The sequence below is a fragment of the Pseudomonas brenneri genome (assembly GCF_007858285.1).
GTDB classification, from domain to species: Bacteria; Pseudomonadota; Gammaproteobacteria; order Pseudomonadales; family Pseudomonadaceae; genus Aquipseudomonas; species Aquipseudomonas brenneri.
Window position 1 is genome coordinate 113,341 of record NZ_VFIL01000003.1, and the last position, 56,346, is coordinate 169,686.

General features: G+C 60.4%; 53 protein-coding genes and 1 tRNA gene (2 of these 54 cut by a window edge). 36 read left to right on the top strand and 18 right to left on the bottom strand.

The features are described 5' to 3' along the window. From FJD34_RS07190 to FJD34_RS07220, 7 genes are all read left to right on the top strand, one after another. A protein-coding gene (locus tag FJD34_RS07190; RefSeq protein ID WP_032863601.1) for a YkgJ family cysteine cluster protein crosses the window boundary here: on the top strand, positions 1-17 show its 3' portion. Its footprint begins 238 nt before the window's first position; the window shows 17 of its 255 coding nt (coding positions 239-255); the start codon falls outside the window, past its left edge; it ends in the stop codon at positions 15-17. Between the two features lie 41 nt (positions 18-58). After that, positions 59-667, top strand: a complete 609-nt coding sequence (locus FJD34_RS07195; protein WP_032863603.1) for an START domain-containing protein — start codon at positions 59-61, stop codon at positions 665-667. 102 nt (positions 668-769) lie between these two features. Further along, the gene (locus FJD34_RS07200) at positions 770-1,006 is read left to right on the top strand and encodes a hypothetical protein (RefSeq protein ID WP_082445681.1); all 237 of its coding nucleotides are present in this window, start codon (positions 770-772) and stop codon (positions 1,004-1,006) included. Positions 1,007-1,218: 212 nt separating this feature from the next. Further along, positions 1,219-1,560 carry a ribonuclease E inhibitor RraB gene (locus tag FJD34_RS07205; protein WP_032863607.1) on the top strand — a complete coding sequence of 114 codons (342 nt, stop codon included), beginning with the start codon at positions 1,219-1,221 and terminating at the stop codon, positions 1,558-1,560. Positions 1,561-2,022: 462 nt separating this feature from the next. Further along, positions 2,023-3,432, top strand: a complete 1,410-nt coding sequence (locus FJD34_RS07210; protein WP_032863609.1) for a circularly permuted type 2 ATP-grasp protein — start codon at positions 2,023-2,025, stop codon at positions 3,430-3,432. A gap of 4 nt (positions 3,433-3,436) precedes the next feature. Next, a complete protein-coding gene (locus tag FJD34_RS07215) occupies positions 3,437-4,387 on the top strand; it encodes an alpha-E domain-containing protein (RefSeq protein WP_032863611.1) in 951 nt (316 codons plus the stop codon). Beyond that, positions 4,384-5,187: a transglutaminase family protein gene (locus FJD34_RS07220; protein WP_032863613.1), complete on the top strand. Its 804-nt coding sequence runs from the start codon at positions 4,384-4,386 to the stop codon at positions 5,185-5,187. The genes FJD34_RS07215 and FJD34_RS07220 overlap by 4 nt, the downstream gene beginning before the upstream one ends. A 58-nt stretch (positions 5,188-5,245) precedes the next feature. Here FJD34_RS07220 and FJD34_RS07225 read toward each other — a convergent pair whose 3' ends face one another. After that, the gene (locus tag FJD34_RS07225) at positions 5,246-6,058 is read right to left on the bottom strand and encodes a cytochrome c (protein ID WP_174553289.1); all 813 of its coding nucleotides are present in this window, start codon (positions 6,056-6,058) and stop codon (positions 5,246-5,248) included. A 685-nt stretch (positions 6,059-6,743) separates the two neighbouring features. Here FJD34_RS07225 and FJD34_RS07230 point away from each other — a divergent pair. The 3 genes from FJD34_RS07230 (at position 6,744) to FJD34_RS07240 (ending at position 10,930) form a co-directional block, all read left to right on the top strand. After that, entirely contained in the window at positions 6,744-7,949 is a 1,206-nt protein-coding gene (locus FJD34_RS07230) for an acetyl-CoA C-acetyltransferase (RefSeq protein WP_090291733.1), read from the top strand. A gap of 16 nt (positions 7,950-7,965) precedes the next feature. Beyond that, positions 7,966-10,110, top strand: a complete 2,145-nt coding sequence (locus FJD34_RS07235) for a 3-hydroxyacyl-CoA dehydrogenase NAD-binding domain-containing protein (protein ID WP_090291731.1) — start codon at positions 7,966-7,968, stop codon at positions 10,108-10,110. 97 nt (positions 10,111-10,207) lie between these two features. After that, the gene (locus tag FJD34_RS07240) at positions 10,208-10,930 is read left to right on the top strand and encodes an amidotransferase (protein WP_032863618.1); all 723 of its coding nucleotides are present in this window, start codon (positions 10,208-10,210) and stop codon (positions 10,928-10,930) included. A 13-nt stretch (positions 10,931-10,943) separates the two neighbouring features. On the opposite strand, the gene FJD34_RS07245 is transcribed toward FJD34_RS07240, so the two are convergent. From FJD34_RS07245 to FJD34_RS07255, 3 genes are all read right to left on the bottom strand, one after another. Then, on the bottom strand, positions 10,944-11,915 hold the full coding sequence (locus FJD34_RS07245; protein WP_032863620.1) for a magnesium and cobalt transport protein CorA: 972 nt from the start codon (positions 11,913-11,915) through the stop codon (positions 10,944-10,946). A gap of 114 nt (positions 11,916-12,029) precedes the next feature. Then, positions 12,030-12,752 (bottom strand): lysophospholipid acyltransferase family protein, encoded by a 723-nt coding sequence (locus FJD34_RS07250; protein ID WP_032863622.1) that lies wholly within the window; start codon positions 12,750-12,752, stop codon positions 12,030-12,032. Between the two features lie 217 nt (positions 12,753-12,969). Continuing rightward, positions 12,970-13,659 (bottom strand): crotonase/enoyl-CoA hydratase family protein, encoded by a 690-nt coding sequence (locus FJD34_RS07255; RefSeq protein ID WP_032863624.1) that lies wholly within the window; start codon positions 13,657-13,659, stop codon positions 12,970-12,972. 333 nt (positions 13,660-13,992) lie between these two features. On the opposite strand from FJD34_RS07255, the gene FJD34_RS07260 reads away from it, so the two are divergent. Beyond that, a tRNA-Ser gene (locus FJD34_RS07260) sits at positions 13,993-14,082 on the top strand. A 235-nt stretch (positions 14,083-14,317) separates the two neighbouring features. Here the strand turns inward: FJD34_RS07260 and FJD34_RS07265 are convergent. Next, on the bottom strand, positions 14,318-14,692 hold the full coding sequence (locus tag FJD34_RS07265; RefSeq protein ID WP_090291729.1) for a c-type cytochrome: 375 nt from the start codon (positions 14,690-14,692) through the stop codon (positions 14,318-14,320). Positions 14,693-14,884: 192 nt separating this feature from the next. Here FJD34_RS07265 and FJD34_RS07270 point away from each other — a divergent pair, with 192 nt between their 5' ends. Then, positions 14,885-15,964, top strand: coding sequence for an alpha/beta hydrolase family protein (locus FJD34_RS07270; protein WP_090291727.1), 1,080 nt, complete (start codon positions 14,885-14,887; stop codon positions 15,962-15,964). Here the strand turns inward: FJD34_RS07270 and FJD34_RS07275 are convergent. Next, the gene (locus tag FJD34_RS07275) at positions 15,912-16,871 is read right to left on the bottom strand and encodes a LysR family transcriptional regulator (RefSeq protein WP_032863425.1); all 960 of its coding nucleotides are present in this window, start codon (positions 16,869-16,871) and stop codon (positions 15,912-15,914) included. The two genes, FJD34_RS07270 and FJD34_RS07275, sit on opposite strands and share 53 nt — an antisense overlap. 234 nt (positions 16,872-17,105) lie before the next feature. On the opposite strand from FJD34_RS07275, the gene FJD34_RS07280 reads away from it, so the two are divergent. The 13 genes from FJD34_RS07280 (at position 17,106) to FJD34_RS07340 (ending at position 32,436) form a co-directional block, all read left to right on the top strand. Continuing rightward, positions 17,106-18,110: a 4-hydroxythreonine-4-phosphate dehydrogenase PdxA gene (locus FJD34_RS07280; RefSeq protein WP_065943590.1), complete on the top strand. Its 1,005-nt coding sequence runs from the start codon at positions 17,106-17,108 to the stop codon at positions 18,108-18,110. A gap of 54 nt (positions 18,111-18,164) precedes the next feature. Next, a complete protein-coding gene (locus FJD34_RS07285; protein WP_090291725.1) occupies positions 18,165-19,448 on the top strand; it encodes an MFS transporter in 1,284 nt (427 codons plus the stop codon). A 26-nt stretch (positions 19,449-19,474) separates the two neighbouring features. Further along, positions 19,475-20,401 (top strand): YncE family protein, encoded by a 927-nt coding sequence (locus FJD34_RS07290; RefSeq protein ID WP_032863422.1) that lies wholly within the window; start codon positions 19,475-19,477, stop codon positions 20,399-20,401. Further along, positions 20,398-21,357, top strand: coding sequence for an amidohydrolase family protein (locus FJD34_RS07295; RefSeq protein WP_223232743.1), 960 nt, complete (start codon positions 20,398-20,400; stop codon positions 21,355-21,357). Before FJD34_RS07290 ends, FJD34_RS07295 begins: the two co-directional genes overlap by 4 nt. A 30-nt stretch (positions 21,358-21,387) precedes the next feature. Next, positions 21,388-22,899 (top strand): sugar ABC transporter ATP-binding protein, encoded by a 1,512-nt coding sequence (locus FJD34_RS07300; RefSeq protein ID WP_050593450.1) that lies wholly within the window; start codon positions 21,388-21,390, stop codon positions 22,897-22,899. A gap of 45 nt (positions 22,900-22,944) precedes the next feature. Beyond that, a complete protein-coding gene (locus FJD34_RS07305; protein WP_032863421.1) occupies positions 22,945-23,964 on the top strand; it encodes an ABC transporter permease in 1,020 nt (339 codons plus the stop codon). A 25-nt stretch (positions 23,965-23,989) separates the two neighbouring features. Beyond that, entirely contained in the window at positions 23,990-25,105 is a 1,116-nt protein-coding gene (locus FJD34_RS07310) for an ABC transporter substrate-binding protein (protein WP_032863420.1), read from the top strand. A gap of 11 nt (positions 25,106-25,116) precedes the next feature. After that, on the top strand, positions 25,117-26,028 hold the full coding sequence (locus FJD34_RS07315; RefSeq protein ID WP_065943592.1) for an SMP-30/gluconolactonase/LRE family protein: 912 nt from the start codon (positions 25,117-25,119) through the stop codon (positions 26,026-26,028). Between the two features lie 40 nt (positions 26,029-26,068). Further along, on the top strand, positions 26,069-27,085 hold the full coding sequence (locus FJD34_RS07320) for a c-type cytochrome (RefSeq protein WP_090291723.1): 1,017 nt from the start codon (positions 26,069-26,071) through the stop codon (positions 27,083-27,085). A gap of 89 nt (positions 27,086-27,174) precedes the next feature. Further along, positions 27,175-28,422 (top strand): OprD family porin, encoded by a 1,248-nt coding sequence (locus FJD34_RS07325; protein ID WP_032863417.1) that lies wholly within the window; start codon positions 27,175-27,177, stop codon positions 28,420-28,422. A 210-nt stretch (positions 28,423-28,632) separates the two neighbouring features. Further along, the gene (locus tag FJD34_RS07330) at positions 28,633-29,808 is read left to right on the top strand and encodes an L-rhamnonate dehydratase (RefSeq protein ID WP_032863416.1); all 1,176 of its coding nucleotides are present in this window, start codon (positions 28,633-28,635) and stop codon (positions 29,806-29,808) included. 13 nt (positions 29,809-29,821) lie between these two features. Further along, entirely contained in the window at positions 29,822-30,817 is a 996-nt protein-coding gene (araD1, locus tag FJD34_RS07335; RefSeq protein ID WP_032863415.1) for an AraD1 family protein, read from the top strand. Positions 30,818-30,846: 29 nt separating this feature from the next. Beyond that, positions 30,847-32,436: an aldehyde dehydrogenase (NADP(+)) gene (locus FJD34_RS07340; protein ID WP_032863414.1), complete on the top strand. Its 1,590-nt coding sequence runs from the start codon at positions 30,847-30,849 to the stop codon at positions 32,434-32,436. Here the strand turns inward: FJD34_RS07340 and FJD34_RS07345 are convergent. Next, positions 32,433-32,798: a DUF2784 domain-containing protein gene (locus FJD34_RS07345; protein WP_032863413.1), complete on the bottom strand. Its 366-nt coding sequence runs from the start codon at positions 32,796-32,798 to the stop codon at positions 32,433-32,435. The two genes, FJD34_RS07340 and FJD34_RS07345, sit on opposite strands and share 4 nt — an antisense overlap. A gap of 115 nt (positions 32,799-32,913) precedes the next feature. On the opposite strand from FJD34_RS07345, the gene FJD34_RS07350 reads away from it, so the two are divergent. Beyond that, complete coding sequence (locus FJD34_RS07350) at positions 32,914-33,603, top strand: HAD-IA family hydrolase (protein WP_032863412.1); 690 nt, start codon at positions 32,914-32,916, stop codon at positions 33,601-33,603. A 24-nt stretch (positions 33,604-33,627) separates the two neighbouring features. Here the strand turns inward: FJD34_RS07350 and FJD34_RS07355 are convergent, their stop codons facing one another. Then, positions 33,628-34,374, bottom strand: a complete 747-nt coding sequence (locus tag FJD34_RS07355) for a 3-oxoacyl-ACP reductase family protein (protein ID WP_065943594.1) — start codon at positions 34,372-34,374, stop codon at positions 33,628-33,630. A 127-nt stretch (positions 34,375-34,501) separates the two neighbouring features. On the opposite strand from FJD34_RS07355, the gene FJD34_RS07360 reads away from it, so the two are divergent. Both FJD34_RS07360 and FJD34_RS07365 read left to right on the top strand, forming a co-directional pair. Then, on the top strand, positions 34,502-35,425 hold the full coding sequence (locus FJD34_RS07360) for a LysR family transcriptional regulator (RefSeq protein WP_032863410.1): 924 nt from the start codon (positions 34,502-34,504) through the stop codon (positions 35,423-35,425). Positions 35,426-35,498: 73 nt separating this feature from the next. After that, positions 35,499-35,984, top strand: coding sequence for an anti-virulence regulator CigR family protein (locus FJD34_RS07365; protein WP_090291721.1), 486 nt, complete (start codon positions 35,499-35,501; stop codon positions 35,982-35,984). A gap of 14 nt (positions 35,985-35,998) precedes the next feature. Here FJD34_RS07365 and FJD34_RS07370 read toward each other — a convergent pair whose 3' ends face one another. The 3 genes from FJD34_RS07370 to FJD34_RS07380 form a co-directional block, all read right to left on the bottom strand. After that, positions 35,999-36,727 carry an aspartate/glutamate racemase family protein gene (locus FJD34_RS07370; protein ID WP_032863408.1) on the bottom strand — a complete coding sequence of 243 codons (729 nt, stop codon included), beginning with the start codon at positions 36,725-36,727 and terminating at the stop codon, positions 35,999-36,001. A 13-nt stretch (positions 36,728-36,740) separates the two neighbouring features. Beyond that, entirely contained in the window at positions 36,741-38,270 is a 1,530-nt protein-coding gene (locus tag FJD34_RS07375; protein WP_032863407.1) for an NCS1 family nucleobase:cation symporter-1, read from the bottom strand. A gap of 507 nt (positions 38,271-38,777) precedes the next feature. Next, complete coding sequence (locus FJD34_RS07380; protein ID WP_016973617.1) at positions 38,778-39,512, bottom strand: phosphoadenylyl-sulfate reductase; 735 nt, start codon at positions 39,510-39,512, stop codon at positions 38,778-38,780. A 154-nt stretch (positions 39,513-39,666) separates the two neighbouring features. Between FJD34_RS07380 and thrH the strand changes: the two genes are divergently transcribed. After that, complete coding sequence (gene thrH, locus FJD34_RS07385; protein WP_029298307.1) at positions 39,667-40,284, top strand: bifunctional phosphoserine phosphatase/homoserine phosphotransferase ThrH; 618 nt, start codon at positions 39,667-39,669, stop codon at positions 40,282-40,284. Between the two features lie 97 nt (positions 40,285-40,381). On the opposite strand, the gene FJD34_RS07390 is transcribed toward thrH, so the two are convergent. The 6 genes from FJD34_RS07390 to rloA all read right to left on the bottom strand — a co-directional run bounded on the left by FJD34_RS07390 (position 40,382) and on the right by rloA (position 45,840). After that, positions 40,382-40,738 carry a helix-turn-helix domain-containing protein gene (locus FJD34_RS07390; RefSeq protein WP_032863406.1) on the bottom strand — a complete coding sequence of 119 codons (357 nt, stop codon included), beginning with the start codon at positions 40,736-40,738 and terminating at the stop codon, positions 40,382-40,384. Beyond that, complete coding sequence (locus tag FJD34_RS07395; protein ID WP_032863405.1) at positions 40,738-41,040, bottom strand: type II toxin-antitoxin system HigB family toxin; 303 nt, start codon at positions 41,038-41,040, stop codon at positions 40,738-40,740. The genes FJD34_RS07390 and FJD34_RS07395 overlap by 1 nt, the downstream gene beginning before the upstream one ends. A 248-nt stretch (positions 41,041-41,288) precedes the next feature. After that, the gene (pabB, locus tag FJD34_RS07400) at positions 41,289-42,632 is read right to left on the bottom strand and encodes an aminodeoxychorismate synthase component I (RefSeq protein WP_032863404.1); all 1,344 of its coding nucleotides are present in this window, start codon (positions 42,630-42,632) and stop codon (positions 41,289-41,291) included. Between the two features lie 147 nt (positions 42,633-42,779). Next, positions 42,780-43,766: an alpha-L-glutamate ligase-like protein gene (locus FJD34_RS07405; protein WP_090291718.1), complete on the bottom strand. Its 987-nt coding sequence runs from the start codon at positions 43,764-43,766 to the stop codon at positions 42,780-42,782. Then, on the bottom strand, positions 43,766-45,298 hold the full coding sequence (gene rloB, locus FJD34_RS07410; RefSeq protein ID WP_032863402.1) for an osmotic stress tolerance membrane protein RloB: 1,533 nt from the start codon (positions 45,296-45,298) through the stop codon (positions 43,766-43,768). The genes FJD34_RS07405 and rloB overlap by 1 nt, the downstream gene beginning before the upstream one ends. A 5-nt stretch (positions 45,299-45,303) precedes the next feature. After that, positions 45,304-45,840, bottom strand: a complete 537-nt coding sequence (gene rloA / locus FJD34_RS07415; RefSeq protein ID WP_032863401.1) for a retropepsin-like aspartic peptidase RloA — start codon at positions 45,838-45,840, stop codon at positions 45,304-45,306. Positions 45,841-46,113: 273 nt separating this feature from the next. Between rloA and FJD34_RS07420 the strand changes: the two genes are divergently transcribed. The 7 genes from FJD34_RS07420 (at position 46,114) to FJD34_RS07455 (ending at position 55,823) form a co-directional block, all read left to right on the top strand. Then, positions 46,114-46,836 (top strand): GntR family transcriptional regulator, encoded by a 723-nt coding sequence (locus tag FJD34_RS07420; protein ID WP_065943460.1) that lies wholly within the window; start codon positions 46,114-46,116, stop codon positions 46,834-46,836. After that, positions 46,833-47,726 carry a methylisocitrate lyase gene (gene prpB / locus FJD34_RS07425; protein WP_029298299.1) on the top strand — a complete coding sequence of 298 codons (894 nt, stop codon included), beginning with the start codon at positions 46,833-46,835 and terminating at the stop codon, positions 47,724-47,726. The genes FJD34_RS07420 and prpB overlap by 4 nt, the downstream gene beginning before the upstream one ends. Positions 47,727-47,885: 159 nt before the next feature. Further along, positions 47,886-49,013 carry a bifunctional 2-methylcitrate synthase/citrate synthase gene (gene prpC / locus FJD34_RS07430; RefSeq protein WP_032863399.1) on the top strand — a complete coding sequence of 376 codons (1,128 nt, stop codon included), beginning with the start codon at positions 47,886-47,888 and terminating at the stop codon, positions 49,011-49,013. A 188-nt stretch (positions 49,014-49,201) separates the two neighbouring features. Further along, positions 49,202-51,796 carry a Fe/S-dependent 2-methylisocitrate dehydratase AcnD gene (gene acnD, locus FJD34_RS07435; RefSeq protein WP_090291716.1) on the top strand — a complete coding sequence of 865 codons (2,595 nt, stop codon included), beginning with the start codon at positions 49,202-49,204 and terminating at the stop codon, positions 51,794-51,796. A 51-nt stretch (positions 51,797-51,847) separates the two neighbouring features. Then, positions 51,848-53,038 carry a 2-methylaconitate cis-trans isomerase PrpF gene (prpF, locus tag FJD34_RS07440; RefSeq protein WP_065943404.1) on the top strand — a complete coding sequence of 397 codons (1,191 nt, stop codon included), beginning with the start codon at positions 51,848-51,850 and terminating at the stop codon, positions 53,036-53,038. 204 nt (positions 53,039-53,242) lie between these two features. After that, positions 53,243-54,727, top strand: a complete 1,485-nt coding sequence (prpD, locus tag FJD34_RS07450; RefSeq protein WP_032863396.1) for a 2-methylcitrate dehydratase — start codon at positions 53,243-53,245, stop codon at positions 54,725-54,727. A 169-nt stretch (positions 54,728-54,896) separates the two neighbouring features. Continuing rightward, positions 54,897-55,823: a hypothetical protein gene (locus FJD34_RS07455; RefSeq protein ID WP_090291712.1), complete on the top strand. Its 927-nt coding sequence runs from the start codon at positions 54,897-54,899 to the stop codon at positions 55,821-55,823. 109 nt (positions 55,824-55,932) lie between these two features. Here FJD34_RS07455 and FJD34_RS07460 read toward each other — a convergent pair whose 3' ends face one another. Then, on the bottom strand, positions 55,933-56,346 hold the 3' portion of the coding sequence (locus tag FJD34_RS07460; RefSeq protein ID WP_065943402.1) for an alanyl-tRNA editing protein. 315 nt of this gene lie beyond the right edge of the window; 414 of the gene's 729 nt are visible here — the last part of the coding sequence; its start codon lies off the right edge, out of view; its stop codon occupies positions 55,933-55,935.

Below are 56,346 nucleotides of genomic sequence, written 5' to 3' on the forward strand. Positions count from 1 at the left end.
AGATGACGGCGGCTTAGTGGGCTTTAATGTCTGAACTTCAACAATAAGGAATACAACAATGGGTTCGCTGAAACGAATGGCTGTGTTGTGCGGTTTTACGGTGTTGTTTGCAGCTGCTGCACAGGCAGAAGAATGGCAGGTCGCCAAGGACGAGGAAGGTATCAAGGTCGCCTTGAGTGAAGTGGCAGGCTCCAAATACAAGGCTTATCGCGGCGTTACCGTGATCAAGGCGCCATTGGCCAAGGTCCAGGCATTGCAGGACGATGTCGTCGGTGCTTGCAAGTGGATTCACGAATGCAAGTCGCAGAAACTGCTGAAGAAGGAAGGTGACAAGAGCTGGACCTACACCCAGTTCAAGGCCCCGTTCCCAGTGACCGATCGGGACTCGATCCTGGAAATCACCACCACCCAGGCCGCCGACGGTAGCGTGACCCGCAAGCTGCTGGAAGTGCCGACCTATCTGCCGGAAGAGAAAGGCTATGTGCGTGTGGCCCAGGTCGAAGGCTTCTGGAAACTGGTGCCCAAAGGCGCCGACCAGACCGAAGTGACTTACCAGGTCCACACCGAGCCAGGTGGCAGCGTGCCGTCCTGGTTGGCCAACAAGTTTGTGGTTGAAGCGCCCTTCAACACCTTGAAAGCCTTGAAAGATCTCGCCGAGAAGCCTTAAGCGCAGCCGAGCAGTGCCTCCAGTCTTGAGTGGAACGATCACCGATCCTTCAAGGTCCAGATAGAGGTAAGCCCATCCATGGGCTTTATCGAGGAGGCACTGATGCAAAAGTGGCAAGTTACCTTCGTTGATGATCACGGCGAGCAGTCCGTAGAGCTGTTCACTTGCGCGCAAAAGCCTAGCCTTGAAGACGCTGCGCAAATGATTCGCGCCAAATTGCTGCCCATCCCCGCCGAACTGGACCTCAATGACCTGGACGGGCGCATCGCCGAACCCACGGTCAAAAGCCTGAAGGATCAGAACAGCATTCAAATTCTCGATATTTCTCCCGCTGCCTGAATATTCCCTGTCTGCCTTTAAAGCGCCGCTGGTGGAGGTGATAGCTTCGCGCTACTCTGCAAGGGAGATCAGCGAATGAATCGCTAAGGTCTGGTCTTGTCAGCTACATGCTTGTTTTCCTGCGGCGATGTCATTGCCGTATAGCTGCGCCTTTCAGGCGTGGGCCTTGGGAAGCACGGAAAGTCTATCCATCGGTTTGAGGAGGACGTTTCATGAGCACAGCCTATCAAGAAGACATCAGCACCCACGTGTTACGCCGCATGAAAGAGGGCGGCTTCGACTTCTCACGTTTTCACCCCATCGAGTTCTACGCCATTTTCCCGGATGAGGAACGTGCGCGTCGGGCTGCGGGTCGGTTTCGTGGGGAATCCATCAATGCCCAGATCAGCGCAAGGGATGACGGCGCCTGGTTTCTGGAACTGAGCAAGGTGATGTTCGCCACCTATGATGGCATCGGTGATTTTGAGCAGGACTTTGAGGCGGTAGTCGAGCCCTTGGGCGGGATTATCGAGGGATGGGGCGTCAAGCACGAGGTTCGTGGGTTACCCATGTAGACACATGATCAATAAAGCAGCGTATCGGCTGACCCTTGGGTCGGCCGATTTTGTTTGTGGCGCGGCAAAGTACTTGGAACTTATTGCGAAAAATCCTCCACAAAAAAAAGGCCACCCGAGCAGGGTGGCCAAAAGGGAAGACCGGAAAGAAGGGGAACCGGTCGGTACTTGCACCAACAAGTTACCGGCGGTGATGGGGCGATGCTGTAGGACGAATCCTGTTCAGCGGATGAGTGCGATTATCCGCAGGCTTTGCCAGGCAGTGAAATCAACTCTGACTATGCTGGTGATAGGCAATGCCTGCGTCTCTTTGAGGCTTGTGTGCCGAGGCAGGGGCGTTTGCTGCACCAGGACGGTGCGATTCGGCCTTTTACTATATCTAACTGGTTGATACTTAAGTGTTTATGCCGCTGGCACGGGCCTTGCGACTGTCCGTTGCGTCCGGGTGACAAGGAGTTCGGCATGATCCGCACTTATTACGATGAAATGTACGATGAGGCCGGCCAGGTCCGGCCTCACTATCGCGAGTTTGCCCGCTGGCTGGATCAAACCCCTGCCGAGCTGCTGGCTCAGCGTCGGCGTGAAGCCGATTTGCTGTTTCACCGCGCCGGTATCACCTTCACCCTGTACGGCGACGAGCAGGGCACCGAGCGCCTGATTCCCTTCGACACCATTCCGCGCAGCATTCCCGCCAGTGAATGGCGCGTTGTGGAGCGTGGCTGTATTCAGCGGGTCAAGGCGTTGAACCTGTTCCTTGCCGACCTGTATCACGACCAGCGCATTATCAAGGCCGGGATTATTCCAGCCGAGCAAGTGCTGGCCAACGAGCAATACCAGCTTGCGATGCAGGGCCTGGACCTGCACCGGGATATCTATTCCCACGTCTCGGGTGTGGACCTCGTACGCGATGGCGACGGCACGTACTACGTGCTGGAAGACAACCTGCGCACTCCCAGCGGTGTGAGCTACATGCTCGAAGACCGCAAGATGATGATGCGCCTGTTCCCCGAACTGTTCGCCGCCCAGCGCATCGCACCGATCGATCATTACCCCAACCTGTTGCTCGACACCCTGAAAAGCTCCAGCCCGCTGGACAACCCCAGCGTGGTGGTGCTGACGCCCGGGCGCTTCAACAGCGCGTTTTTCGAGCATGCGTTCCTCGCCCGGGAAATGGGCGTGGAGCTGGTGGAGGGTGCCGATCTGTTCGTGCGTGACGACCGCGTATTCATGCGCACCACCGATGGGCCGAAGGCGGTGGACGTTATCTACCGTCGCCTCGACGATGCCTACCTCGACCCGTTGGCCTTCAACCCGGAGTCGATGCTCGGCGTGCCGGGCCTGTTGGCCGCCTATCGGTCGGGCAACGTGGTGCTGGCCAATGCCATCGGCACCGGGGTGGCGGATGATAAGTCGGTGTATCCCTTCGTCACTGACATGATCCGTTTTTACCTGGATGAAGAGCCAATCCTGAAGAACGTTCCGACGTTCCAGTGCCGCAAGCCTGACGAGCTGTCCCATGTGCTGGCGAATCTGCCGGAGCTGGTGGTCAAGGAGACCCAGGGTTCCGGTGGCTACGGCATGCTGGTCGGTCCGGCAGCCACGGCCGCCGAGATCGAAGCCTTTCGTGCGCGGATCAAGGCCAAGCCCCATGCCTACATTGCCCAACCGACCTTGTGTCTGTCGACGTGCCCGACCTTTGTCGAAAACGGCATTGCGCCCCGGCATATCGACCTACGGCCGTTTGTCCTGTCCGGCAAGGAAACCCGTGTAGTGCCGGGCGGGTTGACCCGTGTGGCGTTGCGCGAAGGCTCGTTGGTGGTCAACTCATCACAGGGCGGCGGCACTAAAGACACCTGGGTGGTCGAGGAGTGAAACCATGTTGAGTAGAACTGCCTCGGATTTGTATTGGATGTCGCGCTACCTGGAGCGCGCGGAAAACCTCGCGCGCATGCTCGATGTCAGCTATTCACTGTCGCTGATGCCCCAGGATGGGCGCGGCGATGGCCTGCACGAACTGGCCATGCCGCTGCTGATCACCGGCACCCTGGATGACTACCATGAGCGCCATGGCGAGCTGCATGCCGAGCGCCTGTTGCACTTCTTCGCCCTGGACGCGGCCAACCCGGCAAGCATCTACAGCTGCCTGGGCGCCGCCCGCGCCAGTGCCCATGCCGTGCGTGGGCGAATTACTGCAGACATGTGGGAAAACATCAACGCCACTTGGCTGGATATTCGTGTCATCGCCCAGGAAGGCTTGAGCCGTTATGGCATGAGCCGCTTCTGCGAGTGGGTCAAGGAACGCTCCCACCTGTTTCGCGGTGCCACTTACGGCACCATCATGCGCAATGACGCCTTTCGTTTTATTCGCCTGGGCACCTTCATCGAAAGGGCCGACAACACCCTGCGCCTGTTGGATGCCCGCTACGAGATGGCCGGTGACCAGGCCGAAGTCGTGATTGATGGCACCGCCCACGCCTATTACCAGTGGAGTGCGCTGCTGCGGGCGCTGTCGTCTTTCGAGGCCTATACCGAGATCTATCGTGATGCGCCCGGCGCGCGCCAGGTGGCCGAACTGTTGCTGCTGCGCGCCGATGTGCCGCGCTCCTTACGGGCATGCAGCGAAGAAATCGACCAGATCCTCGCCAGCCTGCCCGGCATCAACGGCCGCCCGGCGCAGCGCCTGGCCGCCGAGATGGATGCGCGCCTGCGCTTTACCGCCATTGACGAAATCCTTGAAGAAGGCCTGCACGCCTGGCTGACCGACTTCATCCCGCTGGTCCGCCAGTTGGGTAACGCTATTCACCATTCCTACCTGGAGGCGGCATGAGACTTTCCATCAGCCACGAAACCACCTACCGCTATGAAGACCAGGTGCGCGCCAGCATCCAGTACCTGCGCCTGACTCCCCACGACAGCGAACGCCAGCATGTGCTCAGTTGGCAGCTGGATTTACCGCGTCCGGTACGGGCCCAGTTGGACCCGTTCGGCAATATCCTGCATGTGCTGACCATGGATGAACCCCATGAATCGATCATCATCGGTGCCCGTGGCCAGGTGGACATTGACGAGTGGCGGGAGGCTGAACATGACAGCCAGTCACCATTTCCCTTCCAGCGTTGCACGCGCCTGACCGAACCGGACGAGGCCCTGCGCGCCTTTGCACAGCAGCACTGCGGCAAGCGTCGGGATCGCAATGCCCTGATCGACCTGATGCACGCGCTCAACCAGCATATCGAGTACGTGCCGGGTGCCACGCAGGTGGAGACCTGTGCGGCCGAGGCGTTCGCCGGGCGTGCCGGCGTTTGCCAGGATCACGCCCACGCCTTCCTGGCCTGCGCGCGCAGCCTGGGGATCGCGACGCGGTATGTGTCGGGGTATTTGTACAGCGAGGACAGCGAACACCTGGCCAGTCACGCCTGGGCCGAAGCCTGGCTGGATGACGCCTGGTACAGCTTCGATGTGACTAACCAACTGGCCCGCCCGGAGCGGCATTTGAAACTGGCGGTGGGCCTGGATTACCTGGACGCGTGCCCGGTGCGCGGCATGCGCCGTGGCGGTGGGCATGAGCAGATGCATGCCCGGGTGTTCGTGGCGCCGACCCCGGTGATTCTGGTGCAGCAGCAATAACCCATCACACCTGCCGGCGATAAGGCCCGAAAGATCGCCATCGCCGCCAAGCTGGTTCCTACAAGGCCGCGTCGGTTTTGCGAGCGGCCATATGCTTCAAATACCCCACCAGCAGGTCCAGGTCGGCATCAGGCAGCACGCTGGTGGCAAACGCCGGCATCTTCGCCTGTGGCCAGTGCCTCAGGCTTTGGGGATCACGGATATAACGCTTGAGGAAGTCGCCGCCAAAATACTCGGTCGGGCTGTAGGGCACATTCAGGTCCGGCCCTACCTGTGCGTCACCCGCGCCGTTGAGGCGATGGCAGGCCAGGCAGTTCTTCTGGAACAGGGCGAACCCCAGGTTGACCGGATCATCCACCGCCAGCGCAGGGTCCGGCAGCAGCACCGGGAAGCGTTCGGCGACGGTTTTCAGCTGTCTGATCTTAGAGACCTGGAATGGCCACTGTTCCGGGCTGATCCCGCTTGCCTGGGGCTGGGTCCACACCAGATAGAACGGGCCGGCACTGGGTTTGCCAGCGGCCAGCGGGGGCCACGGATGAGCCGGATCCTCCACCGCCAGCCACGCCTGTGCGCCGCTTTGCGCAAGCAGCGGCGCGACGGCCAGTTCGGCGGCGAAACCATCGAGTGCCACCGCCTGCACATGGTTCTGCGCTACCAGGCCCGGTAGGAGTGCGGCCATTGGGACTGCGCGATACGTCATATTGCGCTTGTAGGAAACATCATCGACGATCTGTACTACCTGCGCCGCCGGATGCTGGAGCAGGTCGGCGGTTTGCCAGGTCGTGCGGTTGTGATCCAGCTCGATGGTCAACTGGGCCGCGCTGACGGGGTAGGCCAGGATCAGCATCAGCAGGACGATAATCTGTTTCAAGGAGAAGCCCATTTCGCAGTGACGATGCGGGCCCACGATACCGGAAAACGGCCACTAGACTGTAGGCAAAAAGACAGCCCCGGCCACGGGGACGCGGTACGCGGTTTCCCGGGCGGAGCTGTCAAAGACTGCAATGTTTCGCTGTGATCGGCCCGTTCAACCAATGATCTTGGTCAGGTTGGGCAGAATCAGAATCAGTGTGGTGGCGAAGAGAATAAGCCCCGCCTGGCGAACTTTCGATTGTTTGAACATGGCTGACTGCCTTTTGTTGTTATTCCTGAGCGTCAAATGCGCCGATACCAGCACCATCATTTCCTACGTTAAGCCGGCTAGATGGCATTTTTCTTACAGCTGCTCCAGCAAGACCCGGCAGCAGCTTCATACACTTCTTACTGATTCAACCTTAGAGCCCCTGTCGGGCGTGGCTTAGATCGCTTTCATATCAAGTTAGATTGAAATCTGTTTAAAAAGGTATGAGGCATGTGGCCATCTCCGCGCCAGCCCCTTGGCTAGACAGCTAAAACGATTAATCAGGGGTTTCCGGTAGCCTCTTACCGTTCGTCTGAGCGTGGTCGTCAAGGCCAATGAGCGTATCGGTCATTGAATCTGCCCTCGTGGCGCTTAAGGTAAGGGCACGGTCGGCTCTCCCCTTGAGAGCTCCATTGCACAGTGGTTCGAGGACGTCATGACCCAAGCTTTGATCTTTGATGCGATACGTACGCCCCGGGGCAAAGGCAAGGCTGATGGCGCGTTGCACAGCGTCAAGCCGGTGGACCTGTTGGCCGGCTTGCTCACCGCCCTGCAGCAGCGCAGCGACCTGGATACGCGCCTGGTCGATGACATCGTGCTCGGCTGCGTCACCCCGGTCGGGGACCAGGGCGCGGATATCGCCAAGACCGCCGCGCTGGTGGCCGACTGGGACGTCAGCGTCGCCGGCGTGCAGGTCAATCGCTTCTGTGCGTCGGGCCTGGAAGCGGTCAATCTCGGTGCGATGAAAGTGCGCTCCGGCTTCGAGGATCTGGTGGTGGTCGGCGGTGTCGAGTCCATGTCCCGCGTGCCCATGGGCAGCGACGGCGGGGCCTGGGTGCTGGACCCGCAAACCAATATGCATAGCCACTTCACGCCCCAGGGGATTGGCGCCGACCTGATCGCCACCCTGGAAGGTTTCAGTCGCGACGATGTCGATGCTTTTGCCTTGCACTCCCAGCAGAAAGCGGCACGGGCCAGATCAGATGGTTCCTTCAAGAAATCGCTGATCCCGGTGCAGGACCAGAACGGTATCGTGCTGCTCGATCACGACGAATTCATCCGTGGCGACTCGACGCTTGAAGGCCTGGGCAAACTCAAACCCAGCTTCGAAATGATGGGCCAGATGGGCTTCGATGCCACGGCCTTGCGGGTCTATAGCCATGTCGAGCGCATTCACCATGTCCATACACCGGGTAACAGCTCCGGGATCGTCGATGGCGCGGCCTTGATGTTGATCGGCTCCGAAGCTCGGGGTCGTGAACTGGGCCTGCAACCGCGCGCGCGCATTGTCGCCACGGCTGTGACCAGCACCGACCCGACGATCATGCTCACCGGCCCCGCGCCTGCTACCCGCAAGGCCCTGGCCAAGGCCGGCCTGCGGGTCGAGGACATCGACCTGTTCGAGGTCAACGAAGCCTTTGCCTCGGTGGTACTCAAGTTCATCAAGGACATGGGCATCGATGCCGACCGGGTCAACGTCAATGGTGGTTCGATTGCCATGGGCCACCCGCTGGGGGCCACGGGGTGCGCGATCCTCGGCACCTTGCTCGACGAACTGGAAGTGCGCCAGCAGCGCTACGGCCTGGCCACGCTCTGTGTGGGCGGCGGCATGGGTATCGCCACCATTATCGAACGCCTCTGAGCCTAAGGAATTTGTCATGACCGACGCCATTCGTTACGAAAAAGGCCAGGACCAGATCGTGGTGCTGACCCTCGACATGCCCGGCCAGAGTGCCAACACCATGAACGCGGCCTACCGCGAGGCCATGGCCACCACTGTCGCGCGCCTGGACGCGGAAAAGGATGAGATTGCCGGGGTCATTATCACTTCGGCGAAAAAAACTTTCTTTGCCGGCGGCGACCTCAATGAACTGATCAAAGTCGACAAGCCCCACGCCAAGGCGTTCTACGACATGGTCCTGGGCCTGAAGGCGCAACTGCGCAGCCTGGAAACCCTCGGCAAGCCGGTGGTGGCGGCGATCAACGGCGCGGCGCTCGGCGGTGGCTGGGAGCTGTGCCTGGCGTGCCAGCATCGTGTGGCGCTGGATCATCCCTCGGTGCAGATCGGCTTGCCGGAAGTCACCCTCGGCCTCTTGCCGGGCGGCGGCGGGGTGGTGCGGATGGTGCGCATGCTGGGCCTGGAGAAGGCCTTGCCGTACCTGCTGGAAGGCAAGAAGGTCAGCGCGCAAAAGGCCCTACAGGCCGGTCTGATCGACGAGTTGGCGGCGGATCGCGATGAGTTGCTGGCCAAGTCCCGGGCCTGGATCCTGGCCAATCCTGCGGCTAAACAGCCTTGGGATATCAAGGGCCACCAGATCCCGGGTGGCACACCGTCCAACCCGAAAGTCGCGCAAATGCTCGCCATTGCGCCATCGATCCTGCGCAGCAAAACCAATGGTTGCTTCCCCGCGCCGGAGAAAATCCTCTGTGCTGCCGTGGAAGGCGCCCAGGTGGACTTCGACACCGCACACCTGATCGAGACTCGCTACTTCACCGAGCTCACCACCGGCCAGGTGGCGAAGAACATGATCGGCACCTTCTGGTTCCAGCTCAACGAAATCAACGCCGGTGGCTCACGCCCTACAGGGTTTGCGCCGTATGTCACGCGCAAGGTCGGCATCCTTGGGGCTGGCATGATGGGGGCGGGGATTGCCTACGCCAGCGCATCGGCGGGAGTGGACGTAGTGCTCAAGGACGTCACGCTGGCGGCGGCAGAGAAGGGCAAGGCCCACTCGGCAGCGCTGCTGGACAAGAAGGTCAGCCGTGGGCAGCTGACGGTCGAGCAGCGCGACAGTACCCTGGCGCGGATCCGTCCTACAGACAGCGACGCCGACCTGGCCGGTTGCGACCTGATCATCGAAGCCGTCTTCGAAGACCGCGACCTCAAGGCCAAGGTCTCGGCTGCGGCCCAGCGTGTAGTAGGGGCTGACGCGGTGATTGCTTCCAATACGTCCACCTTGCCTATCAGCGGCCTGGCGAGCGCGGTGCCCGATCAAGGTAAATTCATCGGCTTGCACTTCTTTAGCCCGGTGGAAAAAATGCCCCTGGTGGAAATCATCAAGGGCGCCAACACCAGCGACGAAACCCTGGCTCGCGGTTTTGATTTCGTACTGCAAATCAAGAAAACCCCGATTGTGGTGAATGACAGTCGCGGCTTCTTCACCTCACGGGTGTTCGGCACCTTCACCAACGAAGGCATTACCCTGCTCGGCGAAGGTGTGGCCGCGCCGATGATCGAAACCGAGGCGCGCAAGGCCGGGATGCCGATTGGCCCGCTGGCGATCTCGGACGAAGTTTCCCTCAGCCTGATGAGCCATATCCGTCAGCAGACCGCCAAGGACCTACAAGCCGAAGGTAAAACACTGCCGGAACACCCGGCGTTTGCGGTGATCGACCTGCTGCTCAATGAATACAAGCGTCCCGGCAAGGCGGCGGGCGGTGGTTTCTACGAGTACCCCAGCGGTGGGCAGAAGCATTTGTGGCCTGAGCTCAAGGCGCGCTTTGAAAGGCCCGGGCAGCGGATCTCGGCGCAGGATGTGCGCGACCGCCTGCTGTTTATCCAGGCCATCGAGACTGTGCGCTGTGTGGAGGAGGGCGTATTGATGTCCACCGCCGATGCCAACGTGGGTTCGATCTTCGGTATCGGTTTTGCGGCCTGGACCGGCGGGGCGCTGCAATTTATCAACCAGTACGGGCTCAACGACTTCGTGGCGCGGGCGCGTTACCTGGCCGAGCAGTACGGCGAGCGGTTCAACCCGCCAGCCTTGCTGCTGGAAAAGGCCGCCCAGGGCGCTACGTTCTAGCCACCCGACCGGACACGGCTGGGGCTTGCCTTGAAAGGGTATTTCAGGGCAGGCTGGTGGGTGTGCGTTATTCCCATCACCGTGTCAGGTATTTTTTATGTCGCTACGCGTCTGCATTCTGGAAACCGATATCCTGCGTCCGGAACTGGTCGATCAATATCAAGGTTACGGGCAGATGTTCCAGCGCCTGTTTTCACAGCAGCCGATTGCCGCCGAGTTCATCGTCTACAACGTGATGCAAGGTGACTACCCGGCTGACAGCGAAGTCTTCGATGCCTACCTGGTAACGGGCAGCAAAGCGGACTCCTTTGCCACCGACCCGTGGATCGAAACCCTCAGGGCCTATCTGCTGAACCGCTACGAGCGGGGCGACAAGTTGCTCGGTATCTGTTTCGGCCATCAACTGCTGGCGCTGCTGCTGGGCGGCAAGAGCGAGCGGGCGAGCCAGGGCTGGGGCGTGGGCATCCACAACTACCAACTGGCCGCCAAAGCGCCGTGGATGAGCCCGGTGGTGGAAGAACTGACCCTGTTGATCAGCCATCAGGATCAGGTCACGGCCTTGCCGCAAAACGCCACGGTGATTGCCTCCAGCGACTTCTGCCCGTTTGCCGCTTATCACATCAATGACCAGGTGCTGTGCTTCCAGGGGCATCCCGAGTTTATCCACGATTACTCGCGGGCACTGTTGGACATTCGCCAGCAGAACCTGGGCGAGCAGATCTACCAAAGTGGCGTCGCCAGCCTGGCGCACGACCACCACGGCGTGACTGTGGCGGAATGGATGATGCGGTTCGTGGCGCACAAGCCGCAGGTGGCCTGATCAGTTGGGCCGGCTATAGCCACCCCGAGCGCTTGAAGCTGGCCCACAACCCCGTGCACCCCACCGCGATAAACCCCAACACCGCAAAATAGCCGTAGTGCCACTGCAGCTCCGGCATGTTCTGGAAGTTCATCCCGTAGATCCCGGCCACCGCCGTGGGGAACGCGAGGATCGCCGCCCAGGCGGCAAACTTGCGTTGCACCACGCTCTGGCGCGAGGCCTCCAGCAGCACACCGATCTCGATGGTCTGGCTGGCGATGTCGCGCAGGGTGGAAAGGTCTTCCATCTGCCGCGTGACATGGATCTGCACATCGCGAAAATACGGGCGCATGTTCTTGTCGATGAACGGGAAGCTCAGCTTCTGCAATTCCTCGCTGATCTCCACCATCGGCGCCACATGCCGGCGCAGCCTCAGCACATCGCGGCGCAGGCCATGCAGGTTCTGGATATCCCGCTCATTGAGGGCGTCGCACAGCACGCTGCGCTCCAGCGCATCGATCTCGGCATGAATCGCCTCGCTCACCGGCTGGTAGTTTTCGGTGACAAAATCCAGCAGCGCATAGAGTACGAAATCTTCCCCGTGTTCCAGCAGCAGTGGCCGCGCCTCACAACGTTGGCGCACATACCCGTAGGACGCCGAGTGGCCATTGCGGGCGGTGATGATATAGCCGTTACCGGCGAAGATATGGGTCTCGATAAACTCCAGCTTGCCCTCATGGCGCACCGGCGAATAGGTCACGATAAACAGCGCGTCGCCAAAGGTTTCCAGCTTGGGCCGGCTGTGTTTTTCCAGGGCGTCTTCGATGGCCAGTTCATGCAGGTTGAACTGGCGTTGCAGGTTGGCCAACTCCTGGGCGTCGGGCTCTTCCAGGCCGATCCACACAAAGTGACCGGGCTTGGCCGCCCAGGCGGCGCCTTCATCGAGGGTGATATCCCTGACTTTTTTCCCGGCGCTGTAGACGGCTGCTGCAACAACTCTACCCATAATGCTGATCGCTTCTTCACAAGTGGCAGTAACCGGCCAGCTTAGCCTGAAACGCTACATTGTAGGAGCTGGCTTGCCGGCGATGGCGTCCTCAAGATCGCCATCGCCTGTCATTCAGGTTTTTTGCAGTTCTTGATCCATCGCTTCAATACATTCGATCATCTGCCCGCGGCATTTCTCGATCAGCCCGGGCATGTCATCCATCGTCAAACCAGCCGTCGGAATCGGCGCCAAGGATCGGATCAAAATATCACCACTGTCCCAGCGATTGAGCTTCATCTGCTTCACATAAGTACTGACGCACACCGGCACAATCGGCACCCCGGCGGCAATCGCCATCTGGAACGCGCCCTTCTTGAACGGCAGCAAGGCTTCACCCAGGTTGCGGGTGCCTTCCACAAACACCCAGATCGAGGTGTCTTCGTGTTGCAGGGTATGGGTGGTGGTCAGCATCGACCGCCGTGCCTTCTGTGCATTGCCCCGATCAATCAGCACATTGCCCGCCAGCCAGAACAGTTGCCCGAACAGCGGCACCCACTTCAGGCTCTTCTTGCCGATACATACGGTGCGATAGGGCACCACGTTGCCGAACACGAACAAATCATAGTTGGACTGGTGGTTGGCAATGATCACGCAACTGCTCGACTTGTTGCGCAGCGAGTCCACTTGCGCCTTGACCCGCAGCCGTAGGATCCACATGGCCGGCAGTGCATACAGGCGTGCGCACAGGCGGCTGTTGTCCGGGTTGAAGGGCCGGCACACGCCCAGTAACACCCCGAGCACACCGGCGATCAGAAAATGCAGGCCCATCAATAACATGCGTAATAAATAAAGCATCGACACGGACCATCGGGACAAAAGGTGGCGCAGTGTACGGACGTGCACTGTATTCGGCAATTACCCCAGTAGAGGTAGGAGATGGCCGATGTTTAAGTGCATGTTTCAACAGATGGCGACAGATGCTATCTAGAGCGGCTGCAAGGCCATTCAAAATGCCGTGTAAGAAAAAGCCCGACGCGAGGTCGGGCTTTTTTATTGAGCGGGGCGTGGGTGGTTAACCCAAGTGCTCCTGATCCTGGATGATCGCGTTATCCAGCAGCTCCAGCAGTGCTTTGCGCACCTTCAGCTTGGTGTGCTTATGGGCGTTCATATTGATCTTCTTCAACTGCCGCGCCGCTTCCAGGGCCGCCGCCTGCAACGCTTCAGGTGCCACCACCTTGTCGAGGAAACCGGCACTCAAGGCATCTTGTGGGGTGAACATCTCGGCGTTGATCACCGAACGATGAAACGCCGACTTGCGCAGGCGATCACGCGCCAACTCGATCCCGGCATGGTGCATGGTCATGCCGATCATCACTTCATTCAGGCCAATACTGAACGGCCCCTCGACACCAATCCGGTAATCGGCCGACAACAGCAGGAACGCCCCCTTGGCCACCGCATGCCCAGGGCACGCCACAATCACCGGGAACGGGTGCGACAACAGACGGCGCGCCAGGGTCGAGCCCGACGTCACCAGGCTGACCGCCTCTTTAGGGCCGGCTGTCATCACTTTCAAATCATAACCACCGGACAGAATCCCCGGCGTACCGGTGATAATCACCACCGCCCGATCCTTCTCGGCCTGGTCCAGCGCTTCATTAAACGCACTGACCACGGCAGGGGAAATGGCATTGACCTTACCGTTGCTCAAGGTCAGGGTCGCGATACCGTCTTCGAGGTGGTAGGCAATCAACTCACTCATGACGCGATTCCTTGTAATACGTTTAATAGAAGGGCAGGCCGCAGACGTTACCCAGCATGGCCGCCCCGGTAAAGCGCCGTGACTGACTGGGCGGTCAGACTTTTCCCCTACACCCGGCCTGAAGCAGGCTACAGCAGGGCATGGCGGCTGCCATCGACCTGTGCCATCGCGCCTTGAGAATGGCAGAATCGCCGCCCTCCACGCCGTGCCAGAGCGACGCACGTCGAGATAATTGGCTAAGCGCATGAAAATTCTGAAAAAAACCTTTGCCATCAGAAAAGCTTTCGACTACATTAGCGCGCCTCGACAGACTGAATCAGTTTGACGAGATACGGTGAAGTGTCCGAGTGGCTTAAGGAGCACGCCTGGAAAGTGTGTATACAGGAAACTGTATCGAGAGTTCGAATCTCTCCTTCACCGCCACATTCTACAAACACAAACCCCCGGTTTTCCTAGAGAAATCCGGGGGTTTGTGGTTTTTGGTGTCTGCGAAAATACCTCCGCCGCGCCAGCCGGTGTGTCTACGCTCGATCAATGGCGGGCGTTTAGAGTACAGAACATAAATCTGCCCTCTTTTCAGAGCAATGTTGATCGCCGCTTATATAAACCTTGAATCCCGGTACGCAGCCTTTTAGAGGCTGCTCTTTTCTAAACCTCATCAGCTTTTTGAAATCACACGGCTCATGTATTGATTCAAATCGCGTAGATCCTGAATGCTCCAAGAATGTGGCGACAACTTCACACCATTCTCTCGTAGGGTTCTTGGAATCAAGTCTCCATTTGGACGAAGTATTATCGATGAGACAATAACGCCCGGATAATCACCCAGCCGTTTCTTGAAGGCGGTTGTTGTAAGGTTTGGCGTAGGGGGATTGCTTTTATTCGCCAATGGCCCGGTTCCTTTGATATCTGTTCCGTGGCACATGGCGCATCTTTGCAAATAGAGGTTTTTTCCATTGGCATTATCCGCAACGGACAGTGAAGGTTGAATGAGCGATAGCAATCCCAGCGAAGCGATGAGCAGTATTTTCATTTTTATAGGGTCTTGTTGTTTGAATCGGGTCTGAGTCGAGGATTTTTTACAACACAACCCCATGATTCGGCTAGATAAAATCGGTGGTTTTTGATTTTTCGGCGCCTGCAAGCACGTGATATGGGAATACGCAGTGAATCTGTTCCGTTATATTCCAACGCTCACTCAGTTGGTCCAATCAAGGAAGATCCATTGAAAGCATCCCTCGGCGCTCTGCTTCTGATCTGTGTAACCACCCCCGCACTTGCCAGTAATAACGCCATTGGCTTCCAGACTTCCACCCTGGCAGACCCAAGCAACGAGCGCCCATTGGAGATGGTCGTCTGGTACCCCAGCGCCACCACCGCCACGCCCGAATTGATCGCCGATAACGCCGTATTCATCGGCGCGCCAGCCGTGCGCAATGCGCCGCCGTCTATCGGCAAGCATCCATTGGTGGTGCTTTCCCATGGCTTCGGCGGTAATTGGGGCAACCAGGTGTGGCTGGCCAGTGCCCTGGCGCATCAGGGTTTTATCGTGGCGGCGGTCAATCATCCTGGTACGACCAGCAAGGACCGTCGGCCGGAGGCGGCCGCGCAGTTGTGGCAGCGGCCGGTCGATATCCGTCGGGCGATTGATGGGGTGATCGCGCAGCCCAAACAGTTTGGGGCAGTCGCTGATCATCGAATTGCGGTGGTAGGTCATTCACTCGGCGGTTGGACGGCGCTGGAAGTCGCCGGCGCACGTTTCGACCCAGAGCGTTACGCCCAGGACTGCAAGGTTCACTCGCAGTTGGCCCCTTGCGCGGTCTACCAGCAGATGAACCCCGCCAGTACTGCGGCTGCGCAGGCGCAGTTGGCGGCGGATTTGCGTGATCAGCGCGTCAGCGTCATTGTGTCACTGGACCTGGGCCTGTCCCGTGGGTTTACCGATGCCAGCCTCGCGGCGTTGCCGGTGCCGACGCTGGTGATTGCTGCGGGCGTGCCCTCAACGGAGCTTCCCGCCGAGTTGGAATCGGCTGATTTGGCCAAGCGCCTGCCCTCGGCATCGACGCGTTATGTCGAGATCAGCGACGCGACTCACTTCAGCTTCATGGCGATCTGCAAGTCAGGCGGCGAGGCGCTGATCGAAGAGAGCTCGCCAGGCGACGGCATGATCTGCCGGGATGGCGACGGCGCGCGACCGCGTGAGGTGATCCAGCAGCAGACGGCCTCCCTGATCGTCGAGTTTCTGGGGCAAGTCAATCCGTCTCCTGAACCTGTTGCTCATACACAGTCCTCACCGACCCCATAAATGCCTGCATGGCTGACGACTTGATCCGATGCCGCCGGGTAATCAAGCCATACGGCGGCAGGCGCGGTTCAAACTCGATCGGCAGTACGGCCAGCAGGTGTTTGCCGGGGTATTCATTGACCACCGACAACGGTGTGACGCCCAACATGTCGGTCTGCTGGATCAGTGACAGCAGGGTCATGATCGAGGTGGTTTCGACGATGCTGCTCGGGATGTCGAGTTGAGCGTTGTAGAACGCCTGGTTGATGATCGAGCGCATCGGGCTGGGGTGTTGCTGCAAGACCCAGGTCATGCCTTGCAGTTGGCCCCAGCTCAGGTCCTGGGCCGTGGCGCTGGCCAACGGGTGTTGGGCGCCGACGATCACGCACAGGGCTTCCTCGCCGAGGCTGTCGAAGAGCAATTCATCGGCGCGGGCGCCAGGCGGGATACGCCCTAAAACCACGTCCAACTGGTCCTGCAACAGGGCCTGGACCAGCACGTCGCTGGTGTCTACCTGGATGCTCATCGAGAGGCGAGGATGACTCTGTTTGAGGGTGGCAATAGTGCGGGTCAGCAACCCGGACGCCAGTGCCGGAATCGCGCCGATGGTCACCCGGCCCAGGTTGCCGGATTCCAGCGCGGCCAGTTCTTCACGCATGCCTGACAGCTCGGCGAACACCATCCTGGCGTAGTAAATCACCGTTTCGCCAAACGGCGTGGCCCGCATCCCACGGGACATGCGCTCGAACAACTCGACCCCCAGCAGGTTTTCGGCCTCGTGCAGCATCTTGGTGGCGGCGGGTTGGGTCATGCCGATTTCATCGGCGGCCCTGCGCAATGAGCCCAATTCATCCAGAGCCAGCATCAAGCGCAATTGCCTCAGGCGCAGGCGGCTGTGGATCAGGTGCGCTTCGGGAATTCGGCTCATGGACAAGACTCGGGTCAGGAGGAGAGCACCCAGAGTTACAAGAATTGTGCAGGCTTGCCAAGGGGGAAGTGGGGGCGTCTGGCGATAACCTCAGTGTATCGCCCTATCATCACCTTTGATTGGACGGTTATCACTCGTAGCGTTGATAGTTCATGCCATCCAACGGGCGATATCTTTTGTAACTGCGCCCCTATACAAGAACAACAATGCACGCCGTTTTAAGAGGAATCCCGCATGACCGCACCCCGCATTGCCATGGTCCTGGGCGACCCCGCCGGTATCGGCCCCGAGCTGGTGGCCCGGTTGCTGGCTGACCCTGTTGTCCGCGCCCAGGCCAATGTGCTGTTGATTGCCGATGAAGCGCAAATGCTGCGTGGTATGGCGATCGCCGGCCTGTCGTTTCCCTACCGCACCATCGACTCTCTGGATGACCTGGTGTTCAGCGACGATACGCCGCTGTTCTACCCCTTCCGAGGCGATGCCAGTCGTGACTTTGTCTATGCCCAGGCCAGCGCCAACGGTGGCCGCTACAGCCTCGACACCCTGCAAACAGGCCTGCGCCTGACCCAGCAAGGCACCACCGATGCCCTGCTGTTTGGTCCGCTGAACAAAACCTCCCTGCACATGGCCGGGATGGAGCATAGCGACGAGTTGCACTGGTTTGCCGAGCTGTTGGATTTTGACGGGCCGTTCTGCGAATTCAACGTACTCGACAACCTCTGGACTTCCCGGGTGACATCCCACGTGGCGCTGGCCCAGGTGCCAGGCTTGCTGAGCCAGGAACGGGTGGTGCAGGCCATCCAGTTGATCGACACGGCACTCAAGCGCAGCGGTTTGCCGCAGCCGCGCATCGGCGTCTGCGGGCTCAACCCGCACAACGGTGACAACGGCAGTTTTGGTCGTGAGGAGTTGGACATCATCGGCCCGGCAGTCAAGTCCGCCCAGGTCCTGGGGATCGATGCCGATGGCCCGTACCCGGCCGACACGATCTTCCTCAAGGTCCAGGGTGATGCCAATGCCTTCGATGCGGTGGTCACCATGTACCACGACCAGGGCCAGATCGCGATCAAGTTGATGGGCTTTTCCCGTGGCGTCACGGTGCAGGGCGGCCTGCCGATCCCGATCACCACGCCGGCCCACGGTACCGCGTTTGATATCGCTGGGCAGGGCAAGGCCAACGTCGGCGCGATGCGCCAGGCTTTCGAAATCGCTTGCCGCATGGGCCTCAACCGGCGCTAGCAACCCAAGTACTCAAGCGCTTCCACAAAAAAAATAATAAGTGGGAATCAAGATATGCAAACCAGCTCCCCGGCGACTACCCAGAGTCCGCCCGTTGTCGATCTTCGTTGGCTACGGGTGATTCCACCGATTGTCATCACCTGCATCATGTCTTACATGGACCGCATCAATATCGCCTTCGCCATGCCCGGTGGCATGGCTGACGAACTGGGTGTTTCTGCCAGTATGGTGGGCCTGGCGGGCGGTATCTTTTTTGTCGGCTACCTGTTCCTGCAAGTGCCCGGCGGCAAGTTGGCGGTACATGGCAGTGGCAAACGCTTCATCGGCTGGTCGCTGCTGGCCTGGGCGGTGATTTCGATCCTCACGGGCTTTGTCACCAACCACTATCAATTGCTGTTCCTGCGTTTTGCCCTGGGGGTGGCCGAGGGCGGTATGTTGCCGGTGGTGTTGACCATGATCAGCAACTGGTTCCCCGACAAGGAGCGCGGGCGGGCCAACGCGATTGTGATCATGTTCGTGCCATTGGCCGGCATCATCACCGCGCCGTTATCCGGCTGGATTATTGCGGCCCTGGACTGGCGGATGCTGTTCATCATCGAAGGCCTGTTGTCGGCGGTGGTGATGGTGTTGTGGATGCTGACCATCAGCGACCGACCGCAAGAGGCCAAGTGGATCAGTGAGCGTGAGCGCGATTACTTGATCACCACCCTGGCCGAAGAACAGAAAGCCATTGCCGCCAAGGCCGTGAAAAACGCCTCGTTGTCCGAGGTCATGGCTGACAAGACCCTATGGCATCTGATCGCCCTCAACTTCTTCTACCAGGCCGGTATCTATGGCTACACCCTGTGGCTGCCGAGCATCGTCAAGGAACTGACCCAGAGCGGCATGGGCAAGGTGGGCATGCTGGCGACCCTGCCTTATATCGCTGCGATGTTCGGCATGCTGATGTTCTCCAACCTGTCGGATCGCAGCGGCAAGCGCCGGGCATTTATTGCCGTGCCCCTGACTGGCCTGGCGCTGTGCCTGACGTTGTCGGTGATCCTGCGTGAGCAGATCTGGCTGTCTTTTGCCGCGCTGGTGGGCTGCGGGTTCTTCCTGCAAGCGGCAGCGGGGATTTTCTGGACCATCCCGGCGAAAATTTTCAGCGCTGAAGCGGCTGGCGGTGCTCGTGGCCTGATCAATGCCCTGGGCAACCTCGGCGGGTTTTGCGGGCCGTACATCGTCGGCGTACTGATCAGCCAATACTCCCAAAGCATCGGCGTCTACAGCCTGGCCCTATCGGTGGTGCTGGCGGCGGTGCTCGCCATGACCTTGCCACGCAAGTGCGAACAGGCCTAAGACTTACCTTGAAGAGGAATCGAACCATGAATCAGGAAGTGCTCTTGCTGGTGCAAAAATGCGCCCATACCTTCAGTTTCTATGACGTGCAGACGGGGGCGGTGCTCAAGCACATCCGGTTGCCGGAGTTCCCGCACGAGTTTGTGGTGGACTCGAAAAACCGCTTTGCCTACGTCGGCCATTACGGCATCGAAACTTCCAGCCACGAAGGCGAGGGCGGTTGCTCGGTGTTCGTCATCGACCTTGAGCGCGCCGAGCATGTACGCACTCTGAGCATCTGGCCGTTCCGCCGCCCCCATGGCCTGGCGATGGATGATCAGGACCGCCTCTACGTGCTCAGCGAAGGCAACTCGACCTTGCTGATCTTCGATCAGCCCCACTTGCGTGATGTACCGGACCGGGCGATTCCTTCCGGCGGCTACAAGAGCCACCTGGTGGCTATGACTCGCAATGGAGAGACCGCGTTTGCCCTCAACCTGTTGAGCAACACCATCACCCGGCTCAAGCCCCAGGATCCGACGATTGCGCCGCTGCCCATGCAGCCGGGCAGCCAGCCGGAAGGCAATTGCTTCAGCCGTGACGAGCGCACGTTGTACGTGACCACGCGTGGCGATAACAGCATCGTCGCGGTCGACGTCGAGACCCTGAAAGTGACCCATCGTGGGCGTACCGGTGCGGACCCGACTCGGATCTACCGCGACCGCCAGGACCGGCTTTATGTGACCAATTACGGCGAACAATCGCTCTCGGTATTCAGCCCGCAGTTGGAGCAAATCCGCCGTGTCGAGTTGGACAGCACTGCCATTGCCATGAGCCTGCACCCCACGCGAGACCTGGCGTTTGTCACCCTCAAGGACCAGCGCGTGGGCATGCTCGACCTTAATACCTGGACCTTCGAGCGTTACTTCGAAACCCTGCTGGAGCCGGATGTCTCCCAGGTCATCGTGCGGTGAGCAGCCTCTGCCTGCACGAACGCCTGGGCCTTGAGATGAACGGGGCTGCACCGATCACCCTGATCGACGCACACCATCACCTCTGGGACCTGGATTGCGGTCGTTACCCGTGGCTGCAAGGGGCGCCGGACCCGGGGTTTTTCCTCGGTGACTATCAGCCTTTGCGCCGGCATTACCGGGCGCCGGATTACCTGGCCGACAGCGCTGCGCACCGGGTGTTGGCCACTGTGCATTGCGAGGCCGAGCACGAGCGCAGCGATCAAGTGGGGGAGACCCGTTGGGTGCATGAGCAATATGCCCGCTACGGGTTCCCGAATGCGGTGGTGGCCCATGCCTGGCTGCATGCTGATAACTGCGCCGACATTCTGGGACAGCATCTGGAGTTTCCACTGGTGCGAGGTATCCGCAGCAAGCCGCTCACCGCTGCCACGCCACACCAGTCGGACACTGTGCGCGGCTTGTCGGGCAGCCTGCAGGACGAGCAGTGGCTCAGAGGCCTGGCGCTGCTGGAGCGGCATGGGCTGTCCTGGGATTTACGTGTGCCTTACTGGCATTTGGAAGAGGCGGCACAGGTGGCCGCGATGTTTCCGGGATTGACCATCGTGCTCAACCACATGGGCTTCCCGTGGGACCGCAGTGAGAGCGGCCTGGCCGGTTGGCGGCGAGGGATGCAGGCATTGGCGGCCCAACCCAACGTCTGGGTAAAGGTTTCCGAACTGGGGTTGCGCGACCAACCCTGGACGATGGAAGGCAACCGCGCAGTGGTTCGCGAAACCCTGGCCCTGTTTGGTATTGAGCGCTGCCTGTTCGCCAGTAATTTCCCGGTGGCTGGTTTGCGCATTGGTTATGACGCTTTGGTGCAGGCCATGGATGCCCTGTTGGATGGCTACGACGCAGTGCAGCGCGAAGGGTTTTTCTGGCGCAACGCGCAGCAGGTCTACCGCATCACGCTGTAGTCCCGAATAACAATAATGACGGTGCAATCCATGAATACTCTCGAACCTGGCCAGCGCGGCGCAGTGCCGTTGCTGCACTTTGAAAATGTCTGCAAAAGCTTTGGCGGTACCTTGGCCGTCAATCACGTAAGCCTTGAAGTCGAGGCCGGCAGCGTGCTGGCGCTGCTGGGGGAAAACGGCGCGGGCAAGTCGACATTGATCAAGCTCCTGGCCGGTGTGCATCGTCTCGACAGCGGGCGGATTCTATTTGACGGCCACCCCATCGAAACCGAGGCCGACCGCAAGGGCATCGCCTTTATCCATCAGGATTTGGGGTTGATCGACTCTCTGAGTGCTGCCGAAAACATTGCCTTTACCTGTGGTTTTGCCCGTCGCGGCGGCCTGATCGACTGGCGGCAAGTACGGCGCAAGGCCCGTGAAGCCCTGGCCCTGGTTGACGACAGCATTGACCCGGATACCCCGGTGGGTGAGCTGGAGCGCACCCAGAAATCCCTGGTCGCCATTGCCCGTGCGCTGGCGGTGGACGCGCGCCTGCTGGTGCTGGATGAGCCCACCGCGAGCCTGCCCGCCGACGACGCCGAGCGGCTGTTTGTGGTGCTCAAGCGCTTGCAGGTGCAAGGCGTGGGCATGATCTATGTGTCCCATCGCCTGGATGAGATTTTCCGGGTGGCCGATCAGGTGGCGGTGATGCGCGATGGTCGGCTGGTGTGCCGCAAGGCCATCGCCCAAACCGACCCCCAGGATCTGGTGCGCCAGATTGTCGGGCGTGAACCCGAACAACTCTACCAGGCGGCACCCTGCAGTCACGGCCCGTTGCTGTTGCAGGTGCGTGATATGGCGTGCGGCGGGGTCAGCGGTCTGTCCTTTGACCTGCACGCCGGGGAAATCCTGGCCCTGGCCGGGCTGCGTGGCGCTGGGCAGGAGCGCGTCGGCCGGGCCTTGTTCGGTTTGCTGGCGATAGACGCTGGCGAGGTGCTGCTCGACGGTGCGCGGTTGCGCACGCATTCGGCGGCCCAGGCCATGCGCCAAGGCTTGGGGTTGGTGGCGGGGGACCGTTGTGGTGAGTCGCTGCCAATGCCGTTGTCGGTGCGCGAGAACCTGTTTCTCAACCCATTGGCCAGCGGCAAAGGGCTGCTGGGCTGGATCTCGCCGCAGGCTGAGCGGCGCCAGGCCGAGGCGTTGGTCCGGCAATTCGATGTACGGCCCAATGCCACTGAATGTGCGGTGGAAACCCTGAGCGGTGGCAATCAGCAAAAAGTGGTGATGGCCCGTTGGTTGGAGATCACCGGGCGCCTGCTGATCCTCGAAGAGCCCACCGCCGGTGTCGACGTGGGAGCCAAGGCCGATATCTACCGGCTGGTGCAACGCGCCTTGGAGCGCGGCCTGGCGGTGTTGTTGATCTCCACCGATTTCGAGGAGGTGGCCAACATCGCCCACCGTGCCCTGGTGTTCAGCCGCTCGACTGTGGTGGCGACCCTGGGCAAGGAGGACCTGTCGCTCAGCAGCCTGTTACACCGCGCTTCGGCCAGCGATGCTGCCTGAACCCCTCTATTCCATTGAACTTTATCGATAACAAGAAGGCCTGCCATGAACGCTGATAATCCTGCCTCGGCGGTTAGCCCGAGGATCCTGACCCGCGACTTTTCGCGCCTGCTGCCGGTGTACGGCATGCCGGTCTTGTTGCTGGGGCTGATCGTGTTTTTCTCGGTGCTGCTGCCGGACTCGTTCCCTACGCTGCTCAACCTCAACTCGATCCTGGGCGACAAGGTGATCATCGCGATCCTGGCCCTGGCGGCGATGGTGCCGATGCTCACCAACAAGATCGACCTGACCGTGGGCTACGGCATTGTGCTGTGGCACATCCTGGCGATCAGCCTGCAGACCCGTTATGGCTTTTCCTGGCAAGCCTCGGTGCTGATCGTGCTGGCGGCCGGGTTGTTGTTCGGCCTGATCAACGGCTTGCTGGTGGAAATGGCCAGGATCGACTCGTTTATCGCCACCCTCGGCACCGGCACCGTGGTCTACGCCCTGGCGTTGTGGCACAGCGGTGGCCGCCAGGTGTTTGGGGATTTGCCAGAAGGCTTTCTGTTGCTTAACGGTGCCAGCCTGTTCGGTTTGCCGATCGCCGCGTTCTACGTGCTGGGCCTGGCGCTGTTGCTGTGGGTGGTGACCGAGTATCTGCCGATCGGGCGTTTTCTCTATGCGATTGGTGCCAACCCGAAAGCGGCCGAGTTGAATGGTATTCCCTGCCGGCGTTATGTGGTCGGGGCCTTTATGGGCTCGGGCGTGTTGACGGCGTTTGCCGGGGTGTTATTGGCCTCGCGTTTGCAGATCGGCCAGGCCAGCGTGGGCCTTGAGTTCCTGTTGCCGGCCCTGGTCGGGGCGTTTCTCGGTTCGACCACGATCAAGCCGGGCCGAGTCAATGTGTGGGGCACGCTGATTGGCGTGGCGGTATTGGCGGTGGGCATCGCCGGTATCCAGCAACTGGGCGGGGCGTTTTTTGTCGAGCCACTGTTCAACGGTGTGACCTTGCTGCTGGCCATCGGCATTGCCGGTTATGCGGGCCGGCGCCGGGTGCGGGTGCGCAATACACCGGCCAAACCCTGAACCATCATTTTTTTGGGAGAACCTTATGAGCCTTGAAGTGTTTCGTCGTACCCGCTTGCTCGTGTGTGTTGCCTTGATCTCGCTCGCCAGTATTGCCCAGGCTGCGGCAGACGAGTTTGTCGAACAGGCCCGGCAACGGGTGGAGGCGGCCACCCAGCCCTGGACCACTTGGCAAGGCCCGGACAGCGGGCCCGTGGCGCAAGCGGGCAAACAGGTGCTGTTTATCGCCTCGGACCTGCGCAACAGCGGTGTGCTAGGGGTCAGTGAAGGGGTCAAGGCCGCAGCGCAAGTCATGGGCTGGAAGCTGCGTATCCTTGATGGCCAGGGCAGTGTGTCCGGGCGCACGGCGGCGTTGAACCAAGGCATCGTGCTCAAGCCGGACGGGATCATTTTGGGTGGCTTCGACGCCCGGGAACAGCTCAGCACCCTGAAGAAAGTCCAGGCGGCCAAGATCCCCGTGGTGGGCTGGCACGCCGGACCAAGCGCCGGGCCGATGGCCGAGGAAGGCTTGTTCGTCAATGTCACCACCGACCCCGGTGATGTGGCGAAAATCGCCGCCTACTACGCTGTGGCGCAATCGGACGGCAAGGCCGGCGTGGTGATCCTCACCGATTCGCTGTACGCGGTGGCCACCGCCAAATCCGACGCTATGGCCGAGGTCATCAAGCAATGCAGCGGGTGCAGCCTGTTGGCGCTGGAAGATTCGCCGCTGGCTGAAACCTCGTCGCGCATGCCGCAACTGACCACATCGTTGTTGCAGCGGTTTGGCGACAAGTGGAACTACACCCTGGGCATCAATGACCTGTATTTCGACTTTATCGGCTCGTCCCTCAGTCGCCTGGGGCGCAAGCCCGACCAGCCACCGCTGAGCCTGTCGGCGGGTGACGGCAGCGAATCGGCGTACCAGCGCATCCGCAAATCCAGCTACCAGGCCGCCACCGTACCGGAGCCGGTGACCTTGCACGGCTGGCAGTTGATCGACGAACTGAACCGCGCCTTTGCCGGGGTTGGGCCAAGCAACTATGTGACGGCGGTGCACTTGATCACGGCCAACAATATCCAGGTGGACGGCGGCCCGCGTAATACCTTCGATCCGGACAACGGTTATGCCGCGGCCTATCGCAAAATCTGGCAACGCTGAGGGCGAGGCTCATGACCGGTATCGAGATTTTTGACCCGCGGCTGCACAACATTCTCAAGCCTGGCAGCGTGTTGCAGCGCCTTGGCGGCGGCGCCATCTGGGGAGAAGGCCCGGTATGGCTACCCGCCGAACAGGCCCTGGTGTGGAGTGATATTCCCAACAACCGCATGCTGCGTTGGCATGAAGGGCAGGGCGTGAGTGTGTTCCGCCAGCCGTCGCATTTCAGCAACGGTAACAGCCTGGATCGCGAGGGCCGGCTGGTCAGTTGCGAGCACGGTCGCCGGGGCATTTCCCGTACTGAGTCGGACGGTGAGGTGCGGCTGCTGGTGGACCGTTATCAAGGACGACGGCTCAACTCGCCCAACGACCTGGTGGTCAAGTCCGATGGCAGCCTCTGGTTCAGCGATCCGGCCTACGGAATCATGAGTGACGTCGAAGGCTACAAGGCCGACAGCGAACAGGATGGCTGCCATGTGTACCGTTTCGACCCGCTCGCCAACGTCCTGGAACGGGTCGCCGATGATTTCCAGAAGCCTAATGGCCTGGCGTTTTCGCCGGACGAATCCTTGCTGTACATCTCCGATACCTCGGCCTCTCATGATCCAGCAGGCTGCCATCACGTGCGCGTGTTTGATGTCGAGGCGGGCCGCAGGCTGGTCAATGGCCGGGTGTTTGCGGTGATCGAACCGGGGCTGCCGGATGGCTTTCGGGTCGATCATCAGGGTTGGTTGTACATCAGCTCCCTGGACAGCATTCAGGTATATGCGCCCGACGGCACCTGCCTGGGCAAGATCCATGTACCGGAGAAAATTTCCAATTGCACCTTTGGCGGGCTGCGTGGCGAGCGCTTGTTTATCAGCGCCTCGACATCGCTGTATGCCATCGACTTGAACACCCGGGGCTGTCAATTCGCAGCCGCTTGAACATCAACGCCGCGCCATAACAACAATAAGCGAGCCAGACATGTTTATGACCCTACCTTCGTGGTTGATCCACGGAGCGCTCCTGTGTGGGGTGCTCACCACCACCGCGGTTCTTGCTGAGCCGGAGCTTGACCGCCAGCAGGCCGCACAGTTACTGCAGGCGCAGCAGGCCCGTGCGGTGCAGCCGTGGCGTGTGCCAAACGCAGTTGATATCGAACGTCAGCCCAACGCCGTGCTGATCCGCCAGGGCATGGCCTTGCTGCAGAACACCACGCGCCTGGCCGGCCCCTTGGTGGCGGATCCCGGCAAGCGTTTTTCGCGCAACAACCTCAACTGCATCAATTGCCACGAAGCCGGCCCGTCGGGGCTGCCGGGCAGCAAACCGTATGGGTTGGCACTGGTCAATGCGATCCACGACTACCCCAGGCTCGATATCAAGAGCATGCGCGTGATCACCCTGGAACAGCGGGTCGCCGGTATGTTCGGCAAGGGCGAGGCGAGCATGGGCGCGGACACGCCCGAGATGAAGGCGATCCTGGCCTACTTGAGCTGGCTGGGCAGTGAGGCGCAGCCGGGGATGAGCATGCAAGGCACGGGGCTGGCGCGTATTACCTTGCCTGAGCGAGCCGCCGACCCTGGTCGGGGCCAGGCCTTGTTCGGCCAATACTGTGTGCAATGCCATGGCGCCCAGGGCCTGGGGCTGAAGGCGCCGGACTTTGCCACTGGCGGCGGTTATGTGTTCCCGCCGATTGCGGGCGACGATACCTACGACGACGGTGGGCATATGTACATGGTGCCGCTGCTGACTCAATTCATTCACGCCAACATGCCGTTGGGCAGCACCGCCGACACACCATTGTTGAGTGTCGAACAGGCCTATGACATCGCCGCCTACGTCAACAGCGAATTACCTCGCCGGCATGCGCCGCAACGGGGCGATGCCTACCCGGACCCCGCGTGGCGCCCGGCGGGTTTTGCCGTTCCTGAACACTTTCCCGATGACCCGACAGGTTATCAGCGTGTGCGTTTCGGCCCGTTCCCGACGCCTTCCGAATAGCCCTTTAACCCAACACTGACGGTTCCCCCCGCCTCTGGGTCTTGTCGGCCTGGAAGGCTTCCTTGTGCCTATAAGAAAAGAGAGCAGCCATGAAACTTGCAGTAATCACACCCACGGCAATAGGGCTGGCACTGGTCACACCGATCAGTCCGTTGATGGCCCAGGAACACGGCTTTATTGAGGATTCGAGCGCCAACCTGCTGATGCGCAATTACTACTTCAACCGCGATTTCCAGGGGGCGAGCGCAACCCGCAACAAGGCCGAAGAATGGGCCCAGGGTTTTATCCTCGACTTCCGTTCCGGCTACACCCAGGGGCTGGTGGGATTTGGCCTGGATGTCAGCGCCATGAGCGGTTTCAAGCTCGACAGCAGCCCGGATCGCACGGGCACCGAGTTGCTGCCACGTCACGATGATGGTCGCGCGCCGGACAGCTATGGACGGGCGGGGGTGACGTTCAAGGCCAAGCTGTCGGCCACCGAGTTGAAGGTCGGTGAGTTGCGCCCGGATATCCCGGTGCTGCGCGCCGATGACGGACGCCTGTTGCCGCAGACCTTTGAGGGGCTGGCACTGACCTCCCGCGAATTTGAAGGCCTGACCCTGAGCGGCGGGCAGATCCGCAAGGTGGCGCAACGCAACTCCACCGATGACCAGGACATGTGGGCCAACCGTTTTCCGGGGGTTACCTCGGATCGTTTCAACTATGTCGGGGCCGAGTATCGCTTCAACCAGGAGCGCACCCAGGTGGGTGTATGGCAGGCGCAGCTCAAAGACATCTACCAGCAGCGCTATTACAACCTGACCCATCGCCAGCCTGTTGGCGACTGGACCCTGGCGGCCAAGCTTGGCTACTTCGTCGATCAGGAGCAGGGCAGTGCCAAGGCGGGCAACCTCGACAGCAAGGCCTGGGGCGGGTTGTTCTCCGCCAGCACCGGGCCGCACACGATGTTTGTCGGGTTGCAACGGGTCAGCGAGGGCACCGGCTGGCTGGCCCTGGCCGGCACCAGCGGCAAGACCATGGCCAACGATTCCTACAACAACAACTTCTCCAATTCCGATGAGCGCTCCTGGCAACTGCGTTACGACTTCAACTTCGTCGCCCTGGGCCTGCCCGGCTTGACCAGCCTGGTGCGCTACATCCACGGCTCTGATGCGAATGTCGGCCTGGTGCGTGATGGCACGTCATGGGAGCGCGATTTCGAATTGGCCTACACGGTGCAAAGCGGCCCGTTCAAAGACGTCAACCTGAGTTGGCGCAACTCCAGCGTGCGCAAAAGCTATGGCGAGGATTACGACGAAAACCGGTTGGTGGTGGCCTACAACCTGAATCTGTTTTAACGCTTCTGGTGGCCAGATAGCCGGTCTGTTTTTTTCAAGCCGGCTCTCCCACTAGAGATAACTCAAGCCTGATTTTTTTCTTAAAACGTATTACCCCAGGCTATCACTGGATGCACACAAGTGATTATCCAGCACCCGACCCCGTGGCTAGAGTTTGCGGACTTGAAGCGCTGCGGTGTCGGCGCTCTGCTCACCCGAAGGAGTTGAATAATGAAAATAAAATCCATCCGTACCCGTGTCTTCGAATGGAAGGGCAAGGTCGTGCCGCCCCAGGCGCACTTTTGCACCAATGCCAGCGACATCCTGTTCGAACGCGGTGACGCCATGGGCTCGTTCCGTTTCCATGGCTGGCTGGTGGTAGAGGTAGAAACCGATACCGGCCTGGTGGGCATCGGCAACTGTGCACTGGCGCCACGTGTGGCCAAGGAAATCATCGACACCTACCTGGCGCCGATTGCCATTGGCGAAGACCCGTTCGACAACGAATACATCTGGCAGAAAATGTACCGCCAGAGCCACGCCTGGGGTCGCAAGGGCATTGGCATGGCGGCCATTTCGGCAATCGACATCGCCATCTGGGACATCATGGGCAAGGCCGTCAACAAGCCGGTGTTCAAGCTGCTGGGCGGGCGTACCAAGGAGAAGATCTGGACCTACGCGTCCAAGCTTTACGCCAATGACAACCTCGACCTGTTCCTGGAAGAGGCCCAGGGTTATTTGAACCAGGGTTTCACCGCGCTGAAGATGCGCTTTGGCTACGGTCCCAAGGATGGCCCGGCGGGCATGCGCAAGAACATTGAACAAGTGCGGGCCCTGCGCGAGCTGGCCGGGCCGGACGTGGACATCATGCTGGAGTGCTACATGGGCTGGACCCTGGAGTATGCGCGGCGGATGTTGCCCAAGCTGGCCGAGTTCGAACCGCGCTGGCTGGAAGAGCCGGTGATCGCTGACGATATCGAAGGTTATATCGAGCTGAAGAAGATGGGCATCATGCCCATCTCCGGTGGCGAGCATGAGTTCACCTCCTACGGTTTCAAAGACCTGCTGGAACGCCGTGCCGTGGACGTGATCCAGTACGACACCAACCGCGTCGGCGGGATCACCGCTGCGCGCAAGATCAACGCCATGGCCGAGGCTTGGTCGGTGCCGGTCATTCCCCATGCCGGGCAGATGCACAACTACCACCTGACCATGTCCACCACGGCCTCGCCGATGGCCGAGTTCTTCCCGGTGTTTGACGTCGAAGTGGGTAACGAATTGTTCTACTACGTGTTCAAGGGCGAACCGCAACCGGTCAATGGCTATATCCAGCTGGATGACCACACCCCGGGCCTGGGCCTGGAAATTTCCGATGAGTATTTGCACGACTTCAACATCATCGAATAAGGCGGGCCCGGCGATGCGATTGATTCAATTTGAAGACCCGCAAGGGCAACGGCAGGTTGGCTGTGTCGACGGTGCGCAGATCCAGGTGGTGCGCGATACCCGCTCTACCCGTGAACTGGCACTGAGTGCGATCCGCAATGGCATCAGCCTGCGGGATGAGGTGGCCAGGCGCGGCACCGACGCGGGGCCGTTGTATGCCGAGCTGCAGGACACGGCACGGGTCCTGCCACCACTGGACCATGAAGACCCGGCCCACTGCCTGGTCAGCGGCACCGGCCTGACCCATCTGGGCAGTGCCGCGACCCGTGACCAGATGCACCAGCAGGCGGACCAGGGTACGGCGGCGATGACCGACACCATGCGCATCTTCAAATGGGGCCTGGAAGGTGGGAAACCGCCGGCTGGCCAGCCTGGTGCGCAGCCAGAGTGGTTCTACAAGGGGGACGGCAGCATTGTGGTACGCCCCGGCGCGGACTTCCCGGTGCCGCCGTTCGCCGAGGATGCCGGCGAGGAGCCGGAGTTGACCGGCCTATATGTAATTGGCGATGACGGGCAGCCCTGGCGCCTGGGTTATGCCTTGGGCAACGAGTTCTCCGACCATGTGATGGAGCGCCGTAATTATCTGTACCTGGCCCACTCCAAACTGCGTTTCTGCTGTTTCGGCCCGGAGCTGCGGGTCGGTGAGTTGCCGGCAGACCTGAGTGGCATGAGCCGGATTTTCCGTGAGGGCCAAGTGCTGTGGGAGAAGCCGTTCCTGTCGGGTGAAAGCAACATGTGCCACAGCCTGGCAAACCTGGAATATCACCACTTCAAATACGCCCAGTTCCTGCGGCCGGGGGATGTGCATATCCATTTTTTTGGCACTGCCACCCTGTCGTTTGCCGACGGGATTCGTGTACAGCCGGGGGACCGTTTCGAGGTCAGTCTCGACGCCTTCGGTGCGCCGCTGCGCAATGGCATCAGGCTGACCGATGACGTACTGGCGATTGGCGCGATCAAGGCGTTGTGAGCCACCCCATGTTTTTCCAGGAGTCATCCATGTCTCAAATCAGTGGTCATAACTACATCGGCGGCGCCTACAGCGCGGCTGGCGATACCGTACTTCAGAGCTTCGATGCGGTGACCGGGGCGGCGCTGGACGGCCAGTTCATCCAGGCGACCCGTGAAGAGGTCGATGCTGCTGCCTTGGCGGCGAGCGCGGCGTATCCGGCGTACCGCGGTATGGCGGCGGCGCGCCGTGCCGGGTTTCTTGAGGCGATTGCCGCAGAACTCGATGCTCTGGACAGAACCTTCATTGACATCGTTTGCCGCGAAACCGCATTACCCGCTGCACGCATCGAAGGTGAACGCAGCCGTACCAGCAACCAGTTGCGCCTGTTTGCCCAAGTGCTGCGTCGCGGTGACTTCTATGGCGCGCGAATCGACCGCGCCTTGCCCCAGCGCCAACCCTTGCCACGGGCCGACCTGCGTCAGTGCCGCATCGGTGTCGGGCCGGTGGCCGTGTTTGGTGCCAGCAATTTCCCCCTGGCGTTTTCCACTGCCGGTGGCGACACCGCAGCGGCACTGGCGGCCGGCTGCCCGGTGGTGTTCAAAGCGCACAGCGGGCACATGCTCACCAGCGCCTGGGTGGCGGCCGCGATTGGTCGGGCTGTGGAGAAAACCGCAATGCCTGACGGCGTGTTCAATCTGATCTATGGCGGCGGTGTCGGTGAATGGCTGGTCAAGCACCCGGCGATCCAGGCAGTGGGGTTTACCGGGTCGTTGAAAGGCGGCCGGGCATTGTGTGATATGGCTGCGGCACGGGCGCAGCCAATCCCGGTGTTTGCCGAGATGTCGAGCATCAACCCGGTGCTCCTGATGCCGGCGGCATTGGCGTCTCGTGGTGAGGCATTGGCGGCGCAGTTGAGTGCGTCGGTGACCCAGGGTTGCGGCCAGTTCTGCACCAAACCGGGATTGTTGATGGGGGTGCGCTCAGCCGACTTTACGGCGCTGGTCGAAAAGCTCGGCACCAGCCTGGCCGCCTTGCCAGCGCAGTCCATGCTCAATGCCGGGACGTTGCGCAGTTATGAGCAGGGAGTGCAACGCCTGCATGAACACTCGGGGGTTCGCCACATCGCGGGCGCACCACAGCAGGGGAATCAGGCATGGCCTCAGTTGTTCCAGGCCTCGGCGCAGTTGCTGCTTGATGCCGACAAGGTGCTGCAAGAGGAAGTGTTCGGTCCCGCGACCGTGGTTGTGGAGGCGGCGGATGACGCGCAACTGCAGCACATCATCAGTGCCTTGAACGGTCAGTTGACCTTCACCCTGATCGCCGATGAAGCGGATCTGGGGCAGTGCGCGCCGCTGATTTCGCAATTGGAGCAAAAGGCCGGCCGCTTGCTGCTTAACGGTTACCCGACCGGCGTCGAGGTGTGCGATGCGATGGTACATGGCGGGCCTTATCCGGCAACCTCCGATGCCCGGGGTACCTCGGTGGGCACGTTGGCCATCGATCGTTTCCTGCGCCCGGTGTGTTACCAGAACTACCCGGACGCGTTGTTGCCGGCGCCGCTGAAAAATGCCAATCCGCTGGGGATTGCGCGCCTGGTGGATGGAGAGACCACGTCTGCACGCTTGATCGAGCACTAGCGCTGCTGCCAGTGCCGGATGATCCACCCGTACACCGCCAGGTTGACCAGCAACACCAGTGCGCCCAGGCCCAACTGGATCTGTGGCGTCAGCCCGGCGGGGTAAATCAGTGTCAGTACATAGTGCTCGATAAACCCCCCGCCATACCCTTCCTGCCCGGCCAGTTGGCGCAGCAGGTTTTCCCAGCGGGTCAGGGGGCAGGGCAGGTGGAAGAATTCGACCGCCATGCCCCAGGCTGCGGCGGGCAGGTGCAGCCAGATGACTCGGCGCCAGCGCAGGGCGAGCAGGCCACCGAACAGTACAAACAGGATAAAACACAGGTGAAACAGCACCAGGCTGTCGGCAGCAATGCGCAAAAGCATGTCGGGGTCGCTTGAACGGATGGGAGGCCAGTCTAAGGGATAATCAGTTGCTTGCAGGCCGACAGGGCCGTTATTGTGCTGAATCCTTTTAGTCCTTTGCCACGGATCTTTTGTGATGAGCGCATCGCGTACTGCTGTCGGCCCGATCAAGGCCGTGATTTTCGATATGGACGGGTTGTTGCTGGATACCGAAGGCATCTACACCGAAGTCACGCAGATCATCGCCGAGCGCTATGGCCGCACCTACGACTGGGGCATCAAGCAGCACATCATTGGCCGGGGTGCTCAGGACCTGGCTGAATACGTGGTCAAGGCGCTGGATTTGCCGATCAGCCCTGAAGAGTTCCTGCGTATCCGTGAGCCGTTGATGAGCGAGCGCTTTCCCAAGGCGCTGGGCATGCCGGGTGCCGAGGTGTTGGTGCGGCATTTAAGTGCGCACAATATCCCGATAGCTGTGGGCACCAGTTCGTCGCGTAACTCGTTCGAGCACAAGACCACGCTGCACCGTGAGTGGTTCAGCCTGTTCGGCACTATCGTCACCGCCGACGACCCGGAGGTCGGTGCTGCCAAGCCGGCGCCGGACATCTTCCTCACCGCCGCCCGCCGCCTGGGCGTTGCGCCCGAGGATTGCCTGGTGTTTGAAGACTCACCGTTTGGCGTGACGGCGGCCAAGGCTGCGCACATGACCGCTATCGCTGTGCCTGATGAAGCCATGGCCGACAGCAAGTACGCGCATGCCGACCAGATCATCCGCAAACTCGCGGACTTCGACCTGGCTGCCTACGGCCTGCCGCCCCTGCGCTGAATCTGTAGGAACGGCAGAAGGTGTTCAGGCGCTGAAACCGCCATCAATGGTCAAGCTGGCGCCGGTGATGTAGCCGGCTTCCGGCCCCACCAGATAAGCGACAAAGCTGGCCACTTCCTCGACATGGCCATAACGGCCAACCGCCATAAACCCGATCAGGCTCTCGGCAAACTCACTGTTGGCCGGGTTCATATCGGTGTCCACCGGGCCCGGTTGCACGTTGTTGATGGTGATGCCCCGTGGCCCCAGGTCGCGCGCCAGGCCTTTGGTCAAGCCCACCAGTGCCGCCTTGCTCATGGCATAGGGGCCGCCGCCGGCGAATGGCATGCGTTCAGCGTTGGTGCTGCCGATATTGATGATGCGTCCGCCTTCGCCCATGTGCCGGGTGGCTTCCTGAGTGGCGATAAATACGCTGCGTACGTTGATGGCCAGGGTCTGGTCAAAATCTTCCAGGGTGAAATCTTCCAGCGGGCCGACCGCCAGCACACCTGCATTGTTCACCAGGATATCCAGGCGCCCGAATGCCTCGACGGTGGCGTTTACCGCATTGCGGATGGCGTTCGCGTCGGCGCTGTCGGCGTGAATCGCCAAGGCTTGGCCGCCAGCGCTGATAACGCTGTTCTGCAGGGCCTCGGCCTTGGCGGCGGAGCTGACATAAGTGAAGGCAACGGCTGCACCTTGTGCCGCAAGGCGCTGGACGATGGCGGCACCGATGCCGCGGGAACCGCCCTGGATCAAGGCAACTTTACCGTTGAGGTTTTGCGTGGTCATGTCGATCTCCAGATCATTCAAGGCGAGGCTGCCTTGTTGTTGGAATTGAGTATCGACCTCGTTGGCCGGTCTCGGTAGACCGTGATTGCTATAGTCTGTGTAAACCAAAAGTTTAGAGTGTGGTGAGATGGAAAGCTTTGGCAGTATCGAATGCTTTGTGCGCAGTGCCGAAGGTGGCAGCTTTGCCGAGGCGGCCCGGCACCTGAGCCTGACCCCGGCGGCCGTCGGCAAAAGCGTCGCCAAGCTGGAGGCGCGCCTGGGCGTGCGACTGTTTCAGCGCAGTACGCGGCGCCTGACATTGACCGAAGCCGGCCAGTTGTTCCTGGAGCAAGTCGGCGCCAGCCTCACGACTATCCAGAATGCCGTGGCAAACCTGGCCAGTGCCGAAGGCCGGCCGGTGGGCACGCTCAAGGTGAGCATGGGCACCGTATTCGGCAATCGCTACGTAGTGCCCTTGCTGGCGGAGTTTTTGCGGCGATTTCCTGATATCAGCCCCGATTGGCACTTTGATAACCGTCAGGTCGACCTGGTCGGCCAAGGCTTCGATGCGGCCATTGGCGGCGGGTTCGAACTGCCCCAGGGAGTGGTTGCGCGCAAGTTGACCCCGGCCCACCGGATTTTGGTGGCCTCCGCCGATTACCTGGCGCAACGCCTGCCCGTGCGGGCCCCTGAAGACCTGGCGCTGTGCAATGGCATCCTGATTCGTTCGCCGCAAACCGGGCGCGTGCGCACCTGGCAATTGACCAACCGCGCCCGTGAGCAGCGGCCGTTGATGCTCAAGCCGCGCATGACCATGGGCGACTCTGAAGCGGCATGTTGCGCTTGTAGCCAAGGCTTGGGCATTGCGCTGGTGAGCATGCCGATGGCCGTGCCGTTCCTCGAAAGCAAACAGTTGCAACGGGTGCTGCCCGACTGGTACGTCGATGACGGCAACATCTCCCTGTATTACGCCGAGCATAAGTTGCTACCGGGCAAGACTCGGGTATTTGTCGACTTCATCATCGAACAGTTTGCCCAGCAACAGCTGGCGCAGCGGTTCCGCGCGGTGTAGGGGCGGAACTTGTGAGCGGTATCTGTTCTAAGCTGATACGAGCCAATGGGGCTTGCGACTGTCGAGATCAATCATGTCCAAATCACGCGCGTTGATTGTGTTCACCAGCCTGGCGTTGATCGCAGGTTCCCCGGCGCTGCTGGCCGATCCCGGCAATGGCAATGGCAATGGCAATGGCAATGGCAAGGACAAAGGCAGTGCCCATGGCAATAAAGGCGGGCAGGGCGGCTCGGGCAATCAGGGCCAGGGCGGCGGCAAGAAAGGCGGGGGTGGCGGCAATTACAGTGCGCCGCAGATTGATATCGGTGGCGTGCGGGTCATCCTCGGTGATAACCGCGACTACTGGCGCGGTGGTTCGTCCCTGCCGCCGGGTATCCAGAAAAACCTCGCCCGGGGCAAACCCCTGCCACCGGGGATTGCCAAGAAACTCGATGGCCGCCTGTTGGGGCGCCTGCCCCATTACGACGGTTACGAATGGCAGCAGGCGGGCACCGACCTGATCCTGGTGACGATCGCCACCGGGATCATTTATGAAGTGCTCAACGATGTGCTGAACTGATCGAAACCGGTCACTCAGCGTCCGAACTTCCCCGGCCAACCGATGACTTTCTTTGGCCGGGGTGTCGCATAGGTCCGCACCTTCGAGGTCGACAAGCCCAGCCTGACCAGTGATTCGGCCAGGGTCACGGCGGCGGTCACACCATCCACCACCGGCACGCCGGTGCGTTGACGGATCTGTTCATCCAGCCCGGCCATGCCGCCGCAACCCAGGCAGATCACTTCAGCCTTGTCTTCGCTGATGGCCAGTTCGGCCTGGCGCACAATCGCTTCCATGGCCCGCAACGGGTGCTCTTCCAACTCCAGCACCGCCATGCCACTGGCCCGTACCGAGGCGCAGCGCTCATACAGCCCGGAGAGCTTGAGTCGGTCTTCGATCAGCGGCACCGTGCGGTCCAGAGTCGTGACCACTGAGTAAGCATGGCCAAGGAACATCGCGGTGCTGGCCGCAGCGTCGGTGATGTCCACCACCGGCACGTTCAGCAACTCCTGCAAACCTTCACGGCCATGCTCGCCATAACCGGCCTGGATCACGGCGTCGAATGGCTGGTCGTAGGCCATTACCCGGTCCATCACCGCAATGGCGGCCAGGTAGCTTTCGAAATTGCCTTCCACCGATTCGGCGCCAAAAAACGGGGTCAACCCGACAATTTCGGTGCCCGCTGCCGCCACGCTGCGGGCCTGCTGGGCGATGGCTTGGGTGATGGATTCGGTGGTGTTGACGTTGATGACAAGAATGCGCATGGAATGTCCTTGATCAATGGCTGACATTGTCGACAGCGATGGCTTCGCCACTGATGTCGGCATAGAACGGTTGGCGCTTGGCGATCAGCAGGTACAGCACCCCGGCAATGCCGGCCCCAAACAACCAGGAGAATGGCGAGACGCTGGCAAACCCCGGCAGCAGCGCCAGCACAATGGCGATCACCGCCGCCGGGACAAACGCTGCCACCGCTCGCAGGTTGACCCCGCGGCTGTAGTAATAAGCGCCATTGGGGTCTTCGCTATACAGTTGCGGCACGTCGATCTGGCCCTTACGGATCAGCCAGTAGTCCACCATGATCACGCCATACAGCGGGCCCAACAGCGCGCCCAGGCCGGAGAGGAAGTACACGATCACCAGTGGGCTGTTGTAGAGGTTCCACGGCAGGATCAGTACCGCGAGGAAGGCGCTGATCAGCCCGGCGCGGCGGAAGTTCAGGTACTTGGGCGCCAGGTTGCTCAGCACAAAGGCCGGGGCAACGAAGTTGGCCATGATGTTCACCGCCACGGTGACGATCAGGAACGCCAGGCAACCGAGCACCAGGAAGAAGGTATTGGGGATGGCTGCGATGATCTGGGTAGGGCTTTCGATTACCTGTCCATTGAGTTGGAACTGCCCGCCACACAGCAGCACGGTGATGATCGCGAACACCAGGATGTTCACCGGCAGGCCCCAGAAGTTACCGACCTTGATGGTCTTGCGGCACGGCGAGGAGCGGGCGAAGTCGCAGAAATTGAGGATCAGCGTGCCGTAGATCGCCAGCCACAAGGCGCCGCCGGCAAAGATATTGCGCCACATTTCGCCGCCGCTCAGAGGTTCGCGGATTGACCAGGCGATATTGCCGCTGGCCTGGAAGTACATCCAACCGGCCAGCGCCGCAACGGTCAGCAGAATCACCGGGCCGGCAAAACCTTCGTAGCGGCGGACCATTTCCATGCCGTAGGCCAGGATCACCAGTTGCACGAACCAGATGATCACAAAGCACGCCCAGCCCAAGGTTGAGAGGCCGAGGATCGCGTTGTGGTCGTAGTCGGCAAATCCTGGATGAATCGCCACCAACAGCACACGGAATACCACTGATGCGAGGTAGGTTTGAATCCCGAACCAGGCGATGGCGATCACGGCCCTGATCAGTGCGGGAATTTGCGCACCATGTATGCCGAAACTTATCCGGCTGATTACCGGAAACGGCACGCCGGTTTTCTGGCCCATGTAACCCGACAAGTTCATGAAGAAATACACCAGCGCCGCGCCGATCCCCAGGGACAACAGAATCTGCCAGCCGCCCAGGCCCAGGGCGTACAAGCCGATGGCAAAGGAATAGTTGGCGATGTTGTGCACATCGTTGGTCCATAGGGCAAAGATGCTGTAGCCGCCCCAGCGCCGGCCTTCGACCTTGGTGGGTGCCAGGTCCTTGTTATGCAGGCGCGGGCTCAGTACCAGCGGGCCAGGCGTGGTGGCCGTGGGTATTGACGTGGAGGAGGGCAGATCCAGTGCGAGGTTGTTGGAGAGACTTGTACGCATTCCGGCAGGCTCCTGGCATCTGCAGCAGGCGCGGACGCCTGGCATGCGGACACAAAGTGTATGAGGGTTGTTGTTGAAGTTGTATACAAAGACTTCAGCTCTCTTAGCCACTTGTGTGCCAGGTTTTTATCTATCAAAAGTTTGGTTTATTTCGTTTTTGCATACTCGATTAATAAATGGCTGAATTTAAACAGTTATAAGTTGACCATTTGAACAGGTATTTATTTTTATGCGGGAATGTAGGAATAGGTTATGTAGGAAGTTGGCTGAGAAGGGGTGTAACTTTTCGGTGCGTAATTATTAAAGTGCACACAAAAATGGCACGGATGGTTACGTTTATGTGTACATAATGATGGTGCGCCGCAAGCAAATGTGGGAGCGGGCTTGCTCGCGAAAGCGGTGTATCAGTTAGCGAAATAGAGACTGATACACCGCTTTCGCGAGCAAGCCCGCTCCCACACAAGATCACCACACAAGCCCACCCGACATTTGTCATGTGTCGCCAGATCAGGCCTTGCTGATGATGTTCCCCGCATGCAGCCCGCATTCCTTCTGCGTCGCCTCTTCCCACCACCAGCGGCCTTCGCGCTCATGCTGGTTCGGCAACACCGGGCGGGTGCATGGCTCGCAGCCGATGCTGATAAAGCCGCGTTCGTGCAGGCTGTTGTAAGGCAGTTCCAGCATGCGGATATAGCCCCAGACCTCTTCGCTGGTCATTTGCGCCAGCGGGTTGAACTTGTAGAGGGTGCGTTCCGGCGTGGAGAACGCCGTGTCGATTTCCAGGGCTGCCACCTGGCTGCGGGTGCCGGGGCTCTGGTCGCGGCGCTGGCCGGTGGCCCAGGCGCTGACGCCCGAGAGTTTGCGGCGCAGCGGCTCGATCTTGCGCACGCCGCAGCATTCGCCATGGCCGTCCTTGTAGAAGCTGAACAAGCCCTTTTCCTTGACGAAGGGTTCCAGCTTGCTCTGGTCCGGGGAAATCAACTCGATATCAATCTTGTAGAAGTCACGCACCTGCTCGATAAACCGGTAGGTCTCCGGGTGCAGGCGGCCGGTGTCGAGGCTGAAGACCTTGACGTTTTTGTTCAGCTTCCAGGCCATATCCACCAGCACCACGTCCTCGGCACCGCTGAAGGAGATCCACAGGTCATCGCCGAACTGGCTGAACGCCAGCTTGAGGATGTCCTGGGCGGACTTGTTGGCATAGGTCGCGGCGAGTTCAGCGACGTCGAAGGCTTGGTTCATCAGGACGGTTCCTACAGGTCAGTGGCGCTGAGCGCTCTATAGGAGTGGGATGTTAACAAAATCCGCTCTGCGTTGCGGCGGCCAGCGCGAATCGCTAGAGTTCGGCAGTCCTTTTGCTCGCTCAACTGAAAAAAAATCCAAATGGGAGTGTCTTGTGGAAATTGCCTGTCTCGACCTGGAAGGGGTGCTGGTTCCGGAAATCTGGATCGCCTTTGCTGAAAAAACCGGTATTGAATCCTTGCGGGCGACCACCCGGGACATTCCCGACTACGACGTACTGATGAAGCAGCGCCTGCGGATTCTCGACGAACACGGTTTGAAACTGTCGGATATCCAGGAAGTGATCGCCACCCTCAAGCCGCTGGAGGGGGCCATCGAGTTCGTCGATTGGCTACGCGAGCGCTTCCAGGTGGTGATCCTGTCGGACACCTTCTATGAGTTTTCCCAGCCGTTGATGCGCCAACTGGGCTTTCCGACCCTGCTTTGCCACCGTTTGATCACCGATGAAAATGATCGGGTGGTGAGCTATCAACTGCGCCAGAAAGATCCCAAGCGCCAGTCGGTGCTGGCCTTCAAGACCTTGTACTACCGCGTGATCGCGGCCGGGGACTCCTACAACGACACCACCATGCTCGGGGAAGCGGATCGTGGGATTCTGTTCCATGCGCCGGAAAACGTGATTCGCGAGTTCCCGCAGTTCCCGGCGGTGCATACCTTTGAGGACTTGAAGCGGGAGTTCATCAAGGCTTCGAATCGTTCGTTGAGCCTGTAGGTGATTTAGCGAGGCTGGTTGCCTCATCGCGAGCAAGCCCGCTCCCACACTGTGGGCGCGGGCTTGCTCGCGATAGGGCCCTCTAAAACGCTAAAGATCAAGCTCCCGCAAGCAACTGCTCATAAGGAATGCGCAAACCCTCATGCAGGCGCTTGATCATGGCCAGGCTCAACTTGCGCTTGTGGTTCAGCACTTCGGACACGCGGCCGCTGGAGCCGATAAAGGGTTCCAGGTCCCGAGCCGTCAGGCCCAGTTGGTCCATGCGAAACTTGATTGCCTCCACTGGATTGGAAGGCGGCATGGGAAAGTGTTCGTCTTCGTATTTTTCGATCAGTAGCGCGAGGATTTCCAGCTCATCACCTGCCGGCGAGCCGATCTCTGCCCCCCATAGATGATCCACGCGCGCCAGTGAAGCGGCCAGGTCTTCGGGGGTACGAATAGGTTTGATGTGCATCACACAGTCTCCGCGTTGATCTGGTCGTACTGGGCGTGGGTGCCAACAAACCGTATGAAACCCAGCTGCCGCAAATAGTCGATCGCCATGATCACTCGATATTTATTGCCGCCGATATTGAACACCACCCTTCCACCTTTGAGGATACTTGCGGTGCGAAGCTCCGCCTTCAGGTCTTGGGGCCTGTGAAAGGTGGATTTCGCCATATGGCGATACCATTCAATCAGTGGTGTTTTGGCGTCGGTGTAAGCCGGGCTGCTTTCCCAGAACTCCCTCAAGGTGGCTCTTGCGATCAGTCGCATAAATCAAGCCTCCCAATTTGGGAGATATTAGGTGTCACATCTTGGATTTGCAACCCCTGGCAGGGAGCGCGATGCGTAGGAAATGGGCTTTGCTTCAACGGTGCAAGCGATAAAACGATAAAGGCAATAAGCAGTCGATCCATGTGATCCCTCACAGACGGCCAAGTGGAATGCTGATGGACGCTATCCTTGCGCTCCAGTACTGTCCACGGCGCTTCTGATTCAGGTTCTTTCCCTGGGAGGTGCGCTTACAGCCCTTCCAGCGTTTGCAGCAACACCCGCACCTTGGTCATCGATTCCTGATACTCCGCCTGCCACTCGGAGTCCGCGACGATCCCGCCGCCGCCCCAGCAACAGACCTGGCCATCCTTGACCAGCAGGCTGCGAATGGCGATTGAGCTGTCCATCTCGCCGCGTACATCCAGGTACAACAATGAGCCGCAGTACAGTCCGCGTCGGGTCGGTTCCAGCTCGTCGATGATCTGCATCGCGCGGATCTTCGGTGCGCCGGTGATCGAGCCGCCGGGGAAGCTGCCGGCGACCAGGTCCAGGGCGTCTTTGCCGTCGGCCAGTTCGCCGGTGACGCTGCTGACCAGGTGATGCACGTTCGGGTAGCTTTCCAGGCTGAACAGCTCCGGCACCTTGACCGAGCCGGTGCGGCAGGTGCGGCCCAGGTCATTGCGCAGCAGATCGACGATCATCAGGTTCTCTGCACGATCCTTGGGGCTGGCCAGGAGTTCGGCGGCGTTGGCCGCATCCTCCTGGGGGGTCAGCCCTCGGGGGCGGGTGCCCTTGATCGGGCGGGTTTCCACCTGGCGTTGGCTGATCCGGACGAAACGCTCTGGCGACAGGCTCACGACCGCGCCATCGTCCGGCAGGCTCTGAAAGCCCGAGAACGGTGTCGGGCAAGCGGCACGCAAGGCGCAATAGGCGGCCCAGGGATCACCGTTGCAGGTCGCGCGAAAGCGTTGGGCGAAGTTGACCTGATAGCAGTCACCCGCCTGGATATAGTCCTGGATGCGGGACAGGGCCTGTTCATAGGCACTGGCGCTCAGGTCCGGGGCCATCCGGGTGTGTAGCTTGAAGCTGGCCGGGGTGTGGGCGGCGGGGCGGCTGAACAGTGCCAGCAGCCGTTGCCGTTCGCTTTCCAACAGCTTTGGGTGGAACACCAATTGGCTGGTGCGCGCCTGGTGGTCACTGATCAGCGCCCAGGCATACAGGCCAAAACGTGCGTCGGGCAGGCCCAGGTCGTCGATCGCCTGGTGCGGCAGGTGTTCCAGATGGCGGCCAAAATCGTAGCTCAGGTAGCCGATCAAGCCGCCGGCAAATGGCAGTTCATACGGTGCGGGCAGGCTGGCTTCACCCAGTAGCGTGAGGTTTTCCCGCAGTCGTTGCAGAAAATCGCTACCGCTTTCGTCCGGCCACACCGCCAGTGTTGCCTCTGGCCAGGCGCTGAGCAGGTCATAGCGACCACGCTCGGCTGCCGGCCGGCCGCTGTCCAGCAGGATGGCGCCAGGGGCATGGCGGATCGCCGCGAAATACTCGGCAGGGTTTTCCAGGTAGGGCAGCGGGTGTACGGAGCAGGTCGACATGCGGGGGGGGGATCAGCCATGGGCGTGGGGAGGGGATTGTAGTCCCCTCCAGGATTTGCTCCTAGAGGGGATGTCGGGGATTGTTGGGTGGACGGCGGTGTGGTCTGTTGGGGCGCCATCGCCGGCAAGCCGGCTCCTACAAGGAGATCAGCCTTCCACGGGTGGAATATGGCCAAACATTTCCTGGGCAAATCTCACGCGTTCTTCCGCCGTTTCCGTCACGCCCGCCGCTTTCAGTTCTTCGAGGCGCGCTTCCACGGCATGGGTGCGCAAGGTCAGGCCGCAATCGTTGGCGATCTGGATGTTCAGCCCCGGCCGGGCATTGAGCTCCAGGATTAATGGGCCTTTTTCCTGGTCCAGCACCATGTCCACCCCGATGTAACCCAGCCCGCACAGCTCGTAGCAGCCGGCGGCGAGCTTCATGAAACCGTCCCAGTTGGGCAGTTGCACGCCGTCTACTGCGTTGGTGGTGTCCGGGTGTTTGGTGATGATGTTGTTCAGCCAGGTGCCGCGCAGGGTCAGGCCGGTGGCCAGGTCCACACCGACGCCAATCGCGCCCTGGTGCAGGTTGGCCTTGCCGCCGGATTGGCGGGTCGGCAAGCGCAGCATGGCCATCACCGGGTAGCCCATCAGCACGATGATGCGGATATCCGGCACGCCTTCGTAGCTGATGCTCTTGAAGATCTGGTCGGGCACCACCCGGTATTCGATCAGTGCGCGGTCACGGTGACCGCCCAGGGAGTAGAGGCCGGTGAGGATGCTGGAAATCTGGTGCTCGATTTCCTCATGGCTGATGATCTTGCCGGACACGGTGCGATAGCGTCCTTCAAAGCGGTCGGCGATCACCAGGATGCCGTCGCCGCCGGCGCCCTGGGCCGGCTTGATCACGAAATCGCTGCGGCCACCGATGATTTCGTCGAGCTTGTCGATTTCTTTTTCGGTGGAAATGATCCCGTACATCTCCGGCACATGGATACCGGCCGCAATCGCCCGCTCCTTGGTGATGATCTTGTCATCGACAATCGGATACAGGCTGCGCTTGTTGTACTTGAGCACGTAGTCGGCGTTACGCCGGTTGATGCCCATGATGCCCCGCGCTTGCAGGGCCTTCCAGGTCTTCCAGAACCCGAACATTACGAATCAGCCTTGAGGAAGGCCTTGAAACGCACCAGTTCGGTCAGGCGGTAACCGCGATAGCGACCCATGGCCAGCATGAAACCCACCAGGATCAACAGGATCGCCGGGAAGGTGAACACGAAGTAGATCAGCTCCGGCACGCTCATGATGATGTGTGCCAGGGACGCGGCGAACAGGGTACCGATCGCGACTTTCATCGCGTGGCCGCCACCGCGTTCTTCCCAGGTAATCGACAGGCGTTCGATGGTCATGGTCAGGATCACCATCGGGAACAGCGCCACCGACAGGCCGCGCTCCAGGCCCAGCTTATGGCTGAACAGGCTGATGGCCGCGATCAGTACGACCACAAAGGTCAACACCACCGACAAGCGCGGCAGCATCTGCAATTTCAAGTGCTCCAGATAGGAACGCAGAGACAGCCCGAGCGCGGTAATCACGGTAAACAGCACGATGCCAAAGCCCAACTGCGTCTCGCGGAACGCCAGGGCGATCAGCACCGGGGTGAACGTCCCCAGGGTCTGCAGGCCGATAAGGTTGCGCAGGATCAGGATCACCAGCACGCCAATCGGGATCATCACCATGATCATGAAGGTCTGCTGGGTTTGCAGCGGCAGGCCGTAGAGCGAGTATTCGAGGAAGTTGGCGTCGGTGTTCTCATCCGTCAGCTTGGCCAGGCGAATGGCGTTCATCTCGCTGTTGTTCAGGCTGAAGGTCACGGCGGCTTTCTTGCCGCCGTCGACGGTGATCAGGTTTTCATCACCGGTCCACCACAGCAGGCGGTCAGAAGGCAGGCCCTGTTCGCCGGTTTCCGGGTTGAAGTACAGCCAGTCGTTGCCATTGAAGCTGCGCAGCCACAGTTCCGGGGTTTGCGGCTGGTCGGCCACCAGGCGGAGGGTGTGGACCTTTTCCACCGGCACATGGGCGATGGACAGCAGCAACTCGACGATCTTGGCCTTGTGCGGCGTCGACGGATCGCCCGCGAGCAGCAGCTTGACGTTGTCGTCGTTGAGGTTGTTGGTGCGCTTGATGGCTTCGCTGATAAAGGTCTCGACGTCGGCCGAGTGTTGGCGGATCGGCGCCAGCAGGGCTTCGGCGGCGATTTTTTCCGGGCCTTCGACGGCGATGCTGTCGCGGAAGGTCGGGCCCTTGACCTTGAGCTTTTCACCGCTGTAGCGCTTGGTCAGCACCAGGCGGTAGTAGAGGGTCTGGTTGCCCTTGGCGCGCCGGGCCGACCAGGTGACCTTGCGGTTGCCGTCGATGCGATTGACGCTCACCCCGTAGTTATTGGAGATGAAACTCTCATTGAGGCTGACGAAGTCGCGACTCAGGGGCGGCACGAACATCTGCACCTTGACCGGGTCCTTGGCGTTGGCGACGAACTCGACCTTGGCGTCGATGTTCCACAGGTCGTCAGTGGCGTCTTCGGTCACCGGGATGCCGAGGACGAAGATCTGATAGGCCGTGACCGAAATGCCCAGTACCACCAGGACGGCGATCAGAATCTTCAGGTGCATAGTAAGAGAGCGCATTGGAATTACTCGGCGGTATGAGCGTCGGTGGCGCAGGCAGGTTTGCCTGCTGCGTATTTAAGACTGGGGTCGACCAGCGCATCAAAGCGTTTCAAGGCTTCGGAGCCGATCAGCAGCGGATATTGGAAGGCGCTGCGGTCAGTCAAGTTCACTTCGATGCTGCGTAAAGCGGTGCCCATGCAGATATCCAGGGCAATCACCGGACGGGCGGTGTAGTTCTTGTCCTCATCGGGGTCGTAGTCACCGGCGCGGCGCTTGATCTTGCTGACGCGGGCCAGGGGGCGCTCGATGGGGTGCGAATGGGCGGTATCGATGGCCAGGTAGAAGCGCACCCAGGATTCACCATTGCGCTTGAAGCGCTTGATATCCCGGGCACTCAAGGACGCGGTCTTGGCGCCGGTGTCGAGCTTGGCGGCGACTTCCAGGTCAATGCCCGCCAGCTTGGCGTATTCATTGAGGCCATACACGGTCTTCTCGGCAGCGAAACCAAGGCCCGGAAACAACAGTAGGCAAAGCAATAGGGGGAAGGGCTTGAGTCTCATAGATCCTGAGGCGGTGCAGTGCGATGTTTGATTCAAGGCGACTGGCATTGCTGCGCAAGCTCCCTCGTGCGCCTTTTCATCAATAGATGTCAGGCAAATGCGGCGGGCATTCTAACATGAAGGTTTTCTGGCGCCAGCGCTGGCAGGCGGCCATGCCCTTATAAGGTGCAAGCAGGGTTATTAGACGATTGTCGACAATGTGTATTTATTCTTTGACTATCTTGGGCTGATTGGCTAGTTTTTGCGGCATTGATTTTAAAGGTGTCGACAATCATGCTGGATCAACTGGAAATTCCGGTGGCAGGGCAGGACGATTCCCAGACGATGTCCGAGAATGTCTTCCGCCGTATCCAGGCCGCCATCGTCAAGGGCGAGATAGCCCCCGGCAGCAAGATCTCGGAACCGGAGCTGGCGCGCACCTACGGCATCAGCCGTGGCCCGCTGCGCGAGGCGATCCACCGCCTGGAAGGCCAGCGCCTGCTGGTGCGCGTGCCCCATGTTGGCGCGCGGGTGGTGTCCCTGAGCGAGGCCGAACTGGTGGAACTCTACGAAATCCGCGAGTCCCTCGAAGGCATGGCCTGCCGCCTGGCCGCCGAGCGCATGACCGACGAAGAAATCGAGGAGCTGCGCCAGGTCCTGCACACCCATGAACGCGATGCCGCGTTCCAGGCCGGTGTTGGCTACTACCAGCAGGAAGGCGACTTCGACTTTCATTACCGGATCATTCAAGGCGCACGCAACCGCACCTTGACCCAGATGTTGTGCGGCGAGTTGTATCAATTGGTGCGCATGTACCGCATCCAGTTCTCCGCCACCCCCAATCGTCCACGCCAGGCCTTTGCCGAGCATCACCGTATTCTTGACGCGATTGCCGATCGCGACGGTGAACTGGCCGAGTTGTTGATGCGCCGGCATATCGGCGCCTCCAAACGCAATATCGCCCGTCACTTCCCCGACGGCGCCCCCCAGACAGCCACTCCACGAGGTGAGTCATGAGTTCCTATAAAAACAGCACCCCAGGCCAGCGTTTCCGTGACGCCGTCGCCAGCGAACACCCGTTGCAAGTGGTTGGCGCGATCAACGCCAACCATGCCCTGCTGGCCAAGCGCGCCGGTTTCAAGGCCATTTACCTGTCCGGTGGCGGTGTTGCTGCGGGCTCCCTCGGTGTGCCGGACCTGGGCATCACCGGCCTGGACGATGTGTTGACCGATGTGCGCCGTATTACCGACGTGTGCGACCTGCCGCTGCTGGTGGACGTGGACACTGGTTTCGGTTCCTCGGCCTTCAACGTGGCGCGCACCGTCAAGTCGATGATCAAGTTCGGTGCTGCCGCGATCCATATCGAGGACCAGGTGGGCGCCAAGCGCTGCGGTCATCGCCCGAACAAAGAAATCGTGTCCCAACAGGAAATGGTCGACCGCATCAAGGCCGCCGTGGATGCCCGCACCGATGACAGCTTCGTGATCATGGCGCGCACCGACGCGCTGGCCGTGGAAGGCCTGGAGTCCGCGCTGGAGCGTGCCGCCGCGTGCATCGAGGCCGGTGCCGACATGGTCTTCCCCGAAGCCATTACCGAGCTTGAGATGTACAAGTTGTTCGCTTCGCGCGTGAAAGCGCCAATCCTGGCCAACATCACCGAGTTCGGCGCGACGCCGCTGTACACCACCGAACAGTTGAAATCTGCCGATGTTTCCATCGTGCTGTACCCGCTGTCGGCGTTCCGCGCCATGAACAAGGCCGCCGAAAACGTCTACACCGCGATCCGTCGCGACGGTACCCAACAGAACGTGATCGACACCATGCAAACGCGCATGGAGCTTTACGATCGCATCGACTACCACACCTTCGAGCAGAAGCTCGACGCGCTGTTCGCCGCGAAAAAATAAAGGCTACGTGCTCACTGTAGGAGCGGGCTTGCCCGCGAAGATCGTCAACGATAACGCGGCCAACCTGAATAAACACGGTGCCCTGGCGTTTTTCGCGGGCCAGCCCGCTCCTACAGGGGGCGGTGGTCGCCCTGATAAATATAAGATTGGAGAAGAACCATGGCTGAAGCAAAAGTACTGAGTGGCGCCGGCCTGCGTGGCCAGGTGGCCGGGCAGACAGAATTGTCCACCGTGGGCCAGGCCGGTGCCGGGCTGACTTATCGTGGCTATGACGTACGTGAACTGGCCGCCGACGCGCAGTTCGAAGAAGTCGCCTACCTGTTGTTGTACGGCCAATTGCCGACCAAGGCCGAGCTGGCCGCCTACAGCGCCAAACTGAGCAAGCTGCGTGACCTGCCCCAGGCGCTCAAGGAAGTGCTGGAGCGCATCCCCGCCGACGCCCACCCGATGGATGTGATGCGCACCGGTTGCTCGTTCCTGGGCAATATCGAGCCGGAAAAAGACTTCAGCGTGCAGCGCGATGTCACCGACCGCCTGCTGGCGGCCTTCCCGGCGATCATGTGCTATTGGTATCGCTTCAGCCATGACGGCAAGCGCATCGACTGTGTGACCGACGAGCCGTCGATTGGCGGCCACTTCCTGCACCTGCTGCACGGCAAAAAGCCGAGCGAGTTGCACGTCAAGGTCATGAACGTGTCGCTGATCCTCTACGCCGAGCACGAATTCAACGCGTCCACTTTTACCGCGCGTGTCTGCGCCTCGACCCTGTCGGACCTGTATTCCTGCGTCACCGCGGCCATCGGCTCGCTGCGCGGCCCGCTGCACGGCGGGGCGAATGAAGCCGCGATGGAAATGATCGAGCGTTTCTCCTCGGCAGAGGAAGCGGTCGAAGGCACCCTCGGCATGCTGGCGCGCAAGGACAAGATCATGGGCTTTGGCCACGCGATCTATAAAGACAACGACCCGCGCAATGAAGTGATCAAGGGCTGGTCGAAAAAACTCGCCGATGAAGTGGGCGACAAAGTGCTGTTCCCGGTCTCCGAAGCCATCGACAAGACCATGTGGGAGCAGAAGAAACTGTTCCCCAACGCCGACTTCTACCATGCCTCGGCGTACCACTTCATGGGCATCCCGACCAAGCTGTTCACCCCGATCTTCGTGTGCTCGCGCCTGACTGGCTGGGCGGCGCATGTGTTTGAGCAGCGTGCCAACAACCGCATCATCCGCCCAAGCGCCGAATACACCGGCGTCGAACAGCGCAAGTTCGTGCCAATCGAACGTCGCTGAAAATCTACTATCTCGGGCTGGAAACCCGATCAAAGTGTGGGAGCGGGCTTGCTCGCGAATGCGGTCTAACAGTCGCCAAGTGTGTTGAATGACACGCCGCCTTCGCGAGCAAGCCCGCTCCCACATTTAGGTCTCATTCCAACTCTGGATCCGGCTTCTTTTGTAATTACCGTGACCGAGTCCTGACGATGAACACTGAATTTCGCAAACCGCTCCCCGGCAGCCGCCTGGATTACTTCGACGCCCGCGCGGCTGTCGAGGCAATCACCCCCGGCGCCTACGCCACGTTGCCCTACACCTCCCGCGTGCTCGCCGAGAACCTGGTACGCCGTTGCGACCCGGCAACCCTCAATGCGTCCCTGAGCCAGTTGATCGAACGCAAGCGCGACCTCGACTTCCCATGGTTCCCGGCCCGGGTGGTGTGCCATGACATCCTTGGCCAGACCGCACTGGTGGACCTCGCCGGCCTGCGTGATGCCATCGCCCTGCAAGGCGGCGATCCGGCCCAGGTCAACCCGGTGGTGCCGACGCAACTGATCGTCGACCATTCCCTGGCCGTCGAGGCCGGTGGTTTTGACCCGGACGCCTTCGAGAAAAACCGTGCCATCGAAGACCGCCGTAACGAAGACCGTTTCCACTTTATCGAGTGGACCAAGAAGGCCTTCAAAAACGTCGACGTGATCCCGCCGGGCAACGGCATCATGCACCAGATCAACCTGGAGAAAATGTCCCCGGTGATCCAGGTGCGTGACGGCGTGGCCTTCCCGGATACCTGCGTCGGTACCGACAGTCACACGCCGCATGTGGACGCCCTGGGCGTAATCGCCATCGGCGTTGGCGGCCTGGAAGCCGAGAGCGTGATGCTCGGCCGCGCGTCGTGGATGCGCCTGCCGGAAAGCGTTGGCGTCGAGTTGACGGGCAAGCTGCAACCGGGCATCACCGCCACCGACATGGTGCTGGCGCTGACCGAGTTCCTGCGCCAGCAGAAAGTAGTGGGTGCCTGGCTGGAGTTCTTCGGTGAAGGTGCTTCGGCACTGACCCTGGGTGACCGCGCGACCATCTCCAACATGGCCCCGGAGTACGGCGCCACGGCCGCGATGTTCTATATCGACCAACAGACCATTGCCTACCTGAAACTCACCGGTCGCGAAGACGAACAGGTCGCCCTGGTCGAGCAGTACGCTCGCCACACCGGCTTGTGGGCCGATGACCTCAAGGGCGCGCAATACGAGCGTGGCTTGAGCTTCGATTTGTCCAGCGTCGTGCGCAACATGGCCGGCCCGAGCAACCCGCACGCCCGCGTGGCCACCAGCGACCTGGCGGCCAAGGGGATTTCCGGGCAATGGGACGACGTGCCGGGGCAAATGCCCGACGGTGCGGTGATCATTGCTGCCATCACCAGTTGCACCAATACCAGCAACCCGCGCAACGTGATCGCCGCCGGCCTGTTGGCGCGCAATGCCAATAAGCTCGGGCTGGCCCGTAAGCCGTGGGTCAAGTCATCCCTGGCACCGGGTTCGAAAACCGTGGCCATGTACCTCGACGAAGCCGGCTTGACCCGCGAGTTGGAGCAGTTGGGTTTTGGCGTCGTAGCCTTCGCCTGCACTACCTGCAACGGCATGTCCGGTGCACTCGATCCGGTGATCCAGCAAGAAATCATCGACCGTGACCTGTATGCCACCGCCGTACTGTCGGGCAACCGCAACTTCGACGGGCGCATCCACCCGTACGCCAAGCAAGCGTTCCTGGCGTCGCCGCCGTTGGTGGTGGCCTACGCGATTGCTGGCACCATCCGTTTTGATATCGAAAAAGACGTGCTGGGCCTGGATGCCGACGGCAAGGAAATCCGCCTGAAGGACATCTGGCCGAGCGACGAGGAAATCGACGCGGTGGTCAAGGCGTCGGTCAAGCCGGAGCAGTTCCGCCAGGTCTACATCCCGATGTTTGCCATCCATGAAGACACCGGCCCGAAAGTCACGCCGCTGTACGACTGGCGCCCGCAAAGCACCTACATCCGCCGCCCGCCGTACTGGGAAGGCGCCCTGGCCGGCGCACGTCCGCTCAAGGGCATGCGCCCGCTGGCGGTGCTGCCGGACAACATCACCACTGATCACCTGTCGCCGTCCAACGCGATCATGCTCGACAGCGCCGCCGGTGAATACCTGGCAAAAATGGGCCTGCCGGAAGTCGACTTCAACTCTTATGCCACGCACCGTGGCGACCACTTGACCGCCCAGCGCGCGACCTTTGCCAACCCCAAGCTGTTCAACGAAATGGTCCTGGAGGACGGCAAGGTCAAGCAGGGTTCCCTGGCGCGCATCGAGCCGGAAGGCAAGGTCACGCGCATGTGGGAAGCCATTGAGACCTACATGGAGCGCAAGCAGCCACTGATCATCATTGCCGGCGCCGACTACGGCCAGGGTTCGTCCCGCGACTGGGCGGCCAAGGGCGTGCGCCTGGCTGGTGTGGAGGCGATTGCCGCCGAAGGTTTCGAACGTATCCACCGCACCAACCTGGTGGGCATGGGCGTGTTGCCCCTGGAGTTCCTGGCGGGTACTGATCGCAAGACGTTGCAGATCGATGGCAGCGAAACCTATGACGTGATCGGCGAACGCACCCCGCGTGCGCAGTTGACCCTGGTGATCAACCGCAAGAATGGCGAACGTGTCGAGGTGCCGGTGACCTGCCGCCTGGACACTGCTGAAGAAGTGTCGATCTACGAGGCGGGCGGCGTGTTGCAGCGCTTTGCCCAGGATTTCCTGGAGTCGGCGGCCACCGCCTGACATAAACGAGGGCCGGGGGCTTCAAGCCCCCGGCGTCTTTTGAGGAACACCATGGCACACGTACCGCAAATCAAGATTCCCGCCACCTATATGCGTGGCGGCACCAGCAAGGGCGTTTTTTTCAATCTCCAGGACTTGCCCGAAGTGGCCCAGGTCCCGGGCGCTGCACGGGATGCCTTGCTGCTGCGGGTGATCGGCAGTCCCGATCCCTATGACAAGCAGATCGACGGTATGGGTGGTGCCACGTCGAGCACCAGCAAGACCGTGATCCTGGCTAAAAGCACGCGTGCCGATCACGACGTCGATTATCTGTTCGGCCAAGTCTCCATCGACAAGCCTTTTGTCGATTGGAGTGGTAACTGCGGCAACCTGTCAGCAGCGGTCGGCTCCTTTGCTGTCAGCAGCGGTCTGGTAGCGGCTGAGCGAATTCCCCATAACGGCGTGGCCGTGGTGCGGGTGTGGCAGGCCAATATCGGCAAGACCATCATCGCCCATGTGCCGATCACCGACGGTGCGGTGCAGGAAACCGGCGACTTCGAGCTGGATGGCGTGACCTTCCCGGCGGCCGAAGTGCAGTTGGAGTTCCTGGACCCGGCAGCGGAAGAAGAGGGCGGCGGTGGCTCGATGTTCCCCACCGGCAACCTGATCGACGACCTGGACGTGCCGGGTGTCGGTACGTTCAAGGCAACGCTGATCAATGCGGGTATCCCGACGATTTTTATCAATGCTGAAGATCTCGGCTACACCGGCACCGAGCTGCAAGGCGCGATCAACAGCGACCCCAAAGCCCTGGCGATGTTCGAGACCGTGCGTGCCTATGGCGCCTTGCGCATGGGTTTGATCAAACACCTGGATGAAGCGGCCCAGCGCCAGCACACGCCGAAAGTGGCGTTCGTGGCCAAGCCAGCGGATTACCTGGCCTCCAGCGGCAAGGCGATCAAGGCGGGGGATGTTGACCTGCTGGTGCGAGCGTTGTCCATGGGCAAGCTGCACCACGCGATGATGGGCACGGCCGCGGTGGCGATTGGCACGGCGGCGGCGATTTCCGGGACCCTGGTCAACCTCGCGGCGGGCGGCGTGGAGCGCAATGCGGTGCGGTTCGGGCATCCGTCCGGCACCCTGCGCGTGGGCGCCGAGGCCAGCCAGGTGAACGGCGAATGGGTGGTGAAGAAAGCCATCATGAGCCGCAGTGCGCGGGTGTTGATGGAGGGCTATGTGCGCGTCCCGGGCGATTCTTTTTAGCTGTCGGACTTTTTGTAGGCGCGAGCTTGCTCGCGAAGAGCCTCAGCGCGCAGTTGGGGGGCAGGTTTCCCGTGTCATCGTTGGCGACCTTCGCGAGCAAGCTCGCTCCTACAGATAAAACAAAGAGCAGGCTTTTTAGACCTGTCAGAGAAAATAACCTGAGCCTGAAGAAGGAACACACCCAACCCATTTTGGAGTACTGCCATGAGCGCCAACGTCGACCAGAACAACCGCCCCGACTACGACCAGGTTTTGCAGGACATTGCCGACTACGTCCTCACCTACCGGATCGATTCCCGGGACGCCCTGGACACTGCCCGCAACTGCCTGATGGACACCCTCGGCTGTGGCTTGCTGGCCTTGCGTTTCCCTGAGTGCACCAAGCACCTGGGGCCTATCGTCGAAGGCACGGTGGTGCCGTTCGGTGCACGGGTGCCGGGTACGTCCTATCGCCTGGACCCGGTCAAGGCCGCGTGGGACATCGGTTGCATCGTGCGTTGGCTCGATTACAACGACACCTGGCTCGCCGCCGAATGGGGCCATCCTTCGGATAACCTCGGTGGCATCCTGGCCGTCGCCGATCACCTTTCGCAAAAGCGCGTGGCCAATGGTGAAACGCCGTTGACGGTGCGCGCGGTCCTGGAAGCGATGATCATGGCCCACGAAATCCAGGGCGTGATCGCCCTGGAAAACTCCTTCAACCGCGTCGGCCTTGACCATGTGCTGCTGGTCAAAGTCGCCTCCACTGCGGTGTGCGCCAAGTTGATGGGCGCCAATCGTGAGCAGCTGCTGGCGGCGTTGTCCCAGGCGTTTGTCGATGGGCAGGCCCTGCGCACTTACCGCCACGCGCCGAACGCCGGTTCACGCAAGTCCTGGGCGGCGGGGGATGCGTCGAGCCGTGGCGTGCGCCTGGCGGACATCGCCATGCGCGGCGAAATGGGGATTCCCGGCGTATTGAGCGCGCCGCAGTGGGGTTTCTATGACGTGCTGTTCAGCCATACCAACAAGGACCTGGCCCTCAAGCCCGAGGACAAGCGCGCGTTCAGCCTGCCCCAACCCTATGGCACCTATGTGATGGAGAACGTGCTGTTCAAGATCAGCTTTCCTGCCGAGTTCCACGCACAGACTGCCTGTGAAGCAGCGGTCACTTTGCATTCGCAGGTCAAAAACCGCCTGCATGAAATCGACAGGATCGTCATCACTACCCACGAGTCGGCGATTCGTATCATTTCCAAGGTCGGCCAATTGGCCAATGCGGCAGACCGTGACCATTGCCTGCAATACATGACGGCCGTGCCGCTGGCGTTCGGCAATCTGGTGGCCGAGCAGTACGAAGATGAGTTCCATGCCGCGCATCCGATCATCGATGAGTTGCGCGAGAAAATGGTCATTGTCGAAGACCCCCGCTACAGCCGCGAATACCTGGAGGCCGACAAGCGCTCCATTGCCAACGCGGTGCAGGTTTTCTTCAATGACGGTTCCAGCACTGAGCAGGTGGTGGTGGAGTACCCGATTGGCCATCGTCGTCGTCGGGTTGACGGGATTCCGTTGCTCGAAGCCAAATTCAAGGCCAACCTGGCCACACGCTTTACCGCCCAGCGCAGTGCGCAGATATTCGCCTTGTGCAAGGACCAGGCACGGCTTGAAGCGACTTCCGTAAGCCGGTTTGTGGACCTGTGGGCGATGTGAGAAGGTCGGGTGGCCGGTTGTGAAGTGGACACACTTTGCTATTCGTACGTCCTACATCGTCGGAACCTTATTCAGATAATCACCAATCAGGTAGCCAGATGACCTGTTTTACCGGGTCGCCTGGCACGCAATGTCCGTGAATCAAATACCTGAATCTGAGAGGTCCACCATGACGAGCGTAAGTCCTCAGCAGTACGCGCCCAACTACGCCTATGAAATGCCACCCAAGCCAGAGCACACACCGCAAGAAAACAGCGCCAAAGCAGGTACTCCTGACCAACCCCAGTCAGATTCAGCACCCTCTCGTCAGCCGATGACTACACCGCAGCGGGGGCAGTTTTCGACGCATAAGGGGCTGGTCAACTCGCCGCCATCGGCGAAGACTACCGACCCCGCCCAGCTTGCACAGCTTTTCCAAGAGAACACTCAGCTTAAAAACAAGATCAAGCAAGTGATGGCAGAGCTCACACCGATAGTAAATGGGCTTGCGCAGCAAATAGCCCAGTTGAAACAGCAGGTTGAGGCTAAAAAAAGTCCTACTTCGGCGACATCCCAAACGCCTGCCAGGGCGTCGACTCCAAGCACCGCTGATACCTCTGGTTCTGGGCGCGTCCCTAAACGCACTGAGCCTGAAGTGTCCGCTGCAGATGAGAGGGCACCCTCATCTGGCGCGAATACATCTAGCAATATCAAAAAAATGTCCGAAGAAAACAAGGAGCTTCATGCAACGATTGAGAGTATGAGGAATGATTTCAATCAAGTGGTTGCGCGACTTCAACAGGAAATCGGCGAGATCAAACAAAAAATCGGAAACTCCGGTTCAGATGCACCTCCAGAAGTCTCGTCGAATCAAGCCCACGACGCCGAATCAGCATCCAATGATGAGCAAGCCCCGCTGGCCTCTACTCCTGAGGCGGCGGCTGGTTCCAGTGAACAGAGTCCCGCTACTCAGAGCAGCATTGACAGTCTGGCCCTTGAAACCAAAACGCTGAGCGCTGAGGTTGCAAAGATGATTGAGCATTTTAAAGCAGTGATTAAAGAGCTTGAGCGAGAAATTGTTGACCTTAACCAGAAAGTCAGCACTTCAGACGCTTAAGGTGGGGCACGGTGTAGCATTGCCGACAGTGCATGGAACACTGTCGGCACACGATTCGCAAAACCTCACTTGTGTCTTTCGTGGAAAAAATTGCAGCCTGGCGAATGCGTTACTCAAACCGCAAGATCACCCTCCGGTTATGCTTGCTCTTCTTCTCGATTTTTTCGCAGAACACCCGGCCGATTTCCTCGGTGTTGACCACGTGGGTGCCGCCACACGGCTGGATATCGATGCCGGCAATTTCAATCACCCGCACTGCGCCCTGGATCACCGGTGGAGCGACGGCCTGAGTACGGGTGATTTGTAGCAGGGTGGAATATTCAGAGGCCGGCATCGACAGCGACTTGACCTCATGAGCCTGCTCGATCAAGGCGTTGAGGTCGCGGGTGATGCTTTCCTTGTCCAGGGTCATTTCCGGCAGGTCGAAATCCAGGCGGCCCTTGTCGGCGCTGATGCTGCAACCGGTCACCGGGGCGTCGATGATCGAGCACAGCAAATGCAGGCAGGTGTGCATCTTCATGTG

What these genes read in the sequence shown, in the direction of transcription:
- prpC (WP_032863399.1), top strand. Translation starts at nt 47,886, where the DNA reads ATGGCTGAAGCAAAAGTACTGAGTGGCGCCGGCCTGCGTGGCCAGGTG.
- FJD34_RS07325 (WP_032863417.1), top strand. Translation starts at nt 27,175, where the DNA reads ATGAAACTTGCAGTAATCACACCCACGGCAATAGGGCTGGCACTGGTC.
- FJD34_RS07275 (WP_032863425.1), bottom strand. Translation starts at nt 16,871, where the DNA reads ATGAGCCGAATTCCCGAAGCGCACCTGATCCACAGCCGCCTGCGCCTG.
- FJD34_RS07230 (WP_090291733.1), top strand. Translation starts at nt 6,744, where the DNA reads ATGACCCAAGCTTTGATCTTTGATGCGATACGTACGCCCCGGGGCAAA.
- FJD34_RS07250 (WP_032863622.1), bottom strand. Translation starts at nt 12,752, where the DNA reads ATGCTTTATTTATTACGCATGTTATTGATGGGCCTGCATTTTCTGATC.
- FJD34_RS07245 (WP_032863620.1), bottom strand. Translation starts at nt 11,915, where the DNA reads ATGGGTAGAGTTGTTGCAGCAGCCGTCTACAGCGCCGGGAAAAAAGTC.
- FJD34_RS07375 (WP_032863407.1), bottom strand. Translation starts at nt 38,270, where the DNA reads ATGCGTACAAGTCTCTCCAACAACCTCGCACTGGATCTGCCCTCCTCC.
- rloA (WP_032863401.1), bottom strand. Translation starts at nt 45,840, where the DNA reads ATGAGACTCAAGCCCTTCCCCCTATTGCTTTGCCTACTGTTGTTTCCG.
- FJD34_RS07390 (WP_032863406.1), bottom strand. Translation starts at nt 40,738, where the DNA reads ATGCACATCAAACCTATTCGTACCCCCGAAGACCTGGCCGCTTCACTG.
- FJD34_RS07280 (WP_065943590.1), top strand. Translation starts at nt 17,106, where the DNA reads ATGACCGCACCCCGCATTGCCATGGTCCTGGGCGACCCCGCCGGTATC.
- prpF (WP_065943404.1), top strand. Translation starts at nt 51,848, where the DNA reads ATGGCACACGTACCGCAAATCAAGATTCCCGCCACCTATATGCGTGGC.
- FJD34_RS07360 (WP_032863410.1), top strand. Translation starts at nt 34,502, where the DNA reads ATGGAAAGCTTTGGCAGTATCGAATGCTTTGTGCGCAGTGCCGAAGGT.
- FJD34_RS07210 (WP_032863609.1), top strand. Translation starts at nt 2,023, where the DNA reads ATGATCCGCACTTATTACGATGAAATGTACGATGAGGCCGGCCAGGTC.
- FJD34_RS07195 (WP_032863603.1), top strand. Translation starts at nt 59, where the DNA reads ATGGGTTCGCTGAAACGAATGGCTGTGTTGTGCGGTTTTACGGTGTTG.
- FJD34_RS07455 (WP_090291712.1), top strand. Translation starts at nt 54,897, where the DNA reads ATGACGAGCGTAAGTCCTCAGCAGTACGCGCCCAACTACGCCTATGAA.
- prpB (WP_029298299.1), top strand. Translation starts at nt 46,833, where the DNA reads ATGAGTTCCTATAAAAACAGCACCCCAGGCCAGCGTTTCCGTGACGCC.
- FJD34_RS07265 (WP_090291729.1), bottom strand. Translation starts at nt 14,692, where the DNA reads ATGAAAATACTGCTCATCGCTTCGCTGGGATTGCTATCGCTCATTCAA.
- FJD34_RS07395 (WP_032863405.1), bottom strand. Translation starts at nt 41,040, where the DNA reads ATGCGACTGATCGCAAGAGCCACCTTGAGGGAGTTCTGGGAAAGCAGC.
- FJD34_RS07305 (WP_032863421.1), top strand. Translation starts at nt 22,945, where the DNA reads ATGAACGCTGATAATCCTGCCTCGGCGGTTAGCCCGAGGATCCTGACC.
- acnD (WP_090291716.1), top strand. Translation starts at nt 49,202, where the DNA reads ATGAACACTGAATTTCGCAAACCGCTCCCCGGCAGCCGCCTGGATTAC.
- FJD34_RS07330 (WP_032863416.1), top strand. Translation starts at nt 28,633, where the DNA reads ATGAAAATAAAATCCATCCGTACCCGTGTCTTCGAATGGAAGGGCAAG.
- FJD34_RS07420 (WP_065943460.1), top strand. Translation starts at nt 46,114, where the DNA reads ATGCTGGATCAACTGGAAATTCCGGTGGCAGGGCAGGACGATTCCCAG.
- FJD34_RS07350 (WP_032863412.1), top strand. Translation starts at nt 32,914, where the DNA reads ATGAGCGCATCGCGTACTGCTGTCGGCCCGATCAAGGCCGTGATTTTC.
- FJD34_RS07200 (WP_082445681.1), top strand. Translation starts at nt 770, where the DNA reads ATGCAAAAGTGGCAAGTTACCTTCGTTGATGATCACGGCGAGCAGTCC.
- FJD34_RS07290 (WP_032863422.1), top strand. Translation starts at nt 19,475, where the DNA reads ATGAATCAGGAAGTGCTCTTGCTGGTGCAAAAATGCGCCCATACCTTC.
- FJD34_RS07340 (WP_032863414.1), top strand. Translation starts at nt 30,847, where the DNA reads ATGTCTCAAATCAGTGGTCATAACTACATCGGCGGCGCCTACAGCGCG.
- FJD34_RS07315 (WP_065943592.1), top strand. Translation starts at nt 25,117, where the DNA reads ATGACCGGTATCGAGATTTTTGACCCGCGGCTGCACAACATTCTCAAG.
- FJD34_RS07255 (WP_032863624.1), bottom strand. Translation starts at nt 13,659, where the DNA reads ATGAGTGAGTTGATTGCCTACCACCTCGAAGACGGTATCGCGACCCTG.
- FJD34_RS07320 (WP_090291723.1), top strand. Translation starts at nt 26,069, where the DNA reads ATGTTTATGACCCTACCTTCGTGGTTGATCCACGGAGCGCTCCTGTGT.
- pabB (WP_032863404.1), bottom strand. Translation starts at nt 42,632, where the DNA reads ATGTCGACCTGCTCCGTACACCCGCTGCCCTACCTGGAAAACCCTGCC.
- FJD34_RS07285 (WP_090291725.1), top strand. Translation starts at nt 18,165, where the DNA reads ATGCAAACCAGCTCCCCGGCGACTACCCAGAGTCCGCCCGTTGTCGAT.
- FJD34_RS07300 (WP_050593450.1), top strand. Translation starts at nt 21,388, where the DNA reads ATGAATACTCTCGAACCTGGCCAGCGCGGCGCAGTGCCGTTGCTGCAC.
- FJD34_RS07370 (WP_032863408.1), bottom strand. Translation starts at nt 36,727, where the DNA reads ATGCGCATTCTTGTCATCAACGTCAACACCACCGAATCCATCACCCAA.
- FJD34_RS07405 (WP_090291718.1), bottom strand. Translation starts at nt 43,766, where the DNA reads ATGTTCGGGTTCTGGAAGACCTGGAAGGCCCTGCAAGCGCGGGGCATC.
- araD1 (WP_032863415.1), top strand. Translation starts at nt 29,822, where the DNA reads ATGCGATTGATTCAATTTGAAGACCCGCAAGGGCAACGGCAGGTTGGC.
- FJD34_RS07355 (WP_065943594.1), bottom strand. Translation starts at nt 34,374, where the DNA reads ATGACCACGCAAAACCTCAACGGTAAAGTTGCCTTGATCCAGGGCGGT.
- FJD34_RS07380 (WP_016973617.1), bottom strand. Translation starts at nt 39,512, where the DNA reads ATGAACCAAGCCTTCGACGTCGCTGAACTCGCCGCGACCTATGCCAAC.
- FJD34_RS07205 (WP_032863607.1), top strand. Translation starts at nt 1,219, where the DNA reads ATGAGCACAGCCTATCAAGAAGACATCAGCACCCACGTGTTACGCCGC.
- FJD34_RS07345 (WP_032863413.1), bottom strand. Translation starts at nt 32,798, where the DNA reads ATGCTTTTGCGCATTGCTGCCGACAGCCTGGTGCTGTTTCACCTGTGT.
- rloB (WP_032863402.1), bottom strand. Translation starts at nt 45,298, where the DNA reads ATGCGCTCTCTTACTATGCACCTGAAGATTCTGATCGCCGTCCTGGTG.
- FJD34_RS07365 (WP_090291721.1), top strand. Translation starts at nt 35,499, where the DNA reads ATGTCCAAATCACGCGCGTTGATTGTGTTCACCAGCCTGGCGTTGATC.
- FJD34_RS07240 (WP_032863618.1), top strand. Translation starts at nt 10,208, where the DNA reads ATGTCGCTACGCGTCTGCATTCTGGAAACCGATATCCTGCGTCCGGAA.
- FJD34_RS07235 (WP_090291731.1), top strand. Translation starts at nt 7,966, where the DNA reads ATGACCGACGCCATTCGTTACGAAAAAGGCCAGGACCAGATCGTGGTG.
- prpD (WP_032863396.1), top strand. Translation starts at nt 53,243, where the DNA reads ATGAGCGCCAACGTCGACCAGAACAACCGCCCCGACTACGACCAGGTT.
- FJD34_RS07220 (WP_032863613.1), top strand. Translation starts at nt 4,384, where the DNA reads ATGAGACTTTCCATCAGCCACGAAACCACCTACCGCTATGAAGACCAG.
- FJD34_RS07310 (WP_032863420.1), top strand. Translation starts at nt 23,990, where the DNA reads ATGAGCCTTGAAGTGTTTCGTCGTACCCGCTTGCTCGTGTGTGTTGCC.
- FJD34_RS07215 (WP_032863611.1), top strand. Translation starts at nt 3,437, where the DNA reads ATGTTGAGTAGAACTGCCTCGGATTTGTATTGGATGTCGCGCTACCTG.